Origin of the sequence: Pseudomonas sp. NFACC45, from assembly GCF_900113505.1 — a bacterium.
Taxonomy (GTDB): Bacteria; Pseudomonadota; Gammaproteobacteria; order Pseudomonadales; family Pseudomonadaceae; genus Aquipseudomonas; species Aquipseudomonas tehranensis.
The window spans coordinates 445,414-502,627 of the sequence record NZ_FOPO01000003.1 but is presented as its reverse complement, the minus strand read 5'-3'; the positions used below and the strand labels follow the sequence as shown (position 1 = coordinate 502,627).

The following is a 57,214-nucleotide window of genomic DNA, read 5'->3' as shown; positions in this document are numbered from 1 at the left end:
GCAGTGCGACCATGCTGCTGGGGAGCGTCGCGCTGAGCAGTGTCGCGCTGCTGTTCTGGTTGCCGTACTGCTTCGCGGTATTCGGTCAATCGTTGAATTACCCCATCAGCCTGTCCCTGGCCAACGAGGGTTCACCGGTGGCCGGCGCTTATGCCATGGCGTTGAGCGGTTTTCTGCATCAGTTGATGGCCTCACTCATCGGCGCCACGGCCAGCCTGTTGTTGAGCCAACAGGCCTGGCCGCTGGCGGCGTTGTGCACGCTGTTGGCCGTGACGGCGCTGCTGTGCGGGCGGTTTATGCCAGCACGGGTCGCTTAAAAGGCGCTGCGGAAAATCTCCTCAATCTGCCGTTGATCCCCTGCCCGCGGGTTGGTCAGGCCACAAGCGTCCTTCAATGCGTTGGCAGCCAGTACCGGCACGTCGTTGAGGCGCACGCCCAAATCACGCAGGCCGGCCGGAATGTCTACGTCCCGGGCCAGGCTGCGGATCGCCGCAATGGCAACCCGTGCGCCTTCCTCCGGACTGAGACCGTGCGTATCGGCACCCATGGCATTGGCCACGTCGGTCAGCCGAGCGGCACATACCGAGGCGTTGAAACTTTGTACGTGGGGCAACAGCACTGCATTACACACGCCGTGGGGCAAGTCATAAAAACCGCCCAGTTGATGGGCCATGGCATGCACGAAACCCAACGAGGCATTATTGAACGCCATCCCCGCGAGAAACTGCGCGTAGGCCATGTTCTCCCGTGCCGTCAGATCGTTACCGTCGCCCACGGCCTGACGCAGATTATTGCTGATCAAAGTGACCGCTTTCAGCGCGCAGGCATCGGTGATCGGATTGGCAGCCGTGGATACGTACGCTTCGATCGCATGAGTCAGCGCATCCATGCCGGTGGCGGCCGTCAGCCCTTTGGGCATCGCCACCATCAATGCCGGATCGTTGACCGACATGAGCGGCGTCACGTTGCGGTCGACAATGGCCATTTTCACGTGGCGAGTCTCGTCAGTGATGATGCAAAAACGAGTCATTTCGCTGGCCGTACCTGCCGTGGTGTTGATGGCGATCAGTGGCAACTGCGGTTTACTCGAGCGGTCAACGCCCTCGTAGTCACGGATTTCCCCGCCGTTGGTGGCGCACAAGGCGATGCCCTTGGCGCAATCGTGGGGCGAACCGCCACCCAGCGACACCACGAAATCGCACTGGCTCTCCTTCAACAACCCCAGCCCGCGCTCGACATTGGCGATGCTGGGATTGGGCTTGGCACCGTCGAAAATTACCGAATCGATGTCCTGCAGCGCCAGCAGTTCGGCCACCTTGCTGGCGACGCCGGCCTTGGCCAACCCTGCGTCAGTGACGATCAGGGCCTTGTGAAAGCCGTAGTTGCGGATGGCGGTCATGGCCTCGTCGAGGCAACCCAGCCCCATGACGTTCACGGCGGGAATGAAAAAAGTGCTGCTCATGGGAGATGCTCCTGGAAGAGGCCGGGATTGGCAGGGCTACCAGAATGACCGACTGGTCACGGCGCATCTTGATCTGGCTCAAGACTGGGTCGTGATAAAGTCGCGCCCTGCCTTAACCACGTTTTGAGATCACTTTCGCAATGACCGACTTCCAGCAATACGACGCCCAGCTCGAAGACTGGGAAGCCTTGCGCGCCAGCACCGCTTTCAGTGGCTTGCTGCTGGGTAACGGCGCCAGCCGCGCCGTTTGGGACGATTTCGGCTATGACTCGCTGTTCGAAAACGCTCGCACCGTCGAAGAAAAACCCTTGAGCCCGTCGGAAATGAGTGTGTTCGACGCGATGCAGACCCGCAGTTTCGAACAGGTACTCGGCGCGCTGAAAACCACCAGCCGGGTCAACAAGGCCCTGGCCGTGAGCTCCGCGGCACCGCGCAACCGCTACTACGCAATCAAGGAAGCACTGATCAACACCGTGCACGCGGTGCATATCCCGTGGCGACTGGTGGAACCTGCGACCCTGGCGACGCTGAATCAGGAGCTGGGCCGCTATCGCACGGTGTTCACCACCAACTACGATCTGCTCAACTACTGGGCGATCCAGCATGCGCCCGAGACCGTCACCGACCTGTTCCTGGGCAACGATCACAGCTTTGATCTGAGCCAGGCCGGCACGGACAAACCCCGTCTGTTGTACCTGCACGGTGGCCTGCACCTGGTGCGCAACCAGGACGGCACGGCACGCAAACTGACCGCCACCGAAGGCACGCTGCTGGGTAGTTTCGCCATCAACAATACGATCAAGACCCTTGACGACGTGCCGCTGTTCGTCAACGAAGGCCCGAGCCAGGACAAGCTCAAGACCATCCGCAGCTCCGATTACCTATCGTTCTGCTACGACCAGTTGCTGCACCACCGCGACAACCTGTGCCTGTTCGGCCATGCCTTGGGCGAACAGGACAGTCACATCGTCCATGCCCTGCGCCAGGCCGCGCCGAAAACCGTGGCGATCTCGATCTACCCCCGCAGCCAGGCGTTCATCCAGCACCAGAAGCGCCATTACGCCAAGGTGTTCCAGGGGTTGGCGGTTGAACTGCGGTTCTTCGATGCCAAGACTCATCCGCTGGGCAACCCGAAGCTGTCGGTGCCGGTGGAGGTTTAGCCTCCCAGTCAGCGCAGTACCGTGGCGAGGGAGCTTGCTCCCGCTCGGCTGCGAAGCGGTCTGAAGAGTTTGCCGGCCGTGTAGCCGTCATCGCGAGCAGGCTCGCTCCCACAAGGGCGAGCCTGGCGATGCGGTCAAAACGCCGCCAGCGTCTTGTCCTTAATCACCGTGGTCGGTCCGTTGGCCATGACGCTGGCAATGCCCTTGTCCCGGGCGGCGTCAGAGGAATAGCTTTCGCTGCTGCCGATCACTTCGTGATTGCCAGCCTTGAGGTTGAAGTAAGGGTGGCCGTCCTTGGTGCTCTTGAGTTCATAACGTTCGGCCAGTGGACTGTTCTTCTGCACCGAAGCGATGCCACCGTCGGCACCGCTGCGGGTCGTATACAGCTCGCTGGTCAAAATCGTTTCGGCGTTGGCCGCCTTGAGCACAAACTTAAACTGGCCGTTGCTGCTTTTGCTGACTTCGTACCATCCGGACATGTTCTTTCTCCTGGGCGGTTGAGGCATCCCCAAGAGTAAAGACCCGCTGCGCTTGTTCTGCCAGTGCCTTACAAGGTGATGGCCGTGCCCAGCAGCGTCAGGAACCCCGCCAGCCAGTTCGGGTGCGCCGGCCAGGCCGGGGCGGTCGCCAGATTGCCTTGAACGTGGCCTTCGGTGACCGCGCACTCGATAAAGGTCCCTCCGGCCAGACGCACCTCCGGAGCGCAGGCGGGATAAGCGCTGCATTCGCGCCCTTCCAGGATGCCCGCCGCTGCCAGCAATTGCGCACCGTGGCATACCGCCGCAATCGGCTTGCCCGCCTGGTCAAAGTCACGCACCAGTTGCAGGACTTTCTCATTCAGGCGCAGATATTCCGGCGCACGTCCGCCCGGCACCAGCAACGCATCGTAATCAGCGGCCTCGACACTGACGAAATCATGATTGAGCGCGAACAGATGCCCCGGTTTTTCGCTATAGGTCTGGTCGCCCTCGAAGTCGTGGATCGCCGTGCGCACGGTCTGCCCGGCGGTTTTGTCCGGGCACACGGCATGAACGGTGTGACCGATCATCTGCAAGGCCTGAAATGGCACCATCACTTCATAGTCTTCGACGTAATCGCCAACCAGCATCAGGATTTTCTTTGCGGCCATGGGAAGGACTCCTTGAGGAATGCGTAGGTAGTGAACGCATTAAAGGTAGTCCGGTACGTCGGTAGATGAGGGATAAGCGCTGATTACCTGACGGGCTGCACATCGCTGGATGCTGCATGCAACGTGTGGGAGCGAGCCTGCTCGCGATTCAGGCGGCGCGATTTTTCAGGTACACCGCGTCATCGTTCAATCGCGAGCAGGCTCGCTCCCACAGGGTAATGTGCCAGATGCTCAGGCGAGATAACCGTCAGCGCGCAGCAGGGTTTCGAGGCAGTGCTCGGTGATGTGGTAGAACGCCTTGAGTTCCTGGATCTTCGCCAGCAGCTCGGCCGGGTCCACCGGTTCGGCGCGTTTGACCGCCAGGATCATCTTGTTCTTGTTGGTGTGGTCCAGGGAAATGAACTCGAACACCTTGGTTTCGTAACCACATGCCTCCAGAAACAGCGCCCGCAGGCTGTCAGTGACCATTTCTGCCTGCTGGCCCAGGTGCAGGCCATATTGCAGCATCGGTTTAAGCAACGCCGGACTCTGGATTTGCAAGCGGATCTGCTTGTGGCAGCACGGCGAGCACATGATGATCGAAGCGCCCGAGCGAATGCCCATGTGGATCGCGTAATCGGTGGCGATATCACAGGCATGCAAGGCAATCATCACATCCACCGCAGCCGGCGCCACGCTGCGCACATCGCCGTGCTCAAAGCTCAGCCCCGGGTGCTCCAGCCGCGCGGCAGCTTCGTTGCACAGTTTGACCATGTCCTCTCGCAGTTCGACGCCGGTCACGATCCCTTCAGCCTGCAAGGTGTTGCGCAGGTAGTCATGGATGGCGAACGTCAGGTAACCCTTGCCCGAGCCGAAATCCGACACCCGCACCGGTTGATCCAGGGCCAGCGGCGACGATGTCAGCGCATGGCTGAAGACTTCGATGAACTTGTTGATCTGCTTCCACTTGCGCGACATCGCCGGGATCAGTTCGTGCTTGTGGTTGGTCACGCCCAGATCCGCCAGGAACGGGCGGTTCAGGTCCAGAAAGCGGTTTTTCTCCCGATTGTGCTCGGCCGATGGCACTTCTCGCAGTTGCTGGGGTTTGCTCTTGAACAGCGAACTCTTGCCCTTCTTGCTGTATTCCAGCTGCGCTTCGTCGGTAACAGCCAGCAGATGCGCGTTCTTGAACGACACCGGCAACAGCGCGGCGATGGTCGTCACGCCTTCGGCCAGCGGGAAATTCTTGGTGATGTCGCGGGTTTTGTAGCGGTAAACGAAGGACAGGCAGGGCTGATCCTTGACCGTCAACTGCTTGATGATCAGCCGCTGCAGGTCCGCTTCCTCACCGACGTACTTGGCCAGCACCAGTTTGATGAAGGCGTTCTGCTCAAGGCTGCTTTGCAGCAGCTCGATGAACTGGGCATGGTGATCCGGCGCAGGACGGGCGGGGGTAGCGGTAACTGACATGGGAAAAGCGGCCTCGGGGCGGGCGGATCGGGAATGGCGGTTATTTTAGGGGGGATGGGCAGCGAGGGCACGGAAAAGTTCGTGTGGCGAGCAGTAGCCTCTGTGGGAGCAAGCTTTGCTCCCACAGGCTTGTGCTGGCAGCCATTTTTCAGCCCAGCACCACCAACCGATTCGGCAGCTCATTGCGCGCGTGAGTCACCGGCACATGCTCCTTGAGCAATTGGCCGCAGGCCTCGATGCAGGTGACAAAGCCCTGCAACGTCTGGCCCTGGCGGACCTGCTGGGTGAAGGCGGCGACAATGGTTTCCCAGTGTTTGTTATCGAGACGTGTGGAAATGCCTTCGTCCACCAGGATTTCCACGTACCGCTCGGCTTCGCAAACGAAAATCAACATGCCTGTGCCGCCGACGGTGTGGTGCAGGTTCTGCTCGAGAAACTGCCGGCGCGCCAGATTGGAGGCCCGCCAGTGGCGCACGGAACAGGGGATCAGGTGAGTGGTGATTGCAGGAATGCGAAACGCCAGGCACAGCACGATAAACAGGCCCCACTGCACCAGCAGCAGACTGTGCATGGTCAGCCAGCCCGTGAGGTAATGCACCATGCCGGGCACCACCAAGGCCAGCAGGCTGGCCCATAGCAGCGGGATGTAGGCATAGTCGTCGGCGCGGGCAGCGAGCACGGTGACCAGCTCGGCGTCGGTGTCGCGCTCCACCTGGGCGATGGCCTCGGCGACCTTGCGTTGTTCGTGTTCAGTCAGTAATGCCATGGTTAAAAGTGCCTGCTCATTATTATTGTCACCAGCCGCCCGACGAACCGCCGCCCCCGAAACTGCCCCCACCGCCGCTGAAGCCACCGCCACCACCGCCAAAACCACCGCCACCACCGCCATAGCCGCCCCCGGAACCACCGCGTCCGGCCGGCAGGATACCGAGCATCTGGCACACGAACACCGTTACGATGAACAGCAGCACCAACAACACGAACAACCCCGGATGGCGCCCGACGAAATCGCCCGCCTCCTGGCCATCGGCACCGTACGCCGCAGCCGGCTCATCCAGCGCATTGCCGCCCAGCACCCTCAACATCGCCGCTACGCCGTCGCTGATACCTTTGCTGAAATTGCCGGCCTTGAACGCCGGGGTGATCACCTGGTTGATGATCACCGAACTCTGGGCGTCGGTCAGGCGGTCTTCCAGTCCGTAGCCCACTTCGATCCGCAGTTTACGGTCATCCCGGGCCACGATCAGCAGCGCGCCGTTGTTTTTATCCTTCTGCCCGATACCCCAGTGACGCCCCAGTTGATAACCGAAGTCTTCGATGCTGGTGCCTTGCAGGTCCGCCAGCGTGACCACGACCACCTGTTCACCGGTGGCCTGTTCATGGGCCTTGAGCTGTGCATCCAGTTGCGTGCGCACCGAAGGCTCAAGCATCTGGGCAGTGTCCACCACCCGCCCGGTCAGTGCCGGAAAACTCAACTCGGCCTGGGCCGTGATGGCAAAGACCCAGAGCAACAGCACCAGGCCAAATTTCAACACTCGCATCGTAACTCCTGTGTGGGAGCGAGCGGGTGTGGGAGCTGAGCTTGCTCGCGATGAAGGCACCTTGGTCTTTCTAGTGACCGCGTTATCGTTCATCGCGAGCAAGCTTTGCTCCCACAGGCTCGCTCCCACAGTTTTTTCAGAACTTCACTTCAGGGGCTTTTTCCGCGTTGGGGCTGGTGGCTTCGAAGGTTTCGCGGATCGGCAGATCGCTGTACAACACGCTGTGCCATAGGCGGCCGGGGAAGGTGCGGATTTCGGTGTTGTATTGCTGCACCGCGAGGATGAAGTCGCGACGAGCCACGGCGATGCGGTTCTCGGTGCCTTCAAGTTGTGATTGCAAGGCCAGGAAATTCTGGTTGGCCTTGAGGTCCGGATAACGCTCGACCACCACCATCAGCCGGCTCAACGCACCACTCAACTGATCCTGGGCCTGTTGGAACTGTTTGAGTTTTTCCGGGTTGTCCAGCGTCCCGGCATCGACCTGGATAGACGTGGCCTTGGCCCGCGCCTCGACCACCGCCGTCAGGGTTTCCTGTTCGTGCTGCGCATAGCCCTTGACGGTCTCCACCAGGTTGGGGATCAGGTCGGCTCGGCGCTGGTACTGGTTCTGCACCTGTCCCCAGGCAGCCTTGGCCTGTTCGTCCAGGGTTGGAATGTTGTTGATGCCGCAACCGGCCAACAGTGTGGTGAACAGCATCAGCGCCAGCATTTGCAGGTGGCGAAGGTGATTGAGTCGTTGATTCATCGGTTGAAGCTCCCCTCTACATTCCATTGAAAAAACACAGTCACCTATCTCTCCGGTGACTGGGGCATAATCTGCCGCCGCCACGGGATTGAATCAGGGTCGGTGGGCTAAAAGATGCCCTGCACGAAACTAAGTTCATCCGCGTGCGTTCGAAAACAGTGCTGCTCTTAAGTCAGACAATACTCGAACAACAATAGCCGCTCCTCACATTTTGCTGACGGCGTGTACTGATGACCGCCCTTAGGCTTGCGAGAAACCATTCATGAAGAAGCTGTGTTTGCTGGGCCTTTTTGTCACACTGGCCAGTCAATCCGTAGTAGCCGACAACCTGCCAACCCCGATGGAAAACAAGGATGCCTTCATCAGCCACCTGATGAAGCAGATGACCCTTGAGGAGAAGATCGGCCAGTTGCGCCTGATCAGCATCGGCCCCGAGATGCCTCGGGAGATGATTCGCAAGGAAATCGCCGCCGGCAACATCGGCGGTACGTTCAACTCCATCACCCGTGCGGAAAACCGCCCGATGCAGGACGCGGCCATGCGCAGCCGGCTGAAGATCCCGATGTTCTTCGCCTATGACGTGATCCACGGCCACCGTACCATTTTCCCGATCCCCCTGGCCCTGGCCTCGAGTTGGGACATGGACGCCATCTACCGCTCCGGCCGTGTTGCCGCCCGGGAAGCGGCGGCTGACAGCCTGGACATCACCTTCGCGCCGATGGTGGATATTTCCCGCGACCCACGCTGGGGCCGGACCTCCGAAGGCTTTGGCGAGGACACCTACCTGGTGTCGCGCATCGCCGGGGTGATGGTCAAAGCCTTTCAGGGCAGCGGCGCCAACGCGGCCGACAGCATCATGGCCAGCGTCAAGCACTTCGCCCTGTACGGCGCAGTGGAAGGTGGCCGGGACTACAACATCGTGGACATGAGCCCGGTGAAAATGTATCAGGACTACCTGCCACCCTACCGTGCCGCCATCGATGCGGGTGCCGGCGGGGTGATGGTCGCGCTGAACTCCATCAACGGTGTGCCCGCCACCGCCAACACCTGGCTGATGCACGACCTGTTGCGCAAGGAATGGGGGTTCAAGGGTCTTGCGGTGAGTGACCACGGCGCCATCTTCGAACTGATCAAACATGGCGTGGCCCGCGACGGTCGCGAAGCGGCGAAGCTGGCGATCAAGGCCGGCATCGACATGAGCATGAACGACTCGCTGTACGGCAAGGAGCTGCCTGGGCTGCTCAAGGCCGGTGAAATCGAGCAGAGCGACATCGACAATGCGGTGCGCGAAGTCCTCGCCGCCAAATACGACATGGGCCTGTTCAAGGATCCGTACCTGCGCATCGGCAAGGCCGAGGACGACCCGGCCGACACCTACGCCGAAAGCCGCCTGCACCGTGCCGATGCCCGTGACGTGGCCCGCCGCAGCATGGTCCTGCTGGAAAACCGCAACCAGACCCTGCCCCTGAAGAAGACCGCCAAAATCGCTCTGGTCGGCCCGCTGGCCAAGGCACCGATCGACATGATGGGCAGTTGGGCCGCAGCCGGTCGCCCGGCGCAGTCGGTGACCTTGTTCGACGGCATGACCCGCGCCCTGGGTGCAGAATCGAAGCTGATCTACGCCCGTGGCGCCAACATCACCGGCGACAAGAAAGTCCTCGACTACCTGAACTTCCTCAACTTCGACGCCCCGGAAGTGGTCGATGACCCGCGCCCTGCCCAGGTGCTGATCGACGAAGCCGTGAAGGCCGCCCAGCAAGCCGATGTGGTGGTGGCCGCCGTGGGCGAGTCCCGCGGTATGTCCCACGAATCCTCGAGCCGCACGGAACTGAGCATCCCCGCCAGCCAACGCGAGCTGATCAAGGCGCTGAAGGCCACCGGCAAACCCCTGGTGCTGGTGCTGATGAACGGCCGCCCGCTGTCGCTGGCGGATGAAAAACAACAGGCCGATGCGATCCTGGAAACCTGGTTCAGCGGCACCGAAGGCGGCAACGCCATCGCCGACGTGTTGTTCGGCGACTACAACCCCTCGGGCAAGCTGCCGATCTCCTTCCCGCGCTCGGTGGGCCAGATTCCGACCTACTACAACCACCTGAGCGTCGGCCGGCCATTCACGCCGGGCAAGCCGGGCAACTACACCTCGCAATACTTCGACGACACCACAGGCCCGCTCTACCCGTTCGGCTACGGCCTGAGCTACTCCGAATTCAGCCTGACGGACATGGCCCTGTCGTCTACCACGCTGAACAAGACCGGCAAGCTCGATGCCAGCGTGACCCTGGAAAACACCGGCGAGCGTGACGGCGAAACCGTGGTGCAACTCTATATCCAGGACGTGACCGGCTCGATCATCCGCCCCGTGAAGGAGCTGAAGGACTTCCGCAAGGTGATGCTCAAGGCTGGCGAGAAGAAAGTCATTCACTTCACCATCACCGAAGACGATCTGAAGTTCTACAACGCCCAGCTCAAGTACGCCGCTGAACCGGGCAAGTTCAACGTACAGATCGGCCTGGATTCCCAGGATGTGAAGCAACAGAGTTTTGAGTTGCTCTGACCCTCAACAGATCGCAGCCTCATTGCACTCGTCAGCTCCTACAGGGAAAGGTGATCACCTGTAGGAGCTGCCGAAGGCTGCGATCTTCTTAGCCCCGCCGCCCCAGCAGGTTCACCACCACCCGATCCACCAACCCCCATACCCGTTGCTTGACCCGTTTCCACAGCGGCCGATGCTTCCAGGCGTCGAGACTGACCTCCAGGCTCTGGGCGAAGTCTCGCTCGAAACTCGCCGCCACCGCAGTGCTGAGTGCGGAGTCGAGGGCTTCGAGGTTGGCTTCCAGATTGAAGCGCAGGTTCCAGTGATCGAAATTACAGGAGCCGATGCTGACCCAGTCGTCCACCAGCACCATCTTCAGGTGCAGGAAACACGGCTGGTATTCGAAGATTTTCACCCCAGCCTTGAGCAGACGCGGGTAATAACGGTGCCCGGCGTAGCGCACGGACGGGTGATCGGTGCGCGGACCGGTGAGCAACAGGCGCACATCAAGGCCGCGGGCGGCAGCCTTGCGCAAGGAGCGGCGCACGTTCCAGGTGGGCAAAAAATACGGGGTCGCCATCCAGATCCGCTTTTGACCGCTGTTCAGGGCCCGGGACAACGATTGCAGAATGTCGCGATTCTGGCGGGCATCGGCATACGCCACCCGCCCCATGCCCTCGCCCATCGGCGGAACCCGGGGCAAGCGCGGCAAGCCGAAGTTGGACGCCGGCTTCCAGGCACGGCGATGACGGTTGGCGAGCCATTGACGGTCAAACAGCAACTGCCAGTCCAGCACCAAGGGGCCGACGATTTCCACCATCACCTCGTGCCATTCGCAGCGGTCATCCAGCGGGCTCCAGAACTCATCGGTGACCCCGGTGCCGCCCACCACCGCCAGGCGCTGGTCCACCAACAGCAGCTTGCGGTGGTCCCGATATAAATTCCGTACCCAGCGGCGCCAACTCAGGCGATTGTAGAAACGCAACTCCACGCCCGCCTCGATCAGGCGGTGGCGCAGGTCTTGGGTAAACGCCAGGCTGCCGTAGTCATCGAACAGGCAACGCACCCGAACACCGCGCTCGGCAGCCTGGACGAGCGCCTGAACCATCGCCTCGGCGCAAGTCCCCGCTTCCACCAGGTACAACTCCAGCTCGACCTGTTCCTGGGCGCGGGCGATTTCCACCAGCATGCGCGGGAAAAACTGTGGGCCATCGATCAACAGTTCGAAACGATTGCCCTCGCGCCACGGAAATACCGGGCCGCTCATGTCAGCGCGCCGTAAAAATCAGCACCGCATTCACCGGCACTGCGAGGCTGATGGCCGACAGCCCGGCCTGTTTGCGCAGCGTCTCCAATCCCGGCGCCAGGTCGAAATCCGCCGCATTGAGCACCACCGGCTCCAGGGTCACGACCTGGAAGCGTCGTTCATCCAGGCGCGTTGCCAGCAGTTCGGCCTGATACACCTGTTGCTTGCCGTGCAGGTCCACGGTCAGCGGCAAGCGCAGTTCCAGTTGGGCGCCGTTGGCCAGGTCCTGGATCGGTAACAGGTCGAGCTGCGCGGTGATGGAGGCGTCGGCAAATTGCTTGATCTCAAACAACTCGGCACGCATGCGCTCGTCACGCAGGGGGATACCGCTGTTGACCGACTCCAGCTCCACTTCCAGCCGGACCATCCCCTTGGGCTGGACCTGACCATGCAACACCAGGAAGCGCTGGACCTCAGAAACATTGCCATTTTTGCTACTGATAAACGACAGCCGCGACGATTCGCCGTCCAGGTACCAATTGGCCTGGGCCGGCAGCGTGGCGCAGGCCAGCAGCAAGGTCGCGACAGCATGAGAAAAAGACCGCTTGAACATACACACTCGGAGGGTAGATAAACCTGTGGCGAACCTTAACCGGGCCGAGGGCACTTGCAAACCTTCTGTTTCAATCCCCCTTCGGGAACACACAGGGCCTTTGACAAGGGGGATTCAACATTTGTGGGAGCAAAGCTTGCTCGCGATGAACGATCACTGGGTTTGCCTGCTGAAACACGGCGCCTGCATCGCGGGCAAGCTCTGCTCCCACAGATCCGGTCACGGCTCCAACCGACACCCCTGCCGCTCGCCCATCCAGCGCGCGCTATTGCTTCGCCCCAGCCCGGCGACGGTGATGCGTTTCGCTTCAGGGCTCTCGAAAAAATCGCTGATGGGCACCGACTGCTTTACATAACCATGGCAGTAGTCAGCCGGTTGCTCCATCACGTAGCGACACGAGCAATACTCCTTGGCGGTGTAGGCGCTGATGATGTCGGGAAAGGCCCGCAGCGCCACTCGCTCGAGCCAGATCCAGCCGAGCAGCACCACAACAAGCACCGACATCAGCGTGAGCAGCGGTCTGCGTCTCATGGCTGCACCGTCCCGGCGAACGCCGCCATGGCTCGCTTGAGCAATTCGTTGTGGCGGTAGCTGCCGTCGCGGTCATCACCGTAGCGCACGATCACCAGCCCGGCGCTGGGGATCACGTACAACGCCTGCCCCCAATGGCCCAGCGCGGCAAACGTATCCGGCGGCGCATCGGGCCACGGGCGGATGGCCGGGTCGGCAGCGCGGTTGAGCCACCAATGCCCACCGGGCACCGCTTCGTCCTGGCCAGCCCGGAAGCGGGCGAAGGGCTCGCGATTGAACGCCACCCAGGCTTGCGGGATCAGCTGCCGCTGGCCCCAGCGTCCCTGCCGTTGCATCAACAGCCCCACACGCGCCAGGTCCCGCGCCGTGAGGTAGGCGTAGGAGGACCCGACAAACGTGCCGGCGGCGTCGGTTTCCCAAGTGGCGTGGCGGATACCCAGCGGCTCGAACAGGGCCGTCCAGGGATAATCGGGATAGCGCTCCGGGCCGACGATATTTTTCAATGCCGCGGCCAACAGGTTGCTGTCACCGCTGGAATAACGGAACGCCTGTCCCGGCGGGCTGAAGCTTTCATGCTGCGCGGTGAACGCCGCCATGTCCTGCCGCCCCCGGGTGTAGAGCATCGCCACCACCGAGGACTTGAGCGGTGCGTATTCGTAATCTTCCTGCCAATCCAGCCCCGAGGCCCAGTGAAAAAGATCGGCCAGGGTCATGTCCGGGTGCTTGCCCAACGCTGGGTAATACCGGGCGGCCGGATCCTGCAGACTGAACAGCTTTTGCCCATAGGCCACGCCGAACACCGTCGCCATCAGGCTTTTGCTGATCGACCAGGTCAGGTGCGCAGTGTCGGCACGGGTGGACCCGGCATAACGTTCGTAGACCAGCCGCCCGTCCTGGATCACCAGTAGCGCATCGGTGCGGATACCCTGGCGAGTGGCATCGTCGCGGGGTGGGAAGGCGTATTGCGCCAGGGCTTCGATGGCCGGCCCGGTGGGGGGCGGGCCGATTGACCATTGCTCGCCAGGCCAGTTTTCGGCGTGGGCGTGCAGGTTGAACATCAGCAGGAGAATCAGTAACCAGCCTTTGAACATGCTTGGGGCTCGCAGGATTGAACCTGCTGAGCCTAATCAAACTGGATGACAGATTAGATATTTGTGGCATTTTCCTGTGGGAGCGAGCCTGCTCGCGATAGCGCAGTGTCAGCCGACATCGATGTTGCTGGTCCAGCGCCATCGCGAGCAGGCTCGCTCCCACAAGGGGTCTGCGCTTGAAGGGCTACCCCATTGCCTTGGCCAACCGCTTGGCCCGCGCCCCCGCCGCCATCTCCATCACGGCTTTATCTCGCGTCCACATCTCGCGCCACAACGCCGGGCCGGCGGCCAGGGCGTCGCTCAGTTCTTCATCGAGCCCGTTGAACTGGGCGAACAACCCACCCAACAGCACATGCCCCGCCGCGCTGGACGGGTTGTGACGGCTCACTTCAGCGCAACCTGCCAGCAACCCCAGCAGGCGCAATTGCAGGGCCTGGGGCCAAGCGCACTCCTGCCCCACGCCATACAACCAGGCGGCCATGGCACTGAGCACGTAAAGGTCTTCCAGGGTGCGGAACGGTTTGACGTAGGCGTCCCAGCCGTCCCCGGCCAACAACTCGCACAGCGCGCCATCCAGCACCACCCGGCCATGGCTGATGTCTGGCATCAGGGCGATGGCCGGAAGTTTTTCCAGGGTCACGCCCGGCTCTCCGGGATAAACCACCGCAAGATTCAACCGCGGCGGCTCGCCGGGTGCTTCGCTGCGAGCGGCGATCAGCAGCCACTCGGCGGCATCGCCCGCGGTAACGAAATCCTTGCGCCCGCTCAAACGCAGATCGGTGACGCGAGTCTGCATGTCCGCCGGGCGCAGGCTGCGCTGCTCCGTGGCGCACAAGGCGCCCAGGCTCTGAGGCGCGCTGGGCCAAAGTACCCGGAGCGCCGCCTGATAGCCCACCAGAAAAGCCAACCCCGGCGTTGCCATCAATCGCGCCCCCAGTACGGCCAGTTCGAACGGCGTAACCGGCCCCAGGCGTTGCAGCAAGGACGCATAACCCTCGGCCAGGTCCGGATGGGCGGGCAGTCGTTCGCCGCGTTCGATCAGGTTTTGCCAGGGCATGGGAGGCTCCTCAATGGGCTGTCATATAAGCATCACCAAAGCTTCATGGCGATGACACCGGGGCTACATAGCCTGACTTTGCACAACATGGCTGCATAAAGAAAGTCGATCGGCTGCAACTGAACAGCCCGCACGGAGATTCGCTATGACTCAGATCGCCCGCATCAGCGACACTGGCAATGAACGCCGCCTGCAAGCCGAACGCCTGATTGGCGCCAACGCTCTGCAAGAAGCCCAGGCCCTGCGCTTCAACGTCTTCAGCGGCGAATTCAACGCCAAGCTCAAAGGCGCGGAAATGGGTCTGGACATGGACGACTATGATGTTCACTGCGCCCACATCGGCGTACGCGACCTGAACACCGGCCGCCTCGTGGCGACGACGCGCCTGCTTGATCACCACGCCGCCAGCAGCCTGGGCCGGTTCTACAGTGAAGAAGAGTTCAGCCTTCACGGCCTGGTCCATCTCAAGGGCCCGATCCTGGAAATCGGCCGCACCTGCGTCGACCCGGCCTACCGCAACGGCGGCACCATCGCGGTACTCTGGGGCGAACTGGCCGAGGTGCTGAACGAGGGCGGCTACAGCTATCTCATGGGCTGCGCGAGCATCCCGATGCAGGACGGCGGCGTCCAGGCCCAGGCGATCATGCAGCGCCTGCGCGAACGTTATCTGTGCACCGAACACCTGCGCGCAGTGCCGAAAAAACCGTTGCCGGCCCTGGACGTGCCGTCCAACGTCATCGCCGAAATGCCACCTCTGCTCAAGGCTTACATGCGCCTGGGCGCGAAGATCTGTGGTGAGCCGTGCTGGGATGAGGATTTCCAGGTGGCCGACGTGTTCATCCTGCTCAAGCGCGACGAACTGTGCCCACGCTACGCCCGCCACTTCAAGGCAGCGGTGTGATGAGTCGGTTGCGGGTGTACGCGCGAATCGCGCGAGTGTTGCTGGTGGTGGCGCTGGGCCTGAGCATGGCCAGCGTGTTCGGGCTGTTTGAACGGTTGGGTGTGGCCAACTCCATGGTACGTCGCCAGCGCTGGTCGCGTTTTTTCATGGCGCGCCTGAGCCATGCCCTGCCCTTCCACGTGACGGTGCACGGCCAGATGCCGCAACAGCCCATGCTGTGGGTCAGCAACCATGTGTCCTGGACCGATATCCCACTGCTGGGCATGCTCACGCCAATGTCCTTCCTGTCCAAGGCCGAAGTACGCACCTGGCCCGTGGCCGGATGGCTGGCGGCCAAAGCGGGCAGCCTGTTTATCCGGCGCGGCTCGGGCGACAGCCAGTTGATCCGCAAGCAGATGGGCCGACACCTGGAACAGGCCCATCCGCTGCTGATGTTCCCCGAAGGCACCACCACCGATGGCCGCTCCCTGCGCACTTTCCACGGTCGTCTATTGTCGGCGGCCATCGATGCTGACGTGGCACTGCAACCGGTGGCGATCCGTTACCTGCGCAACGGCGAGCCTGATTCGCTGGCACCGTTCATTGGCGATGATGATCTGTTGTCCCATCTGATGCGCTTGTTTGCCAATGACCGGGGCGACGTGCATATCCATCTGCTGCCACCCATTGCCTGCCACGGCCAGGAACGCGCAGCCCTGGCGTTCCAGGCGCAACAGGCGGTGCATAAGGCGTTGTTTGGCGAAATTCCACAGAAGCAACAAGTGCCGATGCGGCCTGCCATTGCAGCTTGAACCGGGTCCTTTGTGCCAAAGGATCCCTTGTGGGAGCGAGCCTGCTCGCGATAGCGGTCTGTCAGTCACCTGATTCTTGACTGTCAGGCCCTCATCGCGAGCAGGCTCGCTCCCACATTTGATCTTCAGTGACAGCCAGTGCCCGCTCCCACAATTAGTTTTGTGGTTGTCTGGCTCAACGCAAAGTCCTGCAACTGCGGGTAGAACAGCCGGAAATCCTCGCTCAACGGCTCATAGAGTCTGACCAACTCCTCCATGGCCCCGGCCAGTTCCTCGGGCCGGGACAGGCGCCGGGAAATGCCTCGTAGCACCTGCCCAAGCACCTCGAACTCCCGGTAAGACCCCAGCCAGTCATCCGCCGCCATGTAAGGCGCGATTTGCGCCAAGCGCCCAGGCAACTGCGGCTCGGCGGCGAGCACCCGATAGACCTGGGAGGTGAAGTCCAGCAACGGCCCTTCGCCATACACCGTCCAGTCCCGGGCCAGGCAATGATCGAAAAACACGTCGAGCACGATGCCGGCATAGCGCCGCCGTACGGTGGAAAAGCGCGACAAGGCGACATCCACCACGGGGTGACGATCGGTGTACATGTCGATGCGCCGATGCAGGGCAATCGCCGCTTCGATCTGCGGATCGTACAGCCCTTGCAGCGGCCCTTTGACGAAGTCGCCGTAGAGGCTGCCGAGCAAACGTTCCCGGCCGGGGCCGCCGAGGTGCAGGTGTGCGAGATAGTTCATGGCGCGAAGCTTAGCATCACCGCCCCCATATCGTTATAACCCGATATAGCGATTTATTCGATGTTCAGATCAAATCCATATTTGTATATCGTCAAATAACGATTTAAGGTTCGCCTCATCGCGATATAGCGTTTTACTCATCCCGAGCAGCCAACCATGACCCTCGACCTCGACGAAATAATAAAAGCCCTGGCACACCCAGTACGGCGAGACATCCTCAACTGGCTCAAAGACCCCAAGGTCCAGTTCCCCGAACAGTTGCACAACCACGAATTCGGCATTTGCGCCGGACAGATCGACCAGCGTTGCGGCCTGTCGCAGTCCACCGTGTCGGCCCATCTGGCGGTGTTGCAACGGGCGGGGCTGATCACCAGCCAGAAGGTCGGTCAATGGCATTTCTTCAAGCGCAACGAGGACGTGATCCAGCAGTTCCTCAAGCAAATGAGCCAAGAGCTCTGACCCGACAAGGATCCACCATGCCCCTCTCACTTCTCATCCTGGCCCTGAGCGCCTTCGCCATCGGCACCACCGAGTTCGTCATCATGGGCCTGTTGCCTGAGGTGGCGGCCGACTTGGGTGTATCGATTCCCGGTGCCGGCTGGCTGGTGACCGGCTATGCCCTGGGCGTGGCCATCGGGGCACCGTTCATGGCCCTGGCCACCGCGCGGTTGCCACGCAAGGCAGCCCTGGTGGCGCTGATGGGGATTTTCATCATCGGCAACCTGCTCTGCGCCATCGCCAGTGACTACAACGTGCTGATGTTCGCCAGGGTCGTCACTGCCCTGTGTCATGGTGCGTTCTTCGGCATCGGTTCGGTGGTGGCCGCCGGCCTGGTGGCACCGAACAAGCGCGCCTCGGCCGTGGCCCTGATGTTCACCGGCCTGACCCTGGCCAACGTGCTCGGCGTACCGCTGGGCACCGCGCTGGGCCAGGAAGCCGGCTGGCGCTCAACCTTCTGGGCCGTGACCGTCATCGGCGTGATTGCCCTGATCGGCCTGATCCGCTTTCTGCCGGCCAAGCGCGATGAAGAAAAACTCGACATGCGCTCGGAGCTCGTCGCCCTCAAGGGCGCAGGCCTGTGGCTGTCCCTGAGCATGACTGCGCTGTTTTCCGCCTCGGTGTTCACCCTGTTCACTTACGTCGCCCCGCTACTGGGGGAAGTCACTGGCGTATCGCCCCGCGGCGTGACCTGGACCCTGGTGCTGATCGGCCTGGGCCTGACCCTGGGCAACATCATCGGCGGCAAGCTGGCGGACAAGAGCCTGGCGAACACGCTGATGGGGGTTTTCACCACCATGGCCGTGGTGTCCACCGTCTTGAGCTGGACCAGCGTCGCGCTGATCCCCACTGAAATCACCCTGTTCCTCTGGGCCACCGCCTGCTTCGCCGCCGTGCCGGCCCTGCAAGTCAACGTGGTGACCTTCGGCAAAGCCGCGCCAAACCTGGTTTCCACCCTGAACATCGGCGCCTTCAACATCGGTAACGCCTTGGGCGCCTGGGTCGGCGGCAGTGTCATCGACCACGGCCTGGGCCTGACCAGCGTGCCCCTGGCCGCCGGAGCTCTGGCCGTGCTGGCGCTGCTGGTCACCCTGATCACTTTCCGCCAAGGCGGTCATACCGACCTGGCTCCCGCAACTCACTGACTTTTCCCCTTCACTTATGAGGTTGTAGTTCATGGCGACAATTTTCGATCCGATCAAACTCGGCGACATCGAGCTGAAAAACCGCATCATCATGGCGCCGCTCACCCGCTGCCGCGCCGACGCGGGCCGTGTGCCTAACGCGCTGATGGCCGAGTACTACGTGCAACGAGCCTCCGCCGGCCTGATCCTCAGCGAAGCCACCTCTGTCACCCCCATGGGCGTGGGCTACCCGGACACCCCCGGCATCTGGTCCAACGACCAGGTGCGCGGCTGGAGCAACGTGACCAAAGCCATCCATGGCGCCGGCGGCAAGATTTTCCTGCAACTGTGGCACGTGGGCCGGATCTCCCATCCGTCGTACCTGAACGGCGAATTGCCGGTGGCGCCCAGCGCCATCCAGCCCAAGGGCCATGTGAGCCTGGTACGTCCGCTGGCCGACTACCCAACGCCACGCGCACTGGAAACCGCTGAGATCGCCGACATCATCGACGCCTACCGCGTAGGCGCCGAGAACGCCAAGGCCGCCGGTTTCGACGGCGTGGAAATCCATGGCGCCAACGGCTACCTGCTCGACCAGTTCCTGCAAAGCAGCACCAACCAGCGCACCGACAACTATGGCGGCTCCCTGGAAAACCGCGCCCGCCTGCTGCTGGAAGTGACCGACGCCGTCATCGAAGTATGGGGCGCCGGCCGGGTTGGCATGCACCTGGCGCCACGCGCCGACTCCCATGACATGGGCGACGAGAACCGCCTGGAAACCTTCAGCTACGTGGCCCGCGAGCTGGGCAAGCGTGGCATCGCCTTTATCTGCTCCCGTGAAAAGGAAGGCGAAGACAGCATCGGCCCGCAGCTCAAGCAAGCCTTTGGCGGCCCGTACATTGCCAATGAACGCTTCACCAAGAACAGCGCCAACGCCTGGCTGGCCGAGGGCAAAGCGGATGCGGTGGCCTTCGGTGTCCCGTTCATTGCCAACCCGGACCTGCCGGCGCGCTTGAAAGCTGACGCACCGCTGAACGAGCCGCATCCGGAAACGTTCTATGGGAAAGGCCCGGTGGGTTACATCGATTATCCCGTGATGTAAATACAATAACCGGCCCTTACATAAAAGCCCCGACTCGAAAGAGCCGGGGCTTTTTTACATCCATCAACTTCCGAGCCATCAAAACTTGATGACATCGAAACATCAAATAACAACACCACACTGACTCACTGTGGATTAACACACGCGACAGCGCTAATAATAAGTCCGAACAACAACCCACTAACTCTATGGATCAAACCGACACTTAACATTTTAAAAAAACCAATTAACACCTTGTAAAAAAAACCACTAAACAAAGCAACTTTAATTGCACACATTTATCTTGTGCAGGCTTTATTACGCCTTGCATTATATGAGAGACAACATGACCATGAACATGATGAAAAATTTAATCCTCGGCCTGCTACTGGGACCGCTAGCCGCCACCACCAGTCTGGCCAACACCGGCATCACTGTGGAGCTGGTAAACAAGACCTCCCACGCCTTGGAAATGACAAACATTCTAAGTGAGCTACCCACGCACCCGGACATATCCTTGAGTGCTTATGACGTGCCCGCCAAAGCGACCCGCGAATTCTATTTCGTCCATAACAGGAAGTTCACTTATCCCGCTGCTGGCTGGCAGCCGACGCTGAGAAAGATCAAACCGATTGAACTCGTGCTCTCCTACCAGATGAGCACCTTCAACTTCGGCTGCCAAATGCAAACCCGGTTTGAAGCCCCCATCGGTTTTGGTGTCCTGGAACCCAGTTACCGGCCAAACAGGAAAAGCAGAACCGCATATACCGGCAATGGCGAATACACCTGTCGCTCAGAGATCTTCCAGAAGATGCTCGAACCCCCTTTCAACTATTCCGTGCGCCTCATTGTTGAATAAACCAGAGGGTCGGTAACAGGCCGACACGACAGGTACAGGCGCCTCAATGGCGCCTGTACACGAACATGCCATCACTCTCCTGCACGATAGCGACTCGCGAGCGATCAACGTGTCTGCAGTTCGTCTATAAATGACTCCGCCAGGATCAAGGCCCGGCGGGGTCCTCGCCGTTCAGCTATTGACACAAACTGATGAAATTGAGCATTTTGTTTTATTTGCGCAGGTGGGGGCTCAGGTGCAGCATATCCAGCCCGATCTCCACCCAGCGCTCGGCCTCACCCGCCAGTGCGAAGCTGTCGGGAGCCAGTAGCCACTGGTACAAAATGCCGTCGATGTAGGCGTGAATGGCGACTGCAGCCCGTTCGGGATCCAGATTGTCCGGCAACTGGCCACGATTCATCGCATTGCGCAACGACAACGCGATACGCACATTGCAGTCGAGACTGACCTGGCGCCGCTGCTGGCGCAAATCGCACATTTCATCGGTGAATTCGCACTTATGAAACAAAATCTCATTAATGCGTCGGGTTTTCGGGTCCAGAGCCACCTGCTGGAACAACCGCACCAGCAGCTTGCGAACACACCCCAAGGGGTCAAGCTCCTCTTCACTTTCACTGGCGCGGGCCAAGTCATCGAGCGGCTCGTGCAACGTATCGAGCATGGCCTGGAGCAAGTCCGCCTTATTACTGAAATGCCAGTAGATGGCACCGCGCGTTACACCGGCCAGCGTCGCGATGTCAGCCAGTGTCGTGCGGGCCACACCGCGCTCGAAAAAGGCTTTTTCGGCCGCTTCGAGTATCTGGCTGCGAGTCTCCAGGGCTTCCTCTTTGGTACGACGGACCATGGCAGTAAACACCTCAATCAGGATGCGTAAGCAATGCGTAAGGATCAACTGAACAAAATGTGAGGCGGCGTTTTTTCGCAACGCGTCTGCGACCTGCGCAGGCCTTTTGTCAGGCTTTTGTAAAGACTGATGGTACGCAATTTGGGTGTTTACAAACAACCGTGTACGTAAGTATATTTCTTAGCATCCTACTAATTGTTTATTCCGCTCTTTTTTACCTTCCACTTTCTTGTGCGCCTCTTACGCGCCTGGACCCGAGGATTTCCATGCAATTCAAGCCAGCTGTTACCGCTCTGGTTACCGCCATCGCCCTGGCATCGCTGCTCAGCGGATGTAAAAAGGAAGAGGCGGCACCTGCCGCACCGGCTCCTCAGGTCGGCGTCGTAACCCTCAAGACCCAGCCGTTCACCCTGACGTCCGAGCTTCCGGGCCGCACCAGCGCGTTCCGCATCGCGGAAGTTCGTCCACAAGTCAACGGCATCATCCTCAAGCGTCTGTTCAAGGAAGGTGCCGACGTCAAGGCCGGCCAGCAGCTGTATCAGATTGACCCGGCGATGTATGAAGCGACCCTCAAAAGCGCAGAAGCGAACCTGCGCTCAACCAAGTCCATTTCCGATCGCTATAAACAATTGGTGGACGAACAGGCCGTCAGCCGTCAGGAATACGACACCGCCGTGGCCAACCGCCTGGAGTCGGAAGCCAGTCTGCAAACCGCCCGGATCAACGTGCGCTACACCAAGGTTTACGCGCCGATTTCCGGCCGCATCGGTCGCTCCTCGGTGACCGAGGGTGCGCTGGTCAGCAACGGCCAGGCCGATGCCCTGGCAACCATTCAGCAATTGGACCCGATTTACGTCGACGTGACGCAGAGTTCTGTAGAACTGCTGCAACTGCGCCGTGAACTGGAAAGCGGCCGCCTGCAGAAGGCTGGCGACAACGCCGCCATGGTCAAACTGACCCTGGAAGACGGCAGCCAATATGCCCATGAGGGCAAGCTGGAGTTCTCCGAAGTGTCGGTCGACCAAACCACCGGTTCGGTCACCCTGCGCGCGGTGTTCCCTAACCCTGACCATACCCTGCTGCCGGGCATGTTCGTCCACGCGCAATTGCAGGCCGGTGTGAACAGCGCGGCCATCCTGGCACCGCAACAAGGCGTGACCCGTGACCTTAAAGGCGCGCCGACCGCCCTGGTGGTAGGTCCGGACAACAAGGTCGAACTGCGTCAACTCAAGGCCAGCCGTACTGTCGGTAGCCAGTGGCTGATCGAAGACGGGCTCAAGGCTGGCGATCGCCTGATCACCGAAGGGTTGCAATACGTACGGCCAGGGGTGGAAGTCAAAGCCACTGAGGCCACCAACGTTGGCGAAAAGAACCCGGCCCCCGCACAGGCAGCTGACAAAGCCGCTGGCGGCAAAGGGGAGTAAACCATGTCGAAATTTTTTATCGACCGTCCGATTTTCGCCTGGGTGATCGCCCTGGTGATCATGCTGGTCGGGGCTTTATCGATCCTCAAATTGCCCATCAACCAGTACCCGAGCATCGCGCCGCCGGCCATTGCGATCCAGGTGACCTACCCAGGCGCGTCCGCGCAAACCGTGCAGGACACGGTGGTGCAGGTCATCGAGCAACAGCTCAACGGTATCGACAACCTGCGTTATGTCTCCTCGGAAAGTAACTCCGACGGCAGCATGACCATTACGGCGACCTTCGAGCAAGGCACCAACTCCGATACCGCACAGGTCCAGGTCCAGAACAAGTTGAACCTGGCCACCCCACTGCTGCCGCAAGAAGTGCAGCAGCAGGGTATTCGCGTCACCAAGTCAGTGAGAAACTTCCTGATGGTGATCGGCGTGGTGTCGCGCGATGGCAGCATGACCCGTGAGGACCTGTCCAACTACATCGTGTCCAACATGCAGGACCCGATCTCGCGCACCGCTGGTGTCGGTGACTTCCAGGTCTTCGGTGCCCAGTACGCCATGCGGATCTGGCTCGACCCGGCCAAGCTGAATAACTACAACCTGACCCCGGCGGATGTGACCACCGCCATTACCGCGCAGAACGTCCAGATCGCGTCCGGCCAGCTCGGCGGCCTGCCCGCCCGTCCCGGCCAACAACTGAACGCCACCGTGATCGGCAAGACCCGCCTGCAAACCGCCGAGCAGTTCAAGGCCATCTTGCTCAGGGTCAATCCAGACGGCTCACAAGTGCGCGTCGGCGACGTGGCGGATGTTGCCTTGGGCGGCGAGAGCTACGCTATTAATGCCCAGTTCAACGGCGCCCCGGCCTCCGGCCTGGCGGTGAGACTGGCCACCGGCGCCAACGCCCTCGACACGGCCAAGGCCTTGCGCCAGACCGTCGACAATCTCAAACCATTCTTCCCGCAAGGCCTGGAAGTGGTGTTCCCTTACGACACGACGCCCGTGGTGAGCGAGTCGATCAAGGGTGTGGTTGAAACCCTGATCGAAGCGGTCGCCCTGGTGTTCCTGGTGATGTTCCTGTTCCTGCAGAACTTCCGTGCAACCATCATCACCACGATGACGGTGCCGGTGGTATTGCTGGGTACTTTCGGGATCCTCGCGGCGTTCGGCTTCAGCATCAACACCCTGACCATGTTCGGCATGGTGCTGGCCATCGGATTGCTGGTGGACGATGCCATCGTCGTGGTGGAGAACGTCGAGCGGGTGATGAGCGAAGAAGGCCTGTCGCCCAAGGAAGCCACCAAGAAATCCATGGGCCAGATCCAGGGTGCCCTGGTAGGTATCGCCCTGGTGCTGTCGGCAGTACTGTTGCCGATGGCGTTTTTCGGCGGCTCCACCGGTGTGATCTACAAACAGTTCTCCATCACCATCGTCTCGGCCATGGCCTTGTCGGTATTGGTGGCCCTGATCTTCACCCCTGCCCTGTGCGCCACCATGCTCAAACCCATCCCCAAGGGTGAGCACGGCACGCCCAAACGCGGCTTCTTCGGCTGGTTCAACCGCACCTTCGACCGTAGCGTGAGAAGCTACGAGCGCGGCGTGGGCAACATGCTCAAGCACAAGGCCCCCTATCTGCTGGCCTACGTGATCATCGTGGTCGGCATGATCTGGCTGTTCACCCGCATCCCGACGGCGTTCCTGCCGGAAGAAGACCAGGGCGTGCTGTTTGCCCAGGTACAGACACCGGCCGGCTCCAGCGCCGAGCGCACCCAGGTGGTGGTGGACAATATGCGCGAGTTCCTGCTGCGTCCAAGCAAGGACGGCGGTGAAGGCGATGGCGTGGCCTCGGTGTTCACCGTGACCGGCTTCAACTTCGCCGGTCGCGGCCAAAGCTCCGGCCTGGCGTTCATCATGCTTAAGCCATGGGAAGAACGTAACGCTGACAACACCGTGTTCAAGATCGCCGGCCGCGCCCAGCAACATTTCTTCACCTTCCGTGACGCAATGGTGTTTGCCTTCGCTCCGCCGGCGGTGATGGAACTGGGTAACGCCACCGGTTTCGACGTGTTCCTGCAAGACCGCGCCGGCATCGGCCACGAAAAGCTGATGGAAGCCCGAAACCAGTTCCTGGGCATGGCGTCCGAGAGCAAGGTTCTGGCTCAGGTGCGTCCGAACGGTCTGAACGACGAGCCGCAATACCAGTTGGAAATCGATGACGAGAAGGCCAGCGCGCTGGGCATTACCCTCTCGGAAATCAACAGCACCCTGTCGATTGCCTTTGGCAGCAGCTATGTGAACGACTTCATCGACCGTGGTCGGGTGAAGCGGGTCTACGTTCAGGGCCAGCCAAATGCTCGCATGAGCCCCGAAGACCTGCAGAAGTGGTACGTGCGTAACAGCGCCGGGACCATGGTGCCGTTCAGCGCCTTCGCCAAGGGCGAGTGGGTTTACGGCTCGCCGAAACTGGCCCGTTACAACGGCGTGGAAGCGATGGAAATCCTGGGGTCCCCAGCCCCGGGTTACTCCACCGGTGAAGCCATGGCCGAAGTCGAGGCCATCGCCCAGAAACTGCCGGCCGGCGTCGGTATTTCCTGGACGGGCCTGTCCTACGAGGAACGTCTGTCCGGCTCCCAGGCGCCTGCGTTGTACGCCTTGTCGCTGCTGATGGTATTCCTTTGCCTGGCAGCGCTGTATGAAAGCTGGTCGATTCCGATCGCAGTCATGCTTGTGGTGCCACTGGGGATCATCGGTGCGCTGATGGCGACCAGCCTGCGTGGGCTGTCCAACGACGTTTACTTCCAGGTGGGCCTGTTGACCACCATCGGCCTGGCGGCGAAAAACGCCATTCTGATCGTGGAATTTGCCAAGGAACTCCACGAACAGGGTCGAACGCTGGTGGAAGCCGCTATCGAAGCCTGTAGGATGCGTCTGCGGCCGATTATCATGACGTCCCTGGCGTTCGTGCTCGGCGTGGTCCCGCTGGCGATTTCCACCGGCGCCGGTTCAGGCAGCCAGCACGCCATCGGTACGGGCGTGATCGGCGGTATGATCACCGCCACTGTCCTGGCAATTTTCTGGGTACCGTTGTTCTTCGTGACCGTGTCGTCGATAGGCCGTCGCAAAAATGCCGACCAGGACGACGCTCCTGAAACTTCTAAAGAGGCTGGCCAATGAGCAAGTCGCTCCTCTCTCTGACCATCGCTGCCGTCGTGCTCAGCGGCTGCTCGCTGATCCCCGATTATCAGCGGCCCGACGCACCGGTCGCCACGCAATACCCGCAAGGTCCGGCCTACGAGCCGGCCAAGGCGGCCGGCCAGGCCGCCGCCGAACAGGGCTGGAAACAGTTTTTCCATGACCCGGCGCTGCAGCAACTGATCCAGGTAGCCCTGGAAAACAACCGCGACCTGCGCGTCGCGGCGCTGAATATCGATGCCTACGCCGCGCAATACCGCATTCAGCGGGCGGACCTGTTCCCGGCGGTCTCGGCCACCGGTGCCGGCAGCCGTCAGCGAGTGCCGGCACGCGCTTCGCAAACCGGTGAGGCGGCCATCAGCAGCTCATACTCAGCCACCCTGGGCATCAGTGCTTATGAACTGGACCTGTTCGGCCGGGTGCGCAGCCTGAGCGAGCAAGCGCTGCAAAGCTACTTCGCTACCGAAGAGGCCCGTCGCAGCACCCAGATCAGCCTGGTGGCCAACGTCGCCAACGCTTATCTGACCTGGCAGGCCGACAAGGAACTGCTCAAGCTGACCCAGGAAACCCTGGGCACCTACGAGCAAAGCCTCAAGCTGACCTCGCGCAGCGCCGAAGTCGGCGTGGCCTCGGCCCTGGACCTGAGCCAGGCACGCACGGCAGTGGAAAACGCCCGCGTACAACTGGCGCGCTATACCCGCCAGGTGGCCCAGGACGAAAACAGCCTGACCCTGCTGCTGGGCACCGGTCTGCCCTCCAACCTGAACACCCAACCGCTGAGCGATGACCTGCTCAGCGAGGTGCCGGCAGGGTTGCCGTCAGACCTGTTGCAACGTCGCCCGGACATCCTCCAGGCCGAACGCAACCTGCTGGCCGCCAACGCCAACATCGGCGCCGCACGGGCCGCGTTCTTCCCCAGCATCAGCCTGACGGCCAACGCCGGCACCCTGAGCCCGGACCTGTCCGGCCTGTTCAAGGGCGGCTCGGGCACCTGGACCTTCGCCCCGCAAATCAACCTGCCGATCTTCAACGCCGGCAGCCTGCGGGCGAGCCTGGATTACGCCAAAATCCAGAAAGACATCAATGTCGCGCAATATGAGAAGTCGATTCAGACGGCGTTCCAGGAAGTCTCCGACGGCCTGGCGGCGCGCCAGACCTACAACGAGCAGTTGCAGGCCCAAACCGACTTCGTCGCCGCGAACCAGGACTACTACCGCCTGGCCGAGCGTCGCTATCGCATTGGTGTCGACAGCAACCTGACCTTCCTCGACGCCCAACGTCAGTTGTTCAGCGCCCAACAATCGCTGATCACCGACCGCCTCGCGCAATTGACCAGTGAGGTCAATCTGTACAAGGCGTTAGGTGGTGGCTGGAATGCCGAGACCGGCAGGAACGAACCGGTGGCAGAGAAAGCGCCGCCGCTGAAATTGTTCTGACTTGATGCCTGAACGCTGAAACACGAAGCCCACCGAAAGGTGGGCTTTTTTGTTTTTAATCGCTTCCGAGTTCAATACACAAATCTGTGGCGAGGGGATTTATCCCCGCTGGGTTGCGCAGCAACCCCCTCATATCCCTGCCAGCTCGGTTTACTAGATTTTTTCGCATCGAGCCTTTTTTGGGGCTGCTCCGCAGCCCAGCGGGGATAAATCCCCTCGCCACAATAGGGCCCGACTGGCTAACGCGGGTCGACGATATCAAGCGCTCGATTAGCCAACAACTCACTCAACTCAATCATCTGTGCCACGCCGAGCGCGACATGGCGCCGCGAGCCTTCCAGGTCGAACGCCAGGTCGCTGACCATGGCACTGGCCGAGGCCAGGGTTTCGCTGAGATTGGCCAGTAGGCATTCGGTGTCTAGGGTATCGATGACGGTGAAAACTTGAGTTGAGGTTTTGGGTTTGGGATCAGGGTGGGTACCCAGATGGTAATCGAGTGCTCGGTCTGCGGCCTCTTGGAGCTTTTCTGGATCAGGGTCGTTGTAGGGGAAGGTGCTCTCTGATGGCGAAGAAGGATGATGTTTTTTCATAACGGCGCTCCTGCATCAATTGGAGCCCGAGACATGGGTCTGGGCGCTGGCGCCTAACGAATTCGGCGGGCTTGCAGTCCCGGTCGCTGAGTTGGCAGCGACCTGAACAGGCTAGAAGTCCGGCTTCCGAGCGGCAACCTTAAAACCTCGTCGGAAAAATCGCAGCGTCTGTCAGACCGGCCACGGATTCTGTGGGAGCAAGGCTTGCCCGCGATGGCGGCCTGACAGCCGGCCAGGGGTTTGTTGATTGTGTACATATCCATTGCTGCGGTAACGGCGGCTTAGGGTTCCGCCCTGACGGCGGCTCACTTTTGAGAAGCCTGCGCGGCCCGGCGAAAAGTAAGCAAAACGCTTCTGCCCCACCACTAGGCACCTCGCTTAGGCTCGGTGTGCCCTCACTCCGGCATTGCTCCGTGGGCCCGCCGCGAAGGGCCATCCATGGCCCAGCGCGGCTATCCCGGCATCCATGCCGGGATGCCCACTGCGCAACGCCTGCGTTCGGCCAGCGTGGTTAACGGGGCGCCGAGATCAACGTCCTTCGCGAGGCGGCCTGACAGCCGGCCTGATTTTTTGGTGATCGCGTTCCTCCTGTGGGAGCGAGCCTGCTCGCGATGGCGGTGGTTCAGCCTGCATCAGCGTTGGATGTGCCGACGTCTTCGCGAGCAGGCTCGCTCCCACAATTGGCACGGGCATGGCCGGAGAGACAGGTCGGCTGTCAGGCCGCCTCGCGAGCAAGCTTTGCTCCCACAGATCTGACGGGTGCATGACCGAGAGAGCCAGGCCGGCTGTCAGGCCGCCTCGCGAGCAAGCTGTGCTCCCACAGATCTGACGGGTGCATGACCGAGAGAGCCAGGCCGGCTGTCAGGCCGCCTCGCGAGCAAGCTGTGCTCCCACAGATCTGACGGGTGTATGACCGAGAGAGCCAGGCCGGCTGTCAGGCCGCCTCGCGGCGGACGTTGATCTCGGCGCCCCGTTAACCACGCTGGCCGAACGCAGGTATTGTGGAGTGGGCAACCCGGCATGGATGCCGGGTTAGCCGCGCTGGGCCATGGATGGCCCTTCGCGGCGGGCCCACGGAGCAATGCCGGAGTGAGGGCATGCCGAGCCCTAGCGAGGCACCGAGTGGTGGGGCATGAGCGCTTTGGTTACTTTCGCGCTTTTCGAAAGTGACCCGCCGTAAGGGCGGAACCCTAAGTGGCCGTTACCGCAGCAATGGATATGTACCCGCTCCCACAGGGATTACATCCATACAATCAATTTTTGCCGTTCGATAATCGCCCAAAACCCGCAAACGGCAATTGAACCGATCCCGGGCCGCCCATCACCATCGCTCGCACAAAACCAATAACAACAGGTTCGATGCCATGCCCACACGCCCCGCCTCACCCGGCTGATCCTCGACAGCCTTCACGCCGCTGGTTCCACCGTACCGTCTGCAACCAAGGTTGCGGCAACGACCCGCTTCGTCCACAAAAAAATAGAGACATGCCCATGAAACCGACACAGCACTTTTTCCCCAGCCTCATTGCCGTCGCCCTGACCAGTACCGCCCTGCCCGTTCTGGCCGCGGAATCGGGGTTTGTCGAGGATGCCAAGGTCAATCTCAACCTGCGCAACTTCTACATCAACCGCAACTTCACCAACCCGAACAACGCTCAAGGCAAAGCCGAGGAATGGACCCAGAGTTTCATTCTCGACGCCAAGTCCGGGTTCACCCAGGGCACGGTGGGTTTCGGCATGGACGTGCTGGGCATGTACTCGGTCAAGCTCGATGGCGGCCGTGGCACTGCCAATACCGGTTTGCTGCCGGTCCACGATGGCGGTCACCCGGCCGATGACTTCGGTCGCCTGGGCGTCGCGCTCAAGGCCAAAGTGTCGAAAACCGAACTGAAGGTCGGCGAATGGATGCCGGTGCTGCCGATCCTGCGCGCTGACGACGGCCGCTCCCTGCCGCAGACCTTCCGCGGCGGTCAGGTCACCTCCACCGAGATCAACGGCTTGAGCCTCTACGGCGGCCAGTTCCGCGCCAACAGCATGCGCAACGACGCGAGCATGGAAGACATGTCCATGAACGGTCGTGGTGCGTTCCTCTCCGATCGCTTCAACTTCGGCGGCGGCGAATACGCCTTCAACGACAAGCGCACTCAAGTCGGCGTCTGGTACGCCGAACTGTCGGACATCTACCAGCAAAAATATTTCAACCTGACCCACAGCCAGCCCATCGGTGACTGGACCCTGGGCGCCAACCTCGGCTACTTCATCGGCAAGGAAGAAGGCAGTGCCCTGGCGGGCGACCTGGACAACAAAACCGCCTTCGCCATGCTCTCGGCCAAATACGGTGGCAACACCTTCTACGTCGGCCTGCAAAAACTCAGCGGCGACGATGGCTGGATGCGCGTCAACGGCACCAGCGGCGGCACCCTGGCCAACGACAGCTACAACTCCAGCTACGACAACGCCCAGGAAAAATCCTGGCAAGTGCGCCACGACTTCAACTTCGCCGCCGTTGGCGTGCCGGGTCTGACCCTGATGAACCGCTACATCAGCGGCGACAACGTACACACCGCCACCGTCGACGACGGCAAGGAATGGGGCCGTGAAAGCGAACTGGCCTACACCGTACAGAGCGGTGCGTTGAAAAGCCTTAACGTGAAATGGCGGAACTCGACGATGCGCCGGGATTACAGCACCAATGAGTTCGATGAAAACCGGCTGATCGTCAGCTACCCGATCAGCTTGCTGTAAGAGCCAGCATGGGTGGAGGCCGTACCAGTGTAGGTGGGGAGCTTGCTCGCGATGGCGTCATCTCATTCAAGATCGATGCAAGCTGACCCACCGCTTTCGCGGGCAAGCCCGCTCCCACAGGGGATTTGAGGTGGATGCAGATCCGGTGACCGCTAAAAATCAGTGTGGGAGCGGGCTTGCTCGCGAAGGCGGCCGCACATTCAACATCGTCGCAAGCTGACCCTCCGCTTTCGCGAGCAAGCCCGCTCCCACAGGGGATTTGAGGTGGATGCAGATCCGGTGACCGCTCCCACAAAGGACTAGCGGTGGTTCTCAAGCCCGTGATTCGACGCCCAGCTCATCCCACACCGACTCAGCCAGGTGGAAGGTGGCGTTGGCCGCCGGGATGCCGCAATAGATAGCACTCTGCATGATCACTTCCTTGATCTCGCTGCGGCTCACACCATTATTGGCAGCGGCGCGCAGGTGCAGTTTGAGTTCTTCGTTGCGGTTCATGCCGATCAGCATGGCGATGGTGATCAGGCTGCGGGTGTGGCGCGGCAGGCCTGGGCGGGTCCAGATGTCGCCCCAGGCATGACGGGTGATCATCTCCTGGAACTCACTGTTGAACTCGGTCAAGGCATTCAGGCTACGGTCGACGTGGGCATCGCCCAGCACCGCGCGGCGTACTTGCATGCCTTCGTCGTAACGCTGTTTCTCGTCCACAAAAAAAACCCTCAAGAACCACTGGAGCCCAGCAGGAAAGCCAGCACCCGTTCGCTGAACGCAGCGCCGGCCTGGACGTTGGACAGGTGCGCGGCATGGAATTCGGCATATTCGGCGCCGTTGACCCGCTCCTGGATAAAGTGCCCGCCCGACGGTGGGGTCACGGCATCCTCGGTGCCGGCGACCACCAACAGCGGTACGCGGATCGACGACAGCTGCTCACGGAAGTCGGCATCGCGCACTGCCGCGCAGTTAGCTGCGTAGCCTTGGGGCGAAGTGGCGGCGAGCATGTCGGTGATTTTCTTCACCTTCGCAGGTTGGGCCTCGGCAAAATCCGCGGTAAACCAGCGGGCAATCGAAGCATCCCGCAGCGCGACCATGGCCGCCTTGCCGTCCCGCAACACAGTTTCAATGCGCGGATTCCACACTGAAGGGTCGCCGATCTTGGCGGCAGTGTTGCACACCACCAGTTTGTGCAGCCGCTCGCCGGCATTGATCCCGAGCCATTGGCCGATCAATCCGCCCATGGACAACCCGCAAAAATGCACCTTGTCGATGTTCAACTGATCGAGCATCGCCAGCACGTCGCGACCCAGTTGTTCGATGCTGTACGGCCCTTCAGTCACCAACGACTGACCGTGGCCACGCGTGTCGAAACGCAGCACGCGAAAGTGTTCGCTGAAGGCCGCGACCTGCTCGTCCCACATGTGCAGATCGGTGCCCAGGGAGTTGGAGAGCACCAGCACCGGGGCGTCTTGCGGCCCATCGAAGCAATAGTTCAGTTCGCCTTCGGCGAGTTTGACGAATCCCACAACAGTCTCCTTTCAGGCGTTCAAGGCAAGGTGTTCAGCTACGGCGCGGGCGACCCAGGTCTGGGCTTGGCCGAGGTAGTGAGCGGGGTCGAGCAAATCATCCAGCTCGGTGGCGGACAACTGCGCAGTGACCTGAGGTTCGTCCCCCAATACGTCCCGCAAATGACGTTGCTCAGCCACGGCGCGTTTGCAGCATTGCTCCAACAAATGGTGCGCGGTGTCGCGGCCGACCCGCTGGGCCAAGACGATGCTTACTGCTTCGGCCAGCACCAGCCCTTGGGTCAGTTCCAGATTGCGAGCCATGCGCGCCGCGTCCACTTCCAGACCTTCGGCCAGCAGCCGCGCCTGTTGCAGGGCGCCGGACACCAGGCAGCAAATCTCCGGCAGGGTTTCCCATTCGGCGTGCCACAGGCCCAGGCTGCGTTCGTGCTCCTGGGGCATGGCGCTGAACAGCGTCGACAACAGGCCTGGGACTCGGGTCGCGGCGCCAATCAGTACGGCAGCACCCACCGGGTTGCGCTTGTGCGGCATGGTGGACGAACCGCCCTTGCCTGGCGCCGAGGGTTCGAACGCTTCACCGGCCTCGGTCTGCATCAACAAGCTGATGTCGCGGCCCAGTTTGCCAAGGCTGCCGGTGATCAAGCCCAGTACCGAACCGAACTCAACCAGGCGATCGCGCTGGGTGTGCCAAGGTTGTTCCGGCAAGCTCAATTGCAGTTCGGCGGCCAGCGCTTCGGCGATGGGCAAGGCCTGTTCACCCAGCGCGGCAAGCGTTCCGGAGGCACCCCCGAACTGCAACACCAGCAAGCGCGGCTTGAGCTCATTCAAGCGTTGGCGGCTACGGGTGATCGCCCCCAGCCACCCGGCGATCTTCATGCCCAGGGTCACCGGTGTTGCATGTTGCAACCAAGTGCGTCCGGCCAATGGCGTGGCGGCGTAGCGTTCGGCTTGGCGGGCGAGAATCGTGGCCAGTTGCGCCAGTTCGCCTTCAATCAAACCCAATGCCTGGCGCAGTTGCAGCACCAGCCCACTGTCCATCACATCCTGACTGGTGGCCCCCAGGTGCACGTAGCGCTCAGCCTCGGCGTCTTCAGCGGCAATGCGCTTACCGAGGGCCTTGACCAGAGGAATCGCCGAATTGCCCGCCGTGGCAATCGCCTCGCTCAACGCCGAAAAATCGTACAACTGCGCGTCACAGGCCTTCTCGATCGGAGCCACTGCGCTGACAGGGATCAAGCCCACCTTCGCTTCAGCCCGGGCCAGCGCCGCCTCGACATCGAGCATGGCCTGCACCCGGCCCGCATCACAAAACACCTCGCGCATGTGGCGGGCGGTGAAGTAGGCATCAAAGAGCTGATTACCCGGTCGTTCGCTCATAAAAAGTCCTTGGGTGTGCAGATCGGACAGCATCGCGCTGTCGGTCACTGATCGATACTCGGGCAAACCTTGCTTGCAAGGTATTGTGCAGCGCTTGTGGGGGCAAGGTTTGCCCGCAATGGACCGAAGCGGACTCAGTAATCGAAGAACACCGTCTCGGCATCCGTCCCCTGCAAAACCACGTTCCACTGATACACGCCCGACGCATCAGGCTGGGTGATCAACGTGGCGCGACGCTCTTCGGGCACGCAGGCCAGCAGCGGATCGGTTTCGTTGGCCGGCTCGCCATCGAAGTAGATTCGCGTCAGCAAATGCTTGACCAGACCGCGGGCAAACACCAGCACTACAAGGTGCGGCGCCTGGGTCGTGCCGCCAAGACCCGGCACGGAGCCCGGCTTGATGGTGGTGAAACGAAAACGCCCTTCGGCATCCACCGGCACCCGGCCAAAGCCTTCGAAATTCGGGTCCAGGGGTTTGTCCTGGTCATCTTCCGGGTGCGCGTATTTTCCGGCGGCGTTGGCCTGCCAGACTTCCAGCATGGCGTCATTGACGAACTCGCCGTTGCCGTCGATCACCTGCCCGGTGATCGCCACGCGCTGGCCGAGGGTTTGGGCGACAGTCAGGTCTTCGCGGTTCAGCCAGGTCAGGCCGATGTGGTAGTAAGGGCCAACGGTGTGAGACGTGGTGGCGGTGAGCGTCATCTTATTTCTCCATCGGCGTGGCATCGCGGCCGCGCAATACGATGTCCCAACGATAACCGAGGGCGTAGTGAGGAATGGTTTTTTCCAGGTCGAAACGGGCGATCAGACGTTCCTTGGCGCTGGTGTCCGGCACACAGTTGTAGATCGGGTCGTAGGCCAGCAGCGGGTCGCCGGGGAAATACATCTGCGTCACCAGCCGCGTCAGAATGCTCGGCCCGAACAGTGAGAAATGGATATGCGCCGGGCGCCAGGCATTGTGATGGTTGCCCCACGGGTAAGCGCCGGGCTTGATGGTCTGGAACTGATACCCACCGTCAGCGTCGGTGACGGTGCGACCGGTGCCGGTGAAGTTCGGGTCCAGCGGCGCGTCATGGTTGTCGCGGTCATGGTTGTAACGCCCGGCGGCGTTGGCCTGCCAGATCTCCACCAGGATGCCCGGCACAGGCTGGCCATGCTCATCCAGCACGCGCCCGTGAATGATGATCCGCTCCCCCAGTGGCTCGCCGGCATGCTGGGCAGTCAGGTCGTTATCCTTCTCCTGCACACGGTCGGCACCGACAGTCGGGCCGGTGATTTCCGACAGCGAATGCGGCAGGAACACCAACGGCTTGGACGGCGAGCGCAGATTGGTGGACTGGTACGGCGGGTGCAGGTACTCCGGCTGGGTGCCCGCTTGGGGGCGACGATAACCAGGCTTGTCAGTCATGAAGCATTCCTCGGTTCTTATTAGTAGAACGACGCGTCAGACGCGTTCGATTGCCAACGCCAGCCCCTGGCCGACGCCAACACACATGGTCGCCAGGCCCTTCTTGCCGCCGGTCTTTTCCAGATGATGCAACGCCGTCAGCACCAGCCGCGCTCCGCTCATGCCCAGCGGATGACCGAGGGCGATGGCGCCGCCATTGGGGTTCACCTGCGGCGCGTCGTCCGCCAGCCCCAGCTCACGCAGCACCGCCAACCCCTGGCTGGCGAAGGCTTCGTTAAGCTCGATCACGTCAAAGTCGGCGACCGCCAGGCCCAGGCGCTCAGTAAGCTTACGCACCGCGGGCACCGGGCCGATGCCCATCACCCGAGGCGCCACACCGGCACTGGCCATGCCTAACACTTTGCCCCGCGGCGTCAGCCCGTGTTTCTTCACCGCTTCGGCCGACGCCAGGATCATAGCCGCCGCGCCATCGTTCACGCCCGAGGCGTTGCCGGCGGTGACGGTTTTGTCTGGACCGTTGACCGGCTTGAGTTTGCTCAAGGTCTCCAGCGTCGTGTCGGCGCGGGGATGTTCGTCCTGCTCGACCACGGTTTCGCCTTTCTTGTGGGCGACGCGCACCGGGACGATTTCTTCGGCGAAATACCCTGCGGCCTGGGCGACCGCCGTGCGCTGCTGACTACGCAAGGCGAAAGCATCCTGGTCAGCGCGGGACACCGCGTAATCATCGGCCACGTTATCGGCGGTCTGGGGCATCGCGTCCACGCCGTATTGGCTTTTCATCAACGGATTGATAAAGCGCCAGCCGATGGTGGTGTCCTCCAGCTTCATGTTGCGCGAGAACGCGGCATCGGCCTTGCCCATCACGAACGGTGCGCGGGACATCGACTCCACACCGCCGGCGATGGCCAATTCCATTTCGCCGCTGGCGATGGCGCGGAAGGCTGTGCCGACGGCGTCCATGCCCGAGGCGCAAAGGCGGTTGAGGGTTACGCCGGGAATGCTCTGCGGCAGGCCAGCCAGCAGCAGCGCCATGCGCGCCACGTTGCGGTTGTCTTCGCCGGCCTGGTTGGCGCAGCCGAGAAACACTTCGTCCACGGCATTCCAATCCACCGATGGGTTGCGCTCCATCAGCGCCTTGATCGGCACGGCGGCCAGGTCATCGGCGCGCACCGCGGACAAACCGCCACCGAAGCGACCGATGGGGGTTCGAATCGCATCACAGATATAAACGTCGCGCATCACGCTTCTCCCGGTGCCTGGCCGTGGGCCGCGGCAGTACGTGCTTCGAGATCGCGCAGGGCGCGCAGCTCTGTTTCGGTCGGCTCGGCAGTGGTTTGCACCTGGTCGGCAAAACGAATCGCCCAACCGGTGGCGGCAACGACTTGCTCTCGGGTTACGCCGGGGTGCAGCGCCGTGACCACAAACTCATGGCTGCCGGCTTCCGGCTCCATGATGCACAAGTCGGTGATGATACCTACCGGACCGGCGCCCGGCAGGCCCAGGCGTTTACGGGAGTCACCGCCCTCGCCGTGACCGACCGAGGTGATGAAATCCAGCTTGTCGACAAACGAGCGCGCCGACTGCTTGAGGATGATCAGCACGCTCTTGGCCGAACCGGCGATTTCCGGAGCACCACCGGCGCCCGGCAAGCGGACTTTCGGTTGATGGTAGTCGCCCACCACCGTGGTGTTGATGTTGCCGAACCGATCGACCTGGGCTGCACCGAGAAAGCCGACGTCGATGCGTCCGCCCTGCAACCAGTAGCGAAAAATCTCACCGGTCGGCACGACAGTGTCCGCGGTCTCAGCCAGCTCACCATCACCGATGGACAGCGGCAATACGCTGGGTTTGGCTCCGATTGGACCGGACTCGTAGATCAGGACCACATCCGGCGACGAGGTCAGCCGCGCCAGGTTGGCCGCCTTCGATGGCAGGCCGATGCCCACGAAGCACACAGCATTGTTTTGCAATCGACGGGCCGCGGCAACGGTCATCATTTCATTGGTGGAGTACGTCATTATTTCGCCTCCGAAGCAGCAGCCAGTCGGGTTCTGAATTCGCTGAAATCCCGGGTGCCGTGGATGTATTCGTTGATCCAGGCAGTAAACGTCTCGCGATCCCGGGCGATCGGATCCCACGCCTGGTAGAAACGGTTGTCACGTTCGGTGTAGCCGTGGGCGTAGGACGGATGGGCGCCACCCGGGACGTGGCACACCGCGCTCAGCGCCCAGGTTGGCAACACGCAGGCGTTCATTGGTGCGTTGAGGTCATCGACGATTTCTTCCACGGTGACGATGCAGCGCTTGGCGGCCAAGGCGGCTTCTTTCTGCACGCCGAGAATGCCCCACAACAGGACATTGCCCTTGCGGTCGGCTTTTTGAGCGTGGATCACTGTAATGTCCGGGCGCACGGATGGCACGGCGGCCAGCACTTCCCCGGTGAAGGGGCAGGTTACGCTTTTGATCAGCGGATTGACCTTGGGCAGGTCGGAGCCGGCGTAGGCCCGCAGCACCGCGAATGGCAGGCCGGAGGCCCCGGCGACGTAGGCATTGGCCAGGTCGGCGTGGCTGTGCTCTTCGATCTCCAGCGGCTGCGGCCACTGCTTTTCCACGGCATCGCGCAGCCGGTGCAGGGAGCCCACCCCAGGATTGCCACCCCAGGAGAAAATCAGCTTGCGCGCACAACCGGCGCCGATCAACTGGTCGTAGATCAGGTCAGGCGTCATCCGCACCAGCGTCAGGTCTTTCTTGCCCTGGCGAATGATTTCATGACCCGCCGCCGTCGGAATCAGGTGAGTGAAGCCTTCGAGCGCGACGGTATCGCCGTCATTGACGAATTGCTTCACTGCGTCGTGCAGCGAAAGGATTTCAGCCATGGGGCAGGCTCCCGTTTTTCAGTAGATCAAGATGAAGAAAAAGGCGCGAGGTTAAGCGCCGGAGTGACTGAAGATTAAGCTGAGGGTGATAGCCAAACAATCCGATAATCGACTGAGTGTTCGCTTATCGAACAGATTGTTGTTTGGCTAACGATTTCCCAAACACCCTGATCCTGTGGGAGCGAGCCTGCTCGCGATTGAGGTGGGTCAGCCAACACTTATGCAAGTTGACACACCGCTATCGCGAGCAGGCTCGCTCCCACAGGTCTGCCGCAAGGTTCAGATCATTGGCTCACGTCGCATCCGCATGACTGACCATGCCCTTGATCACCACCGCCGCAGTCGCCAGGGCCGCTGGAATGACCAGGGCGGTCAGGACCTGTTCGAAGTTCCAGCCCAGGCCCAACAAAGTCGCGCCCATCCAGGCGCCGAGGATCGCGCCGAACCGGCCGATGCCCAGCATCCACGAGACACCGGTGGCCCGGCCTTGGGTCGGATAGAACCGCGCCGCCAGCGACGGCATCGCCGATTGCGCGCCGTTGACGCACATGCCGGCCACCAGCACCAACGTGGCGAGCAAGGTAATGTTGCCCAGACTCTGCCCCACCGCGTAGGCAAATATCCCGGCCATCAAGTAGAAAATGCCGATGACCTTGTGCGGATTGAACCGGTCCATCGCCCACCCCACCCCAACCGCGCTCAATACGCCGCCGAACTGAAACAACGCTCCGATAAACGCCGCCTGCTCCATGCTCGCGCCGCTGTCGCGCATCAGCGTCGGCAACCAACTGGTCAGCAGGTAAACAATCACCAGCCCCATGAAGTAGGTCAGCCACAACAATAAGGTTCCGGCGCTGTAGGTGCCGGAGAAAATCACCGCCAGTACGTTGCGGGTTTTCACGGTTTTTTGTTCTGGCACACTGAAACTCGCTGCCTGGGCGACGGTGTGCGGATCGATCGGGGCCAGGGTCTTGCGCACCTTGTCCGTGCCGCGATTGCGCACCACCAGATAACGTGCCGACTCCGGCAACCAGAACACCAGCACCACCGCCAGGATCAACGGCAGGATCCCGCCGATCAGCAGCAGGCTGTGCCAACCGAACGCCGGTATCAATTTGGCCGAGATAAACCCACCACCGGCCATGCCCAGGTTGAAGCCGCAGAACATGCTGGTCACCAGCAACGATTTTTTACGCTCCGGGGTGTATTCCGACAGTAAGGTGGTGGCGTTCGGCATGCCGGCGCCCAACCCCAGACCGGTCAGAAAGCGCAGCACCAACAATTGGTCGATATTGGTGCTGTAGGCCGATGCCAGGCTGAACGCGCCGAACAGCACGACCGCGCCTACCAGCACAACTTTTCGGCCGAAACGGTCTGCCAACGGACCGGAGCCGAGAGCTCCGAACACCATGCCGATCAGCGCCGCACTCATGACCGGGCCCAGGCTGGCCCGATCAATGCCCCAGTCCTGGGAGAGCGCCGGGGCGATGAAGCCCATGGCCGCCGTGTCGAGGCCGTCGAGAAAAACAATCAGGAAGCACAGAATCACCACCCGCCACTGATAGCGCGAGATGGGTTGAGCGTTGATGAAGGACTGCACGTCGAGGCAATTGCCTACAGAGGTCTGGGGTTGGTTCATCTTGTTTTTATTCCACGCAAGAAAACGCAGGCGAACAGAGGCCCGGCAAATAAACCGCAAGGCTGCAAAAAATGTTGGTTAGCGGGCGATCTGGGGCAAACAGGCCGGTCGATCGTCAAGTTGAAGGCCGCAGGAGGTATGCATGGCAGGTGTGCCTCTCATTATTATTGGGCCGCCATCCATCGGTCGAGGCAGGCTCGATCACGTCGGATGACGCTGCCGCGACATTAATGATCCGAGGCAAATACCGTCAATTCGTCAGAGGCGACTCTGTGCGTTTATCGAACAGCTTAAGTGAACAGTTGCGCGCTCAAGTCGCGGCTGGCGCCCAACAGGCCCGGTAGGAAGCGCTGTTCCAGTTCATTGCGGCTGACCCGCCCGGCATGGGTACTGACATTCAGCGCCGCCACCACCTGGCCGGAGGCGTCGTAGACAGGCACGGCAATCGAGCGCAGCCCCTGCTCCAGTTCCTGGTCGACGATGCACCATCCCTGCTGCCGCACTTCTTGCAAACACTCCAGCAAAGCCTGGGGAGTGTGCAGGGTCCGGCTGGTCTTGGCCTGCAGGTCGGCATGATCGAGGTAATCTCGCAGGGAGGCGTCGTCCAGTGCCGCCAGAAGAATTCTGCCCATCGAGGTGCAATAGGCCGGCAGGCGTCCGCCGACAGACAGGTCCACGGATATCAGCCGCTGGGTGGTGGCCGAACGGGCGATATAAAGAATGTCGTCGCCTTCAAGCGTCGCCATGTTACAGGCCTCATGCAGCTGTTCGCTCATTCGGTCCAGATACGGCTGCGCGGACACGGCCAGAGGCGTCGATGACAGATAGGCATGACCCAGGGTCAATACTTTGGGCAGCAGCGAATAGGTCCGTCCGTCGGTGGTGGCGTAGCCGAGTTTGATCAAGGTATGCAGGCAACGTCTGACGGCGGCGCGGGGAATTTCCGTGCGGTGGCTGATCTGAGCGATGGTCAGGTGCCGTTTGCGCTCCTGAAACGCCTGGACCACGGCCAACCCACGGGCCAGGGACGTCATGAAGTCCGGGTCACCGGTCAGGGCCTGGATGCGCTTGGCCGGCGAAGCAACGATGGGTGGCGCTACAGAAGCGAAGGCGTTGCGCAATTGGTCGTTCATATCTGGTCCTTCCCGGGGAATGGCGGCTATTACAAGCGGCTGCCCGATGAACAGACAAGGGGCGGGCTGTCAGCACCGTTCGATTATCGAACCATCAACCGATAATCGCAATCACAGCTCCCCCCACCCGCCTTGCTTTTGTGTGAAGGGTTGATAAATAAGTAATGACGCCACGAGTATTGAACGCAGTGCGCGCCAGGAGAGTGGATAACGACATTGTCTGGCGTTGCCTGAAACCTAATTGCCACAAGTTGCACATACAAATATTGATTCACACAACAACAGATTCTTTTAACTTTTCCCGATAGTGTTCTTCGGACAGGCCGCTATAATGCCCCTCAGTGACGGTGCGGCAATCGACCGCTCCCGTCCGCAGGCATTGCAGGTTTCTATCCTGCGTGGTGCCGGCAGCCGGTGCCCGAAGCACCCGGATGGCGCTTCCCCCGTATCGGCGTTATACGAAACTCCTGATGCTACGTCAGCTGTCAGCTCTGGTGCCGTGGCCGTCTGCATGTCTACATGCAGTGCGTATCACCAGACCCATTCAATCCATTAGGTAATACTGTGACGAAAGACGAACTGCGCGCGGAACTTGAGCGCCAGGAACAACGTTACAAGGAAGTTTACGGCGGGGAAATCACCACCTACGCCGCGCAACCTGAACCGGAACGCAAACCCTGGCGTAAACGCGCCACCGTTCAGGACCAGGCCTTTACCCAGGAACTTCAGAAAATGGAACAGGAACTCAAAGCGGAAGAGCGGTAATGCTCAGCGCTTGATGTTCTTGTGAAGCGGTATCCGGCCGACACCCTGGCCGGCCCGTGCCGGACGCCCGCCATGAGCGGGCCGCCATTTCCCCGACAACGGTCGAGGAATGGCCATGGCTTACCTTCTTTTCAGATTTTTCGCACAACCGCTTGAGGCTCGTTCAACGACGAGCGGCCCCTTGCCTGGCGCGCTTTCCGCTCCCGAATCAATGGGTTGCGCAACCCGCTAAACGCCAGGGTTCGAAGGGGGGCCTGCAAATTATTTCGTTGAAGAATGTTACCGATGAGCAGGCAATGCATCGATTACCGAGGTTTTCTGGCATAATCGCGCCCCCTTACGACCGGGTCAGAAAACCTTCATGATCGATTTATTTAGCGGACTGGATGCTTGGGTGCTTGTGAGCCTCTTGCTCGCCCTGGCCTTTGTCCTCGCCTTCGAGTTCATCAACGGCTTTCATGACACCGCAAACGCGGTGGCCACCGTTATCTACACCAAAGCGATGCCGCCTCATCTGGCGGTGTTCTTTTCCGGTGTGTTCAACTTCCTCGGCGTGCTGCTGGGCGGTGTGGGCGTGGCGTATGCCATCGTTCACCTGCTGCCGGTAGAGCTGCTGATCAATGTGAACACTGGACACGGGCTGGCCATGGTGTTTTCGCTGCTCGCAGCGGCCATCACCTGGAACCTGGGCACCTGGTACTTCGGTATCCCGGCCTCCAGCTCCCACACGCTGATCGGTTCGATCCTCGGCGTGGGCCTGGCCAACGCGCTGATCAACGATATCCCGTTGGCCGACGGGGTGAACTGGCAGAAAGCAATCGATATCGGTGCCTCCCTGGTGTTCTCGCCCATGGCAGGTTTCCTGATTGCCGCCCTGGTATTGATTGGCCTGAAGTGGTGGCGTCCGCTGTCAAAGATGCACAAAACGCCGGAACAGCGCCGCAAGATCGACGACAAGAAACACCCGCCGTTCTGGAATCGCCTGGTGCTGGTGATTTCGGCCATGGCCGTGAGCTTTGTCCACGGCTCCAACGATGGCCAGAAAGGCATCGGCCTGATCATGCTGGTGCTGATCGGTATCGTACCGGCGCAGTTCGTGCTTGACCTGAACAGCACCACCTACCAGATCGAGCGCACCCGCGACGCGACGTTGCACCTGAGTCAGTTCTACCAGCGCAACAGCGAATCGTTGGGTGAATACCTGGCGCTTGGCAAAAGTGTGAAGGGCGATCTGCCAGAGAAATTCAGCTGCAACCCGCAACAGACCGAACCCACCATCGCAGCCCTGCTCGAGAGGCTCAAAGGCGTGGCGGACTATCACTCGCTGCCATCGGAAAGCCGCATCGAAGTGCGTCGCTACCTGCTCTGCCTGGACGACACGGCGAAGAAGGTTGGTAAGTTGCCTGGCCTGGCGGCCCGTGAGAAAGACGACCTGAACAAGCTGCGCAAGGACCTGACCGCCACTACAGAATATGCCCCGTTCTGGGTGATTCTGGCAGTCGCCCTGGCCCTGGGCCTGGGCACCATGGTCGGCTGGAAGCGTGTGGTGCTGACCATCGGTGAGAAGATCGGCAAACAAGGCATGACCTACGCTCAAGGTATGTCGGCGCAAATCACCACAGCGTGCATGATCGGTGCGGCGAACATCTTCAGCCTGCCGGTTTCCACCACCCACGTACTGTCGTCCGGCGTGGCGGGCACCATGGTCGCCAACAAGAGCGGTCTGCAAAGCGGCACGGTACGGACCATCCTGCTGGCCTGGGTACTGACCTTGCCGGCCACGGTGGCCCTCTCGGCCGCGCTGTTCTGGCTGGCGTCCAAGGCCCTCGGCAGCTGATACCAGCGGCTCAAAAAGAAGGTGCGATCCTTGCGGATCGCACCTTTTTTTATGCCCAGAACCACCACTTTGTGGGAGCGGGCTTGCTCGCGAAGGCGTCGGGTCAGTTACCTATACAGTGGCTGACACACCGCTTTCGCGAGCAAGCCCGCTCCCACAAGGAAAGTGGTGCAGGCCTGAAAAAACCCAAAAAAAAGGGCGACCGAAGTCGCCCAAAATGCCTTGCGTGCTCGTTGTCGCTGGAAAGACCTACGGCTTTTTGCGCTTGTGTGCATCTTTCCAGATGAATAATCCAAAGCCGGCGAAAAACACGAACATGAGGCCGACGGTCAACACTCCGGCAAACACCACATTATCGAAAAACATGACTGGCCTCCTGGTCTTGCCCCTGTTGCGATGGGTTCAAGTTAACCAATCAGGCCTGGATGAAAATTGACCGGAGTCAATAACGCTCGCGACGCGGCGAAAAGGAGGGGAAATAACTGATCTGTATCAATGAATGGAGGGGGGCGGTCAGCGCTTTTTTGGTTTTTTCTTGGTTTTTTTCTGGGTTTTGCCCAACGGCATGGCTTGCTCGAAAGCCTGGCGGACTTCGTTAAGGCGCTTTTCGTTGAGGTCGTGAACGCGTTTGGCGCGCTCAGCGCTGAGGTCGATCAGTTTGTCGTCTTGGCTCATGGCGTGTCGGCATCGTGCGGTAACTGGCGGATGCGCCCATGATGGCGGCTGTTGGCGGTGTTGACCAGCCTGCAGGTGTCGGCAAAGCCTGGATTCAGACCTGAATATCGACCCACAAACCCTGACGCTCCTCTCCCTCTATCAGCGGCACCACAGGCACGGTGTTATCGGCGTTCAGTTCAGTACCCGGTACGGCCAGGTGCGCTTCAGGATCTTCGTCGGCTTCGCGGCGGCGCTTGTGGCGTTCCTGCTGGCGCTGTTGCTCCTCGCGCAGCAACAGCGCAGCCTCCTCCGGGTCGCGATTTTTCAGGTCGATGGTGCTTTCATTGGAGCTTTGCTGCACCGGGACCACGGGCGGTATGTCCGGTCGCTGGCGGACCGGATCCTGTTGAGCGGTGATGGGTACGGCGCTCAAAGGGAGCATGGGTGGCAACATAAAGGTCTCCTGTCTTCAGGTTGTCGGCTGAGCGAGGAACAGCTTGAACCGCTGGTCTGAAACTTGTGACCCGGTTGGCATTATCATAATAGGCCGGGCCGAGCTTGTTTGATCACTTAGCACACTTAAGTTCCGCACCGCCGGTAAGTAATCCATGCCCATGGCGACCCGATGTCTACGTAAATCCTTTGGTCTGAGGGATCATTCCGTTAAGATAACCGGCTTTTTCAAGGCGGGAGTCAGGCAGCATGGCGCAGCAGTATCAACCGGGGCAACGCTGGATCAGTGACAGCGAAGCCGAGCTGGGTTTAGGCACCGTTCTGGCACAGGACGGCCGCTTGTTGACCGTGCTCTATCCGGCCACTGGCGACACTCGCCAGTACGCGCTACGGAATGCGCCCCTCACCCGCGTGCGGTTTTCGCCGGGCGATGTGATCACTCACTTCGAAGGCTGGAAAATGACCGTGCGTGAAGTCGACGATGTCGACGGGCTGCTGGTCTACCACGGCCTCAATGGGCAGAACGAGGTTGTCACTCTGCCGGAAACCCAGCTGTCGAACTTTATCCAGTTCCGCCTGGCCAGCGACCGTCTGTTCGCCGGCCAGATCGACCCGCTGGCGTGGTTTTCCCTGCGCTACCACACCCTGGAACACACCAGCCGCCAGTTGCAATCCCCGCTCTGGGGCCTGGGCGGCGTACGTGCCCAGCCCATCGCCCACCAATTGCACATCGCCCGTGAAGTGGCCGACCGCATTGCGCCACGGGTATTGCTGGCAGACGAAGTGGGCCTGGGCAAGACCATCGAAGCCGGTCTGATCATCCACCGTCAACTGCTCTCCGGCCGCGCCAGCCGCGTGCTGATCCTGGTACCGGAAAACCTTCAGCACCAGTGGCTGGTGGAGATGCGTCGGCGCTTCAACCTGCAGGTCGCTTTGTTCGACGAAGAACGCTTCATCGAAAGCGATGCCAGCAACCCGTTCGAAGACACCCAACTGGCCCTGGTGGCGCTGGAGTGGCTGGTGGACGATGAGAAGGCCCAGGACGCGCTGTTTGCCGCCGGCTGGGACCTGATGGTGGTCGACGAAGCCCACCACCTGGTCTGGCACGAAGATCAGGTCAGCCCGCATTACGCCCTGGTCGAACAGCTTGCCGAGACGATTCCCGGCGTACTGCTGCTGACCGCGACCCCGGAACAGTTGGGCCAGGACAGCCACTTCGCCCGTCTGCGCCTGCTGGACCCGAACCGCTTCCATGACCTCAAGGCCTTTCGCGCCGAGAGCGAAAACTATCGCCCGGTGGCCGAGGCCGTGCAGGAACTGCTGGACAAGGGCCGTCTCTCGCCCGAGGCGCACAAGACCATTCACGGTTTCCTGGGGAACGAAGGCGAAGCGCTCCTGACCGCCGTCAATGATGGCGATGTCGAAGCCAGCGCCCGTCTGGTCCGTGAGCTGCTGGACCGTCATGGCACCGGCCGCGTGCTGTTTCGCAATACGCGCGCCGCCGTGCAGGGCTTCCCGGAGCGCAAGCTGCACGCCTATCCACTGCCATGCCCGGATGAGTACCTCGAACTGCCCTTGGGCGATCACGCCGAGCTGTACCCGGAAGTCAGCTTCCAGGCTCAGCCGGACGCCAACGAAGAACAGCGCTGGTGGCGTTTCGACCCACGGGTCGAGTGGCTAATCGACACGCTGAAGATGCTCAAGCGCACCAAAGTGCTGGTGATCTGCGCCCACGCCGAGACCGCCATGGACCTGGAAGATGCCCTGCGCGTGCGTTCCGGCATCCCGGCAACGGTATTCCATGAAGGCATGAACATCCTGGAGCGCGACCGCGCGGCGGCTTACTTCGCCGACGAAGAGTTCGGTGCCCAGGTGCTGATCTGCTCGGAAATCGGCAGCGAAGGCCGCAACTTCCAGTTCGCCCACCATTTGGTGTTGTTCGACCTGCCGTCGCACCCGGACCTGCTGGAGCAGCGTATTGGCCGTCTGGACCGGATCGGCCAGAAACATACCATCGAGCTGCATGCGCCGTACCTGGAAACCAGTCCGCAAGCGCGGCTGTTCCAGTGGTATCACGAGGCTCTGAACGCGTTCCTCAATACCTGCCCGACCGGCAACGCCTTGCAGCATCAGTTCGGCCCGCGCCTGCTGCCCTTGCTGGAGGAAGCCGATGACGGCCAGTGGCAAGCCTTGATCGACGAAGCCCGCGCCGAACGCGAACGCCTGGAGGCCGAGTTGCACACCGGCCGCGACCGTCTGCTGGAGCTCAACTCCGGCGGCGCGGGTGAAGGCGATGCGCTGGTGGAAGCCATTCTCGAACAAGACGACCAGTTCGCCCTGCCGATCTACATGGAAACGCTGTTCGATGCGTTCGGCATCGACAGCGAGGACCATTCGGACAACGCGCTGATCCTCAAGCCGAGCGAAAAAATGCTCGACGCCAGCTTCCCGCTGGGCGACGACGAAGGCGTGACCATCACCTACGATCGCAACCAGGCGCTGTCTCGTGAAGACATGCAGTTCATTACCTGGGAGCACCCGATGGTGCAAGGCGGCATGGACCTGGTGCTGTCCGGCTCCATGGGCAATACCGCCGTAGCGCTGATCAAGAACAAAGCCCTCAAACCCGGCACCGTGTTGCTGGAACTGCTCTATGTCAGTGAAGTGGTTGCCCCGCGCTCCCTGCAATTGGGCCGTTACCTGCCGCCGGCCGCCCTGCGCTGCCTGCTGGACGCCAATGGCAACGACCTCGCCGCCCGAGTCTCGTTCGAGACGTTGAACGATCAATTGGAAAGCGTGCCCCGGGCCAGCGCCAACAAGTTCATCCAGGCCCAGCGTGACCAGCTCTCGCCACGGATCAACGCCGGTGAAGAGAAGATCGCCCCGCGTCACGCCGAACGCGTGGCCGAAGCCCAGCGTCGCCTGGCAGCCGATACCGACGAAGAACTGGCGCGCCTGACCGCCCTGCAAGCGGTCAACCCGACGGTACGCGACAGCGAACTGGTGGCTCTGCGCCAACAGCGTGAGCAAGGTTTGGCGATGCTTGAGAAAGCGGCACTGCGCCTGGAGGCCATTCGAGTGTTGGTGGCGGGCTGATTGCCACTAACTGAAGGCTGTTTGGATTCAACCGTGGCGAGGGAGCTTGCTCCCTCGCCACGATGTCCAACTCCTCGCTTCAAGGACTGTAATACCCCACCGCCACCAGGAAATGCCCGACCTTCTTCAGGTACGCGTGCTTGTCCTCGACCTTGTCGGTCACCGGGTTCTTCCAGCGGTATTCGTACTCTCCCTCGTCCTGTTTCTCGATCAGCGCCAGTATCGGCTCGCCCACCGGTTTGCCATCCGGGTCCTTGACCTTGGCGAAATCGGTATTGATCAACCGCAGGTTGGTGCCGTGGCCGACATAGCGCCGGGTATTGAGGTCGACGACAAAGACATACAGGTCATCCTGCAGGTAACCGCCCTTGAGGGAGTTGATCGCCATCAGCGTGGGTTTTTCGTTTTGCATCAGGTCGCTAGAAGCCTTGTCCAGCAATGCGCGGGCCTGCTCGGCGGAAGCCCGTGGCAGGTAGTAGCCGACGGCCAGGATTCGCTCGCCGACCCGCTGGAAATACACATGCTTGCGCTCGACCTTGCCGTCAGCCCAGTTCTGCCAGCGATACTCGGCTTGCTGGATGCCACTGGCTTCGGGGGTTTTCAAGGCGTCCTTGAAGGCTTTGCGCAAGTCCGGTCCCAGGACCTCGGAAACGTCTCGCCCGATCAGCGCCGAAGAAGGACCGCCGCTGGCGAGCATCACACCTTGGGTATCCACCACGAAGACGTAGCGATCCTTGTCAACAAACTCCCCTTGACGACTGAACGCGGCAAACGCCTTGTCACCCTTGTCGTGGTAATAGGCCAGGGCCTTTTCCAGCAGTGCTCGGGCCGCCTGGCCGTCATCCGGGGTAGCCGCCTGCACCTGTGCCACCCCGAGCATCAGCATTGCGCCTAGCCAGGCAATCTTGTGAAAAAAACCCATACGCGCGTCCTCGTTCTTGTTGGTGTTTCAAGAGCGTAGACGGCTGGGTGGAGAGCGTTGCTTCACTGGGTGTTGGATTGACTGTCAGGCCGTCATCGCGAGCAGGCTCGCTCCCACAGGAATTTGCAGCGGCCGAAAAATTTTGCGAGCGCCTCGGCTCACAATGTGGGAGCGAGCCTGCTCGCGATGGCAGTGGCACACGCAAACTGGTCCATCGCTCGCGACTACAGCTTTGTTATTGAGCCCGGCTGCCGAGTTGCTGTTGCAGGTTGCGGATCTGCGCCTGCAATGTGTTGATATTGCGGGTGACCTGGCCGCGGAAGGCGTCGAACTCGGCAGTGTTGGTGCCACCGTTGTCCTGCTGGCTCTTGAGCACGATCACGTCCTGTTCCAGGCGTTCGATGGCAGAGTTGGAAGTGGCTCTTTTCAAAGCGGTGATGTCGGCACCGATGCTCTTGAGCCGGGCATCGAGGGCACCGTCTTCGCCCTGGTTTTTCAGGGCGGAAACTTCAGCCGCCAGCGCCTGGACCTGGGCTTGGAGCTCCTTGTTGGAAGCTTGCAGCTGAGTGTTGGCGTTCTGCTGTTCAGTGGTCTGGGCCATGATCTGGGCCAGTTCCTTGCCCAGATCGGCGGACGGCCCGAACGCGACCAGTTGTTGTTTGTACTGCTCCTGCAGCTTGTTATCGAATTGCTTGCTCTGCTCCTGAAGCTTGTTTTCCAGCTGTTTGATCTGCAACTTCAAGGCTTCACTGTCGCTCATGACATTGGACTGACCGGCTACAACTTTGCCGGAAATGTCCTGCAAGCGCCCCGCCGCATCCTCACTGATGCGCGCAAAGCTTTCCTGGGTGGCCACCAGTTGCTGTTCCATCAAGGAAATCTGCTGGAAGCTCCACCACGCCAGGAAAGCAAGCGCACACAACAGCGCACCGACCAGTGCCCACAGTGGCCCGGTACTGGCCCCCTTGACCTTGGCCGCCGCAACAGGTGCCGGGCGCGCTTGCACGTGGGGCGGGCGTTCGCGCTCAGGCAGAAAGTCATCGTCATCGGGAATGTCGGCCCGCATCCGCAAGCTCGGTATATCATCGAAGTCGTCGTTGGAATCGTTACGCATGGGCATTGGGTTCAACCTTTGGGAAACCGGTGTTGGCTCGATGCAGCGAGTATAACCCCCTCGCCCGCCGCACCGATTGACCCCGAACCTGGCACTCGGTTCATGACGGGGCGATCAGCGGGCATCCTGGGCTTTCCACCAGGCGCAGAACTCATCAAGAGCGGTCCACAAGCTGACCTGTGGATCGTAATCCAGATAATGCCGGGCCCGGCTGATGTCCAGGGTGAAATGCTTGTTCATGACCTGCATGCCCAGGCGCGACAACGTCGGTTCGGGACGGCCCGGCCATAATGTGCAAAAACCTTCATTCAGGGCGGCGATGCTGTAGGCCAGCCCGTAGGAACGATAACGCCGGACCTGTGGGACTTCCATCTGTCGCATCACATAATTGACCACATCCCACAACGGCACCGGCGTGCCGTTACTGATGTTGTAAGCCTTGCCAAGGGCCGATTCGCCAGCCAACAGACTGCTGAGCAGCGCTTCGTTGAGATTCTGCACGCTGGTGAAGTCCACCTTGTTCAACCCGTTACCGACAATGGCCAAGCGGCCCTTGCGTTGCATTTTCAACAGCCGGGGGAAAATGCTCATGTCGCCGGCGCCGGTGACAAAGCGCGGGCGCAGAGCCAGGACTTCGAGACCGAACTCCTGGGCCCCGAAAACCTTCTGTTCAGCCAGGTATTTGGTGGCCGCGTAGGGATGTTTGAAGCGCTTGGGCACTTGCTCTTCGGTCAGGTCCAGATGGTCCCGGCCATCGAAGTAAATCGACGGCGATGACAGATGAACCAGGCGCCTGACCTTCTGCTTGAGGCAGGCCTCGACAATATTTTCCGTGACCTGGACGTTGCCCTGGTGAAAATCCTGATAGCGCCCCCAAAGCCCCACGGAACCGGCGCAATGCACGACACTGTCAACATCAAGGCACAGATCTCGAGCCAGCAACGGGTCACTCAGATCCCCCTGGATGAACTGCGCCCCGCGACGCACCAGGTGCTCAACGCTCTCGGCCCGGCGACCGTTGACCCGCACATCCAGGCCTTGCTCCAGAGCGAAACGCGCAAAGCGCCCGCCAATGAAGCCGCTTGCGCCGGTAACCAGAATTTTCATGAAGACTCCTAAAATCAGATTCGAGCTACAAGCTTCAAGCCAACCGCTTTCAACTGACCGCTTGTAGCTTGCTGCTTGCCGCCTTGATCAATCGCTCAGTCAACAAACCCAGTAACTGCCCACCATTGCGCCAATGATGCCAGTACAACGGCACATCGATCGGTTTATCTGCGAGCAATTCCACCAACTCGCCGCGCTCCAGTTGCTCACGCATTTGCAACTCCGGCACCAGTCCCCAGCCAAGCCCCGCTTCGGCGAGCCGAATGAAACCTTCGGACGACGGGCAGAGATGATGTTCGAAACCGCCTTCGACCCCCAGGGAAGCAAGGTAGCGATGCTGCAGGAAATCATCCGGGCCGAACACCAGCGCCGGCGTACGTGCCAGTTGATCGGCGCGCACCCCATCGGGGAAATGCCTGGCGATGAACGCCGGGCTGGCCAACGCCCGGTAGCGCATGGCCCCCAACAACACGCTACGAGCACCGGCCACCGGACGTTCACTGGCGCAGACGCACGCCGCCACCTCACCGGCCCGCATGCGTTTGAGGCCGACGTTCTGGTCTTCCACCACCAAGTCGAGCAACAGATGATGTTCGGCGCAGAAATCCCCAACGGCCACCGCCCACCAAGTGGCCAGGCTGTCGGCATTCAAGGCGATCCGCAGGCGCTCAGGCAGCCCCTCCTCATCCAGCGCGGGCACTAGGCTTTGCAGGTCGCGCTCCAACAGCCGCACCTGCTGCACATGGTTGAGCAAGCGGCGACCGATTTCGGTCGGTGCCGGCGGCGTGACGCGCACCAGCACGGGCTGGCCGACCCGCGCCTCCAACAGTTTGATCCGCTGGGAAATCGCCGACTGCGACAAACCCAGCACTTGGGCGGCACGTTCGAATCCGGCCTGTTCGACCACAGCGGCCAGAGCGGAAAGCAGTTTGTAATCGAACATCAGTTTTCCTAATGAGCAATCAGCAATATTGGTTTTTCTTATACAGCTTTGCACCGGAGAATGGCCAGCATTCAAACCTACTCGGGGAGTAATTCTATGTGGCAAAGCTACATGAACGGACTATTGGTGGCCCTCGGGCTGATCATGGCCATCGGCGCTCAGAACGCCTTTGTGCTGGCCCAAAGCCTGCGCCGCGAACATCACTTGCCGGTCGCTGCCCTGTGCGTAACGTGCGATGCGTTGCTGGTGGCCGCCGGGGTGTTCGGCCTGGCGACACTGCTGGCCCAAAGCCCGTTACTGCTTTCAATAGCCCGCTGGGGCGGCGCCGGGTTCCTGCTCTGGTATGGCAGCCTGGCGTTGCGTCGGGCCTGTTCGAAACAAAGCCTGCAACAAGATGAAAAACAGGTCGTGCGCTCGTTACGGGCGGTGCTGCTCAGTGCGTTGGCGGTGACCCTGCTCAACCCCCACGTCTATCTCGATACCGTGTTGCTGATCGGTTCCCTCGGGGCCCAGCAAAGCATGCCCGGCGCCTATGTCGTGGGGGCGGCCAGTGCCTCGTTGCTGTGGTTCTTCACACTGGCAATCGGTGCGGCATGGCTGGCACCGTGGCTGGCCCGGCCGAGTACCTGGCGGGTACTGGACGTGCTGGTGGCGACGATGATGTTCAGCGTGGCAATACAGTTGATCGTCTCCGGCTGATTATTCCAAACCGCTCTGGAACCTCTATCCCACACAGTTGTTGCGTGGTTATGCCGTTCCCCCGGTGCTATGATCCGACTCCTGCGCCGCAATGAGTACAAACTCCCCGGCGCTAGTCTGGCCGCCCGTGATCGGCCTTGCGCTCACCGCAACTGACCTGATTAGGAGAATCACCATGGCTTTCGAATTGCCGCCGCTGCCTTACCCACACGATGCACTGCAGCCGCACATCTCCAAAGAGACTCTGGAATACCACCACGACAAGCACCACAACACCTACGTCGTGAATCTGAACAACCTGGTACCTGGCACCGAGTTCGAAGGCAAGACCCTGGAAGAAATCGTCAAGACTTCCTCGGGCGGTATCTTCAACAACGCCGCTCAGGTCTGGAACCACACCTTCTACTGGAACTGCCTGGCTCCAAATGCCGGCGGTCAACCTACCGGCGCGCTGGCCGACGCCATCAACAGTGCGTTCGGCTCGTTCGACAAGTTCAAGGAAGAGTTCACCAAGACTTCCGTTGGCACCTTCGGCTCCGGTTGGGGCTGGCTGGTGAAAAAGGCTGACGGTTCCCTGGCCCTGGCCAGCACCATCGGCGCCGGCAACCCGCTGACCAGCGGCGACACCCCGCTGCTGACTTGCGACGTTTGGGAACACGCCTACTACATCGACTACCGTAACCTTCGTCCGAAGTACGTCGAAGCGTTCTGGAATCTGGTCAACTGGAAGTTCGTGGCCGAGCAGTTCGAAGGCAAGACCTTCACCGCTTGATTCGTGATGCCAGACAAAAAAACCCGGCGTGTTGCCGGGTTTTTTTTAGCCGGCACAAAGTCCCGGACCCTTTCTGGACCAATACCTCGTGTCTGAAATCCAACAAAAATAGAACCCAGGCCTCAAGTTGCGCCCCCTTCCATCCGACACAATGGTCGTAGAGCAATAGCTCTGAAAACGCCGTATAACGGCCAGGTCTCAGGCGAAGACCCCTGTGTTTGATTGTCCCTTTGACTGACATCACAGGATTGCCAATACTCATGGCAACTTGACGCTACCCGCACGGAACAAGGAACCCCCTCTTTGAAGCTGGAACTCAAGAACAGCTTGTCTGTGAAGTTACTGCGGGTCGTGCTCCTCTCGGCATTGATCGTCGGCGTGGTATTGAGCTGCGCCCAGATCGTGTACGACGCCTACAAAACCGATCATGCAGTCGCCAGCGACGCCCAGCGAATTCTTGATATGTTCCGGGACCCTTCGACCCAGGCCGTCTACAGCCTTGATCGGGAGATGGGCATGCAAGTGATCGAGGGACTGTTTCAGGACGAAGCCGTGCGCATGGCCTCTATCGGTCATCCTCACGAGACCATGCTGGCCGAAAAAACCCGGCCGCTGCAGCAGTCGGGAAGTCGCTGGCTGACCGACCTGATTCTTGGCCAGGAACGCACGTTCACCACGCAACTGGTGGGGCGCGGGCCTTACAGTGAATATTACGGCGACCTGAGCATTACCCTCGATACGGCCACCTACGGCCAGAGTTTCATCGTCAACTCTGTGATCATTTTCATATCGGGCATGTTGCGAGCCCTGGCGATGGGCCTGGTCTTGTACCTGGTCTATCACTGGCTCTTGACCAAGCCACTGTCACGGATCATCGAACACCTGACCGAAATCAACCCCGACCGGCCGAGTGAACACAAGATCCCGCAGCTACGCGGCCACGAACAAAACGAGCTGGGGCTCTGGATCAACACCGCCAACCAATTGCTCGCCTCCATCGAGCGCAATACGCACCTGCGCCATGAGGCGGAAAACAGCCTGCTGCGCATGGCCCAGTATGACTTCCTCACCGGCCTGCCCAATCGTCAACAGCTTCAACAGCAACTGGACAAGATCCTGGTGGATGCCGGGCGCTTGCAACGTCGGGTGGCCGTACTGTGTGTGGGGCTGGATGACTTCAAGGGCATCAACGAACAGTTCAGCTATCAAACCGGCGACCAGTTGCTGCTGGCCCTGGCTGATCGACTGCGAGCCCACAGCGGACGCCTTGGCGCGCTGGCGCGACTGGGGGGCGACCAGTTCGCCCTGGTCCAGGCCGATATCGAACAACCTTACGAAGCCGCCGAGTTGGCCCAGAGCATCCTCGATGACCTGGAGGCGCCGTTCGTCCTCGACGATCGGCAAATCCGCCTGCGGGCGACCATCGGCATCACCCTCTTTCCCGAGGACGGGGACAGCACCGAGAAGCTGTTGCAGAAAGCCGAGCAGACCATGACCCTGGCCAAGGCCCGGTCGCGCAATCGCTATCAGTTCTACATCGCCAGCGTCGACAGTGAAATGCGCCGCCGGCGCGAATTGGAAAAAGACCTGCGCGAGGCTCTGTTGCTTGAGCAGTTCAGCCTGGTGTACCAGCCGCAGATCAGCTATCGCGACCTGCGAGTAGTCGGTACCGAGGCCCTGATTCGCTGGCATCACCCCGAACACGGCCTCGTGCCGCCGGACCTGTTCATTCCCCTGGCCGAACAGAACGGCACCATCATCGCCATTGGCGAATGGGTACTGGATCAAGCTTGCAAACAGTTGCGCGAATGGCATGACCAGGGTTTCGTGGACCTGCGCATGGCGGTCAACCTGTCCACCGTACAATTGCACCACGCCGAACTGCCGCGGGTGGTGAACAACTTGCTGCAGATGTACCGCCTGCCGCCGCGCAGCCTGGAGCTGGAGGTCACGGAAACCGGCCTGATGGAAGACATCACGACAGCCGCCCAGCACTTGCTCAGCCTGCGCCGCTCCGGCGCGCTGATTGCCATCGATGACTTTGGGACCGGCTATTCGTCCCTGAGTTATCTCAAGAGCCTGCCCCTGGACAAGATCAAGATCGACAAGAGCTTCGTCCAGGACCTGCTCGATGACGAGGATGACGCGACCATCGTCCGGGCCATCATCCAGTTGGGCAAGAGCCTGGGGATGCAGGTAATCGCCGAGGGGGTGGAGACGGTCGAACAGGAGGCCTACATCATCTCCGAGGGCTGCCATGAAGGTCAGGGGTACTACTACAGCAAACCTCTGCCGGCACGGGAGTTGGGCATCTATCTCAAGCAGGCGCAGCGCAGCAAAGTCTCCATCATCTGATTCTTCCTTTGTTGTCATGCCTCTGTAGGCGCTGGCGAAGCCTGCGATCTTTTGATCTTGATCTTTGCCTTGAGATTCAAGCGTCAGGGGAAAGAAGATCGCAGCCTCATTGCACTCGACAGCTCCTACGGACGCTGCAGAGTCTGGGGTCGTGGGTGAGCAAATAAGAAATATTTACAGCTACAACCCTTTACACATAATGCAAATCTTTCGCATTATGTCGCAGTTTTGCGCACCTCGCGCCTGTCCCATCCATCACCGAAGCAGGATGTTCGCCATGATTCGTATGCCTCTGGCTACCGCCAGTTTGCTGGCTATCGCAATTTCCCTCGCCGGTTGCGGCGAAGGCAAAGACAAGGCCGCCGCGCCGCAAGCGCCAACGCCCGCCGCCAGCACCGCCGCCCCAGCTGCAGCCGGCAAAATCGACGAAGCCGCTGCCAAGGCCGTTGTCGCGCACTACGCCGACATCGTCCATGCGGTCTACAGCGATGCCGAATCCACCGCGAAAACCCTGCAAACCGCGATCGATGCGTTCCTGGCCAAACCGAACGACGAGACCCTCAACGCCGCCAAGGCCGCCTGGGTCGCTGCGCGCGTCCCTTACCTGCAAAGCGAAGTGTTCCGTTTCGGCAACACCATCATCGACGACTGGGAAGGCCAGTTGAACGCCTGGCCGCTGGATGAAGGCCTGATCGACTACGTCGACACCTCCTACGCGCACGCTTTGGGTAACCCGGGCGCCACCGCCAATATCATCGCCAATACCGAAGTCCAGGTGGGTGAAGACAAGGTCGACGTGAAAGACATCACCCCGGAGAAACTCGCCAGCCTGAACGAGCTGGGCGGTTCCGAGGCCAACGTTGCCACCGGCTACCACGCCATCGAATTCCTGCTGTGGGGCCAGGACCTCAACGGCACCGGCCCTGGTGCTGGCAAGCGTCCGGCCTCCGACTACCTGGAAGGCGCCGGTGCTACTGGCGGCCATAACGACCGTCGTCGCGCCTACCTCAAGGCCGTGACCCAACTGCTGGTCAGCGATCTGGAAGAAATGGTCGGCAATTGGAAGCCAAACGTGGCTGACAACTACCGCGCCACCCTGGAAGCCGAGCCTGCCGAAACCGGCCTGCGTAAGATGCTGTTCGGCATGGGCAGCCTGTCCCTGGGTGAACTGGCGGGCGAGCGCATGAAGGTGTCCCTGGAAGCCAACTCGCCAGAAGACGAGCAGGACTGCTTCAGCGACAACACCCACAACTCGCACTTCTACGATGCCAAAGGTGTGCGCAACGTTTACCTGGGCGAATACACCCGCGTCGACGGCACCAAGATGACCGGCGCCAGCCTGTCGTCCCTGGTGGCCAAGGCTGACCCGGCCGCTGACAGCGCCCTCAAGGCCGACCTGGCCGACACCGAAGCCAAGATCCAGGTCATGGTCGATCACGCCAACAAGGGTGAGCACTACGACCAACTGATCGCTGCGGGCAACACCGCTGGCAATCAGGTCGTGCGCGACGCCATCGCCGCACTGGTCAAGCAGACCGGCGCGATCGAACAGGCCGCGGGCAAACTGGGCATCAGCGACCTGAACCCGGACAGCGCTGATCACGAGTTCTGATCAATGCTGGCTGACTGACGGGTTATGCCCGTCAGCCAAGCCGAAAAGCCCTGTGGGAGCGGGCTTGCCCGCGATAGCGATGTATCAGCCGACAGCAATGTGACTGACATACCGCTATCGCGAGCAGGCTCGCTCCCACAGTGGTTTTGGGTGTTCATAAA

The 57,214-nt window shown here is 60.9% G+C and carries 52 protein-coding genes (1 of these 52 cut by a window edge); 20 read left to right on the top strand and 32 right to left on the bottom strand.

Features of this window, described 5'->3' with window-relative positions:
- Window positions 1–317, top strand: the 3' portion of a protein-coding gene (locus BM132_RS07980) for an MFS transporter (RefSeq protein ID WP_092454422.1). It extends 847 nt beyond the left edge of the window; the window shows 317 of its 1,164 coding nt (coding positions 848–1,164); the start codon falls outside the window, past its left edge; it ends in the stop codon at window positions 315–317.
- Here BM132_RS07980 and yiaY read toward each other — a convergent pair.
- Window positions 314–1,462 carry an L-threonine dehydrogenase gene (yiaY, locus tag BM132_RS07975; protein ID WP_092397212.1) on the bottom strand — a complete coding sequence of 383 codons (1,149 nt, stop codon included), beginning with the start codon at window positions 1,460–1,462 and terminating at the stop codon, window positions 314–316. The genes BM132_RS07980 and yiaY overlap by 4 nt on opposite strands.
- A 140-nt stretch (window positions 1,463–1,602) precedes the next feature.
- Between yiaY and BM132_RS07970 the strand changes: the two genes are divergently transcribed.
- Window positions 1,603–2,622, top strand: a complete 1,020-nt coding sequence (locus BM132_RS07970; protein ID WP_092454420.1) for a DUF4917 family protein — start codon at window positions 1,603–1,605, stop codon at window positions 2,620–2,622.
- A 134-nt stretch (window positions 2,623–2,756) separates the two neighbouring features.
- Here the strand turns inward: BM132_RS07970 and BM132_RS07965 are convergent, their stop codons facing one another.
- The 6 genes from BM132_RS07965 to BM132_RS07940 form a co-directional block, all read right to left on the bottom strand.
- Entirely contained in the window at window positions 2,757–3,101 is a 345-nt protein-coding gene (locus BM132_RS07965; RefSeq protein ID WP_092454418.1) for a YegP family protein, read from the bottom strand.
- 68 nt (window positions 3,102–3,169) lie between these two features.
- The gene (locus BM132_RS07960) at window positions 3,170–3,751 is read right to left on the bottom strand and encodes a DJ-1/PfpI family protein (RefSeq protein ID WP_092397206.1); all 582 of its coding nucleotides are present in this window, start codon (window positions 3,749–3,751) and stop codon (window positions 3,170–3,172) included.
- Between the two features lie 231 nt (window positions 3,752–3,982).
- Window positions 3,983–5,200 carry a class I SAM-dependent methyltransferase gene (locus tag BM132_RS07955; RefSeq protein ID WP_092454416.1) on the bottom strand — a complete coding sequence of 406 codons (1,218 nt, stop codon included), beginning with the start codon at window positions 5,198–5,200 and terminating at the stop codon, window positions 3,983–3,985.
- 148 nt (window positions 5,201–5,348) lie between these two features.
- Window positions 5,349–5,966 (bottom strand): TPM domain-containing protein, encoded by a 618-nt coding sequence (locus BM132_RS07950; RefSeq protein ID WP_092454414.1) that lies wholly within the window; start codon window positions 5,964–5,966, stop codon window positions 5,349–5,351.
- Between the two features lie 28 nt (window positions 5,967–5,994).
- On the bottom strand, window positions 5,995–6,741 hold the full coding sequence (locus BM132_RS07945; RefSeq protein WP_092454412.1) for a TPM domain-containing protein: 747 nt from the start codon (window positions 6,739–6,741) through the stop codon (window positions 5,995–5,997).
- Window positions 6,742–6,877: 136 nt separating this feature from the next.
- Window positions 6,878–7,486, bottom strand: a complete 609-nt coding sequence (locus tag BM132_RS07940) for a LemA family protein (protein ID WP_092454410.1) — start codon at window positions 7,484–7,486, stop codon at window positions 6,878–6,880.
- A 262-nt stretch (window positions 7,487–7,748) separates the two neighbouring features.
- On the opposite strand from BM132_RS07940, the gene bglX reads away from it, so the two are divergent.
- On the top strand, window positions 7,749–10,040 hold the full coding sequence (gene bglX / locus BM132_RS07935; protein ID WP_092454408.1) for a beta-glucosidase BglX: 2,292 nt from the start codon (window positions 7,749–7,751) through the stop codon (window positions 10,038–10,040).
- An 88-nt stretch (window positions 10,041–10,128) separates the two neighbouring features.
- Here the strand turns inward: bglX and BM132_RS07930 are convergent, their stop codons facing one another.
- The 5 genes from BM132_RS07930 to BM132_RS07910 all read right to left on the bottom strand — a co-directional run bounded on the left by BM132_RS07930 (window position 10,129) and on the right by BM132_RS07910 (window position 14,557).
- Window positions 10,129–11,286: a phospholipase D-like domain-containing protein gene (locus tag BM132_RS07930; RefSeq protein WP_092454406.1), complete on the bottom strand. Its 1,158-nt coding sequence runs from the start codon at window positions 11,284–11,286 to the stop codon at window positions 10,129–10,131.
- Window position 11,287: 1 nt separating this feature from the next.
- Window positions 11,288–11,878 (bottom strand): YceI family protein, encoded by a 591-nt coding sequence (locus tag BM132_RS07925; RefSeq protein WP_092454404.1) that lies wholly within the window; start codon window positions 11,876–11,878, stop codon window positions 11,288–11,290.
- A gap of 219 nt (window positions 11,879–12,097) precedes the next feature.
- Window positions 12,098–12,409: an amidase gene (locus tag BM132_RS07920; protein ID WP_092454402.1), complete on the bottom strand. Its 312-nt coding sequence runs from the start codon at window positions 12,407–12,409 to the stop codon at window positions 12,098–12,100.
- Window positions 12,406–13,500, bottom strand: a complete 1,095-nt coding sequence (locus tag BM132_RS07915) for a serine hydrolase domain-containing protein (RefSeq protein WP_092454400.1) — start codon at window positions 13,498–13,500, stop codon at window positions 12,406–12,408. The genes BM132_RS07920 and BM132_RS07915 overlap by 4 nt, the downstream gene beginning before the upstream one ends.
- A 184-nt stretch (window positions 13,501–13,684) precedes the next feature.
- On the bottom strand, window positions 13,685–14,557 hold the full coding sequence (locus BM132_RS07910) for an acyl-CoA dehydrogenase middle domain-containing protein (protein WP_092454398.1): 873 nt from the start codon (window positions 14,555–14,557) through the stop codon (window positions 13,685–13,687).
- A gap of 145 nt (window positions 14,558–14,702) precedes the next feature.
- Here BM132_RS07910 and olsB point away from each other — a divergent pair, with 145 nt between their 5' ends.
- Window positions 14,703–15,458 (top strand): L-ornithine N(alpha)-acyltransferase, encoded by a 756-nt coding sequence (gene olsB, locus BM132_RS07905; protein WP_092397184.1) that lies wholly within the window; start codon window positions 14,703–14,705, stop codon window positions 15,456–15,458.
- Window positions 15,458–16,249, top strand: coding sequence for a lysophospholipid acyltransferase family protein (locus BM132_RS07900; protein WP_092454396.1), 792 nt, complete (start codon window positions 15,458–15,460; stop codon window positions 16,247–16,249). Before olsB ends, BM132_RS07900 begins: the two co-directional genes overlap by 1 nt.
- Window positions 16,250–16,374: 125 nt before the next feature.
- Here BM132_RS07900 and BM132_RS07895 read toward each other — a convergent pair whose 3' ends face one another.
- On the bottom strand, window positions 16,375–16,986 hold the full coding sequence (locus tag BM132_RS07895) for an acyl carrier protein phosphodiesterase (RefSeq protein WP_092454394.1): 612 nt from the start codon (window positions 16,984–16,986) through the stop codon (window positions 16,375–16,377).
- A 156-nt stretch (window positions 16,987–17,142) separates the two neighbouring features.
- On the opposite strand from BM132_RS07895, the gene BM132_RS07890 reads away from it, so the two are divergent.
- The 4 genes from BM132_RS07890 (at window position 17,143) to BM132_RS07875 (ending at window position 20,548) form a co-directional block, all read left to right on the top strand.
- Window positions 17,143–17,445 (top strand): ArsR/SmtB family transcription factor, encoded by a 303-nt coding sequence (locus tag BM132_RS07890; protein WP_014336977.1) that lies wholly within the window; start codon window positions 17,143–17,145, stop codon window positions 17,443–17,445.
- 17 nt (window positions 17,446–17,462) lie between these two features.
- Window positions 17,463–18,629, top strand: coding sequence for an MFS transporter (locus BM132_RS07885; RefSeq protein ID WP_092454392.1), 1,167 nt, complete (start codon window positions 17,463–17,465; stop codon window positions 18,627–18,629).
- Between the two features lie 31 nt (window positions 18,630–18,660).
- Window positions 18,661–19,710 carry an alkene reductase gene (locus BM132_RS07880; RefSeq protein WP_092454390.1) on the top strand — a complete coding sequence of 350 codons (1,050 nt, stop codon included), beginning with the start codon at window positions 18,661–18,663 and terminating at the stop codon, window positions 19,708–19,710.
- Window positions 19,711–20,035: 325 nt separating this feature from the next.
- Window positions 20,036–20,548 carry a hypothetical protein gene (locus tag BM132_RS07875; RefSeq protein WP_092397174.1) on the top strand — a complete coding sequence of 171 codons (513 nt, stop codon included), beginning with the start codon at window positions 20,036–20,038 and terminating at the stop codon, window positions 20,546–20,548.
- Window positions 20,549–20,759: 211 nt separating this feature from the next.
- On the opposite strand, the gene BM132_RS07870 is transcribed toward BM132_RS07875, so the two are convergent.
- A complete protein-coding gene (locus BM132_RS07870) occupies window positions 20,760–21,392 on the bottom strand; it encodes a TetR family transcriptional regulator (RefSeq protein WP_092397172.1) in 633 nt (210 codons plus the stop codon).
- 266 nt (window positions 21,393–21,658) lie between these two features.
- Between BM132_RS07870 and BM132_RS07865 the strand changes: the two genes are divergently transcribed.
- From BM132_RS07865 to adeC, 3 genes are read left to right on the top strand one after another with little or no spacing between them, the layout of a single operon-like run.
- Window positions 21,659–22,816, top strand: coding sequence for an efflux RND transporter periplasmic adaptor subunit (locus BM132_RS07865; protein ID WP_143092330.1), 1,158 nt, complete (start codon window positions 21,659–21,661; stop codon window positions 22,814–22,816).
- Between the two features lie 3 nt (window positions 22,817–22,819).
- Window positions 22,820–25,984: an efflux RND transporter permease subunit EmhB gene (gene emhB, locus BM132_RS07860; protein ID WP_092454388.1), complete on the top strand. Its 3,165-nt coding sequence runs from the start codon at window positions 22,820–22,822 to the stop codon at window positions 25,982–25,984.
- On the top strand, window positions 25,981–27,438 hold the full coding sequence (adeC, locus tag BM132_RS07855; protein ID WP_092397168.1) for an AdeC/AdeK/OprM family multidrug efflux complex outer membrane factor: 1,458 nt from the start codon (window positions 25,981–25,983) through the stop codon (window positions 27,436–27,438). The genes emhB and adeC overlap by 4 nt, the downstream gene beginning before the upstream one ends.
- Window positions 27,439–27,677: 239 nt before the next feature.
- On the opposite strand, the gene BM132_RS07850 is transcribed toward adeC, so the two are convergent.
- Window positions 27,678–28,028, bottom strand: a complete 351-nt coding sequence (locus BM132_RS07850) for a DUF6124 family protein (protein ID WP_092454386.1) — start codon at window positions 28,026–28,028, stop codon at window positions 27,678–27,680.
- A 1,491-nt stretch (window positions 28,029–29,519) separates the two neighbouring features.
- On the opposite strand from BM132_RS07850, the gene BM132_RS07835 reads away from it, so the two are divergent.
- The gene (locus tag BM132_RS07835) at window positions 29,520–30,773 is read left to right on the top strand and encodes an OprD family porin (RefSeq protein WP_092454383.1); all 1,254 of its coding nucleotides are present in this window, start codon (window positions 29,520–29,522) and stop codon (window positions 30,771–30,773) included.
- A gap of 312 nt (window positions 30,774–31,085) precedes the next feature.
- Here BM132_RS07835 and pcaC read toward each other — a convergent pair whose 3' ends face one another.
- The 10 genes from pcaC to pcaR form a co-directional block, all read right to left on the bottom strand.
- On the bottom strand, window positions 31,086–31,478 hold the full coding sequence (pcaC, locus tag BM132_RS07830; protein WP_014336968.1) for a 4-carboxymuconolactone decarboxylase: 393 nt from the start codon (window positions 31,476–31,478) through the stop codon (window positions 31,086–31,088).
- A gap of 11 nt (window positions 31,479–31,489) precedes the next feature.
- The gene (pcaD, locus tag BM132_RS07825; RefSeq protein ID WP_092397164.1) at window positions 31,490–32,290 is read right to left on the bottom strand and encodes a 3-oxoadipate enol-lactonase; all 801 of its coding nucleotides are present in this window, start codon (window positions 32,288–32,290) and stop codon (window positions 31,490–31,492) included.
- A gap of 12 nt (window positions 32,291–32,302) precedes the next feature.
- Window positions 32,303–33,667 carry a 3-carboxy-cis,cis-muconate cycloisomerase gene (locus tag BM132_RS07820; RefSeq protein WP_092454381.1) on the bottom strand — a complete coding sequence of 455 codons (1,365 nt, stop codon included), beginning with the start codon at window positions 33,665–33,667 and terminating at the stop codon, window positions 32,303–32,305.
- Between the two features lie 134 nt (window positions 33,668–33,801).
- The gene (gene pcaG, locus BM132_RS07815) at window positions 33,802–34,368 is read right to left on the bottom strand and encodes a protocatechuate 3,4-dioxygenase subunit alpha (protein ID WP_092397160.1); all 567 of its coding nucleotides are present in this window, start codon (window positions 34,366–34,368) and stop codon (window positions 33,802–33,804) included.
- 1 nt (window position 34,369) lies between these two features.
- Window positions 34,370–35,074 carry a protocatechuate 3,4-dioxygenase subunit beta gene (gene pcaH, locus BM132_RS07810; protein WP_092397158.1) on the bottom strand — a complete coding sequence of 235 codons (705 nt, stop codon included), beginning with the start codon at window positions 35,072–35,074 and terminating at the stop codon, window positions 34,370–34,372.
- Window positions 35,075–35,110: 36 nt separating this feature from the next.
- Window positions 35,111–36,316, bottom strand: coding sequence for a 3-oxoadipyl-CoA thiolase (gene pcaF / locus BM132_RS07805; protein ID WP_177193335.1), 1,206 nt, complete (start codon window positions 36,314–36,316; stop codon window positions 35,111–35,113).
- Window positions 36,313–37,095: a CoA-transferase subunit beta gene (locus BM132_RS07800; RefSeq protein WP_171061413.1), complete on the bottom strand. Its 783-nt coding sequence runs from the start codon at window positions 37,093–37,095 to the stop codon at window positions 36,313–36,315. Before BM132_RS07800 ends, pcaF begins: the two co-directional genes overlap by 4 nt.
- The gene (locus BM132_RS07795) at window positions 37,092–37,949 is read right to left on the bottom strand and encodes a CoA transferase subunit A (RefSeq protein WP_092397154.1); all 858 of its coding nucleotides are present in this window, start codon (window positions 37,947–37,949) and stop codon (window positions 37,092–37,094) included. Before BM132_RS07795 ends, BM132_RS07800 begins: the two co-directional genes overlap by 4 nt.
- 292 nt (window positions 37,950–38,241) lie before the next feature.
- The gene (locus BM132_RS07790) at window positions 38,242–39,588 is read right to left on the bottom strand and encodes a 4-hydroxybenzoate transporter PcaK (RefSeq protein WP_092397152.1); all 1,347 of its coding nucleotides are present in this window, start codon (window positions 39,586–39,588) and stop codon (window positions 38,242–38,244) included.
- A gap of 290 nt (window positions 39,589–39,878) precedes the next feature.
- Window positions 39,879–40,721, bottom strand: coding sequence for a pca regulon transcriptional regulator PcaR (gene pcaR, locus BM132_RS07785; protein WP_092397150.1), 843 nt, complete (start codon window positions 40,719–40,721; stop codon window positions 39,879–39,881).
- Between the two features lie 564 nt (window positions 40,722–41,285).
- On the opposite strand from pcaR, the gene BM132_RS07780 reads away from it, so the two are divergent.
- Window positions 41,286–41,486: a hypothetical protein gene (locus BM132_RS07780; protein ID WP_047228318.1), complete on the top strand. Its 201-nt coding sequence runs from the start codon at window positions 41,286–41,288 to the stop codon at window positions 41,484–41,486.
- Between the two features lie 361 nt (window positions 41,487–41,847).
- Window positions 41,848–43,323, top strand: coding sequence for an inorganic phosphate transporter (locus BM132_RS07775; RefSeq protein WP_092397148.1), 1,476 nt, complete (start codon window positions 41,848–41,850; stop codon window positions 43,321–43,323).
- Window positions 43,324–43,572: 249 nt separating this feature from the next.
- On the opposite strand, the gene ccoM is transcribed toward BM132_RS07775, so the two are convergent.
- From ccoM to BM132_RS07765, 3 genes are all read right to left on the bottom strand, one after another.
- Window positions 43,573–43,689 (bottom strand): cytochrome c oxidase subunit CcoM, encoded by a 117-nt coding sequence (gene ccoM / locus BM132_RS28800; RefSeq protein WP_025212288.1) that lies wholly within the window; start codon window positions 43,687–43,689, stop codon window positions 43,573–43,575.
- A gap of 147 nt (window positions 43,690–43,836) precedes the next feature.
- Window positions 43,837–43,998, bottom strand: a complete 162-nt coding sequence (locus tag BM132_RS28440) for a hypothetical protein (protein WP_092397146.1) — start codon at window positions 43,996–43,998, stop codon at window positions 43,837–43,839.
- 94 nt (window positions 43,999–44,092) lie between these two features.
- Complete coding sequence (locus tag BM132_RS07765) at window positions 44,093–44,434, bottom strand: aspartate-semialdehyde dehydrogenase (protein ID WP_092397144.1); 342 nt, start codon at window positions 44,432–44,434, stop codon at window positions 44,093–44,095.
- A gap of 248 nt (window positions 44,435–44,682) precedes the next feature.
- Between BM132_RS07765 and rapA the strand changes: the two genes are divergently transcribed.
- The gene (gene rapA, locus BM132_RS07760; protein ID WP_092397142.1) at window positions 44,683–47,529 is read left to right on the top strand and encodes an RNA polymerase-associated protein RapA; all 2,847 of its coding nucleotides are present in this window, start codon (window positions 44,683–44,685) and stop codon (window positions 47,527–47,529) included.
- A gap of 79 nt (window positions 47,530–47,608) precedes the next feature.
- Here the strand turns inward: rapA and BM132_RS07755 are convergent, their stop codons facing one another.
- From BM132_RS07755 to BM132_RS07740, 4 genes are all read right to left on the bottom strand, one after another.
- Window positions 47,609–48,451 carry a cache domain-containing protein gene (locus BM132_RS07755; RefSeq protein WP_092454379.1) on the bottom strand — a complete coding sequence of 281 codons (843 nt, stop codon included), beginning with the start codon at window positions 48,449–48,451 and terminating at the stop codon, window positions 47,609–47,611.
- Window positions 48,452–48,686: 235 nt separating this feature from the next.
- Window positions 48,687–49,571: an ATPase gene (locus BM132_RS07750; protein WP_092397138.1), complete on the bottom strand. Its 885-nt coding sequence runs from the start codon at window positions 49,569–49,571 to the stop codon at window positions 48,687–48,689.
- 108 nt (window positions 49,572–49,679) lie between these two features.
- Window positions 49,680–50,672 (bottom strand): NAD-dependent epimerase/dehydratase family protein, encoded by a 993-nt coding sequence (locus BM132_RS07745; protein WP_092454377.1) that lies wholly within the window; start codon window positions 50,670–50,672, stop codon window positions 49,680–49,682.
- Between the two features lie 49 nt (window positions 50,673–50,721).
- A complete protein-coding gene (locus BM132_RS07740) occupies window positions 50,722–51,615 on the bottom strand; it encodes a LysR family transcriptional regulator ArgP (RefSeq protein WP_092397134.1) in 894 nt (297 codons plus the stop codon).
- A gap of 96 nt (window positions 51,616–51,711) precedes the next feature.
- On the opposite strand from BM132_RS07740, the gene BM132_RS07735 reads away from it, so the two are divergent.
- The 4 genes from BM132_RS07735 to BM132_RS07720 all read left to right on the top strand — a co-directional run bounded on the left by BM132_RS07735 (window position 51,712) and on the right by BM132_RS07720 (window position 57,053).
- A complete protein-coding gene (locus BM132_RS07735; protein ID WP_092454375.1) occupies window positions 51,712–52,314 on the top strand; it encodes a LysE/ArgO family amino acid transporter in 603 nt (200 codons plus the stop codon).
- Window positions 52,315–52,489: 175 nt separating this feature from the next.
- Complete coding sequence (locus BM132_RS07730) at window positions 52,490–53,086, top strand: superoxide dismutase (RefSeq protein ID WP_092454373.1); 597 nt, start codon at window positions 52,490–52,492, stop codon at window positions 53,084–53,086.
- Between the two features lie 303 nt (window positions 53,087–53,389).
- Entirely contained in the window at window positions 53,390–55,441 is a 2,052-nt protein-coding gene (locus BM132_RS07725; RefSeq protein WP_092454371.1) for a putative bifunctional diguanylate cyclase/phosphodiesterase, read from the top strand.
- A gap of 277 nt (window positions 55,442–55,718) precedes the next feature.
- On the top strand, window positions 55,719–57,053 hold the full coding sequence (locus tag BM132_RS07720) for an imelysin family protein (protein WP_092454369.1): 1,335 nt from the start codon (window positions 55,719–55,721) through the stop codon (window positions 57,051–57,053).
- The last annotated feature ends 161 nt before the right edge of the window (window positions 57,054–57,214 follow it).

Excerpts from the sequence above, each read along its gene's own strand:
- yiaY (WP_092397212.1), bottom strand. The coding sequence starts at position 1,462 with ATGAGCAGCACTTTTTTCATTCCCGCCGTGAACGTCATGGGGCTGGGT.
- BM132_RS07970 (WP_092454420.1), top strand. The coding sequence starts at position 1,603 with ATGACCGACTTCCAGCAATACGACGCCCAGCTCGAAGACTGGGAAGCC.
- BM132_RS07965 (WP_092454418.1), bottom strand. The coding sequence starts at position 3,101 with ATGTCCGGATGGTACGAAGTCAGCAAAAGCAGCAACGGCCAGTTTAAG.
- BM132_RS07960 (WP_092397206.1), bottom strand. The coding sequence starts at position 3,751 with ATGGCCGCAAAGAAAATCCTGATGCTGGTTGGCGATTACGTCGAAGAC.
- BM132_RS07955 (WP_092454416.1), bottom strand. The coding sequence starts at position 5,200 with ATGTCAGTTACCGCTACCCCCGCCCGTCCTGCGCCGGATCACCATGCC.
- BM132_RS07950 (WP_092454414.1), bottom strand. The coding sequence starts at position 5,966 with ATGGCATTACTGACTGAACACGAACAACGCAAGGTCGCCGAGGCCATC.
- BM132_RS07945 (WP_092454412.1), bottom strand. The coding sequence starts at position 6,741 with ATGCGAGTGTTGAAATTTGGCCTGGTGCTGTTGCTCTGGGTCTTTGCC.
- BM132_RS07940 (WP_092454410.1), bottom strand. The coding sequence starts at position 7,486 with ATGAATCAACGACTCAATCACCTTCGCCACCTGCAAATGCTGGCGCTG.
- bglX (WP_092454408.1), top strand. The coding sequence starts at position 7,749 with ATGAAGAAGCTGTGTTTGCTGGGCCTTTTTGTCACACTGGCCAGTCAA.
- BM132_RS07930 (WP_092454406.1), bottom strand. The coding sequence starts at position 11,286 with ATGAGCGGCCCGGTATTTCCGTGGCGCGAGGGCAATCGTTTCGAACTG.
- BM132_RS07925 (WP_092454404.1), bottom strand. The coding sequence starts at position 11,878 with ATGTTCAAGCGGTCTTTTTCTCATGCTGTCGCGACCTTGCTGCTGGCC.
- BM132_RS07920 (WP_092454402.1), bottom strand. The coding sequence starts at position 12,409 with ATGAGACGCAGACCGCTGCTCACGCTGATGTCGGTGCTTGTTGTGGTG.
- BM132_RS07915 (WP_092454400.1), bottom strand. The coding sequence starts at position 13,500 with ATGTTCAAAGGCTGGTTACTGATTCTCCTGCTGATGTTCAACCTGCAC.
- BM132_RS07910 (WP_092454398.1), bottom strand. The coding sequence starts at position 14,557 with ATGCCCTGGCAAAACCTGATCGAACGCGGCGAACGACTGCCCGCCCAT.
- olsB (WP_092397184.1), top strand. The coding sequence starts at position 14,703 with ATGACTCAGATCGCCCGCATCAGCGACACTGGCAATGAACGCCGCCTG.
- BM132_RS07900 (WP_092454396.1), top strand. The coding sequence starts at position 15,458 with ATGAGTCGGTTGCGGGTGTACGCGCGAATCGCGCGAGTGTTGCTGGTG.
- BM132_RS07895 (WP_092454394.1), bottom strand. The coding sequence starts at position 16,986 with ATGAACTATCTCGCACACCTGCACCTCGGCGGCCCCGGCCGGGAACGT.
- BM132_RS07890 (WP_014336977.1), top strand. The coding sequence starts at position 17,143 with ATGACCCTCGACCTCGACGAAATAATAAAAGCCCTGGCACACCCAGTA.
- BM132_RS07885 (WP_092454392.1), top strand. The coding sequence starts at position 17,463 with ATGCCCCTCTCACTTCTCATCCTGGCCCTGAGCGCCTTCGCCATCGGC.
- BM132_RS07880 (WP_092454390.1), top strand. The coding sequence starts at position 18,661 with ATGGCGACAATTTTCGATCCGATCAAACTCGGCGACATCGAGCTGAAA.
- BM132_RS07875 (WP_092397174.1), top strand. The coding sequence starts at position 20,036 with ATGACCATGAACATGATGAAAAATTTAATCCTCGGCCTGCTACTGGGA.
- BM132_RS07870 (WP_092397172.1), bottom strand. The coding sequence starts at position 21,392 with ATGGTCCGTCGTACCAAAGAGGAAGCCCTGGAGACTCGCAGCCAGATA.
- BM132_RS07865 (WP_143092330.1), top strand. The coding sequence starts at position 21,659 with ATGCAATTCAAGCCAGCTGTTACCGCTCTGGTTACCGCCATCGCCCTG.
- emhB (WP_092454388.1), top strand. The coding sequence starts at position 22,820 with ATGTCGAAATTTTTTATCGACCGTCCGATTTTCGCCTGGGTGATCGCC.
- adeC (WP_092397168.1), top strand. The coding sequence starts at position 25,981 with ATGAGCAAGTCGCTCCTCTCTCTGACCATCGCTGCCGTCGTGCTCAGC.
- BM132_RS07850 (WP_092454386.1), bottom strand. The coding sequence starts at position 28,028 with ATGAAAAAACATCATCCTTCTTCGCCATCAGAGAGCACCTTCCCCTAC.
- BM132_RS07835 (WP_092454383.1), top strand. The coding sequence starts at position 29,520 with ATGAAACCGACACAGCACTTTTTCCCCAGCCTCATTGCCGTCGCCCTG.
- BM132_RS07820 (WP_092454381.1), bottom strand. The coding sequence starts at position 33,667 with ATGAGCGAACGACCGGGTAATCAGCTCTTTGATGCCTACTTCACCGCC.
- pcaG (WP_092397160.1), bottom strand. The coding sequence starts at position 34,368 with ATGACGCTCACCGCCACCACGTCTCACACCGTTGGCCCTTACTACCAC.
- pcaH (WP_092397158.1), bottom strand. The coding sequence starts at position 35,074 with ATGACTGACAAGCCTGGTTATCGTCGCCCCCAAGCGGGCACCCAGCCG.
- BM132_RS07795 (WP_092397154.1), bottom strand. The coding sequence starts at position 37,949 with ATGGCTGAAATCCTTTCGCTGCACGACGCAGTGAAGCAATTCGTCAAT.
- BM132_RS07790 (WP_092397152.1), bottom strand. The coding sequence starts at position 39,588 with ATGAACCAACCCCAGACCTCTGTAGGCAATTGCCTCGACGTGCAGTCC.
- pcaR (WP_092397150.1), bottom strand. The coding sequence starts at position 40,721 with ATGAACGACCAATTGCGCAACGCCTTCGCTTCTGTAGCGCCACCCATC.
- BM132_RS07775 (WP_092397148.1), top strand. The coding sequence starts at position 41,848 with ATGATCGATTTATTTAGCGGACTGGATGCTTGGGTGCTTGTGAGCCTC.
- ccoM (WP_025212288.1), bottom strand. The coding sequence starts at position 43,689 with ATGTTTTTCGATAATGTGGTGTTTGCCGGAGTGTTGACCGTCGGCCTC.
- BM132_RS28440 (WP_092397146.1), bottom strand. The coding sequence starts at position 43,998 with ATGAGCCAAGACGACAAACTGATCGACCTCAGCGCTGAGCGCGCCAAA.
- BM132_RS07765 (WP_092397144.1), bottom strand. The coding sequence starts at position 44,434 with ATGTTGCCACCCATGCTCCCTTTGAGCGCCGTACCCATCACCGCTCAA.
- rapA (WP_092397142.1), top strand. The coding sequence starts at position 44,683 with ATGGCGCAGCAGTATCAACCGGGGCAACGCTGGATCAGTGACAGCGAA.
- BM132_RS07755 (WP_092454379.1), bottom strand. The coding sequence starts at position 48,451 with ATGGGTTTTTTTCACAAGATTGCCTGGCTAGGCGCAATGCTGATGCTC.
- BM132_RS07750 (WP_092397138.1), bottom strand. The coding sequence starts at position 49,571 with ATGCCCATGCGTAACGATTCCAACGACGACTTCGATGATATACCGAGC.
- BM132_RS07745 (WP_092454377.1), bottom strand. The coding sequence starts at position 50,672 with ATGAAAATTCTGGTTACCGGCGCAAGCGGCTTCATTGGCGGGCGCTTT.
- BM132_RS07740 (WP_092397134.1), bottom strand. The coding sequence starts at position 51,615 with ATGTTCGATTACAAACTGCTTTCCGCTCTGGCCGCTGTGGTCGAACAG.
- BM132_RS07735 (WP_092454375.1), top strand. The coding sequence starts at position 51,712 with ATGTGGCAAAGCTACATGAACGGACTATTGGTGGCCCTCGGGCTGATC.
- BM132_RS07730 (WP_092454373.1), top strand. The coding sequence starts at position 52,490 with ATGGCTTTCGAATTGCCGCCGCTGCCTTACCCACACGATGCACTGCAG.
- BM132_RS07720 (WP_092454369.1), top strand. The coding sequence starts at position 55,719 with ATGATTCGTATGCCTCTGGCTACCGCCAGTTTGCTGGCTATCGCAATT.